We start from the raw sequence: 57671 nt of genomic DNA, 5'->3' as shown, positions 1-57671 counted from the left end.
GGCAAGGAAGTGGTCGGGATTCACGCCCACGCCGACGTGGTGCCGGTGACGCCGGAGAACTGGGTGCTGGAGGACGGCACGCACCTCGACCCGTTCAAGGTCACGCTGATCGGCGATCGCATGTATGGCCGAGGCACTGAGGACGACAAGAACGGCATCGTCGTGGCGTTGTACGCGATGAAGGTCATCAAGGAAGAAAAGCTGCCACTGGCGCGCACGTTCAAGCTGCTGGTCGACACCACCGAAGAAACCGCAGGCGACGCAATTCCCTATTACTTCGAGCGCAATCCGGTGCCCGATTACAACCTGGCGCTGGACGGCAGTTACCCGGTGGTCATCGCCGAGAAAGGCTACGGCACGGTGATGGCGACCTTTGCGCGCCGCGCCGCCGAGGGTCAAGGCGCCGAGGTGACGTCGATGACCGGCGGCATGGCGACCAACCAGATTCCATCGCGTTCGGTGGCCACCTTCGTGACCGACCAGCCCGAAGCCTTGGCGGCTGACCTGCAAAAGGCCGGTGTCGATTACGTGCAGCACAACGGCGGCAACTTCGACATCGCGGCCAAGGTCGAGGGCAAGGGCGTCACCCTCACCGTGTCCGGCGTGTCGGCGCACTCCTCCGAGCCGCAATCAGGGGTCAACCCGGTGGCGCGGATGCTGGGTTTCATCAACAGCCTCGATGGCAAGGTCGCGCTCAAGCACAACGCGATCACTGACGCGGCCCGCTACGCGGCGGACAACTGGGGGCTGGATTACCTTGGCAGCAAACTGGGCGTGGGGTTTTCCGATGCTTTCATGGGCCCGCTGACCGCGTCGCTGACCTACGTGGCCCAGGATGACAAAGCGTTCAAACTCGCGGTCAACCTGCGCGTGCCAAAAGGCAAGTCGCCGGAGGCGCTCAAGGCTGACATCGCCAAGAAGCTCGACGCCTGGACCCAAAGTGGGCACATCACCCCGGCGTTCGACGTGTCGATTGCCGAACCGATGTACCGCAATCCGGAAGGCGAATGGGTCAAGGCGCTGCTGGCCGTGGCCAGTGAAAACCTGAACATGCCACACACCTTCGGCACGTCCGCTGGCGCCACGTCGGTCCATGAACTCCCCAACGGTGTGCAGTTCGGCCTGGCCCGGCCCGACGTCAAATACACCGGCCACACCGACAGCGAATTCAAGACCACCGAGCAGTTCTTGCTGGACTTGCAGATCGTGACCGAAATGTTCGGGCGGATCGGGCAATTACCAACATTGTGAGCTTGTAGCTTTCGGGTTCGACCGGGGGATGGCGATCCAGCGGACGCAGTGAGTCAGTGAGGGATGAATTGACTGACACACCGCCTCGCTGCCGTCGTGCCTCCGGCGGCTCCTACGGGGATTGTTGGCGTCCTGGAACTCCGCGAGGTGTTGTCCGCCTGATTGGAGCATTGAACCGAATACAACGCGATCGTGTAGGAGCCGCCGGAGGTACGACGGCCGCGAAGCGGTTTATCAGGCGACGGGGTGTTGACTGACACACCGCCTCGCTGCCGTCGTGCCTCCGGCGGCTCCTACGGGGATTGTTGGCGTCCTGGAACTCCGCGAGGCGTTGTCCGCCTGATTGGAGCATTGAAACCGACCACACCACGATCGTACAGGAGCCGCCGGAGGTACGACGGCCGCGAAGGCGCACTACAGGCGTCAGTCGACTAACGATCCATCCTGTTCAATCATTAACGCCTTCATCTCTTCAAAATGCCGACGTGAAAAATCGGTGATTTTCTCCCAGCCCTTCGCGGTTTTCTCTGCCACGTCATCCGACAGCACGCGCAGCGGCTGGCCGGTCGACAGCGCGGTGACGTAGATCTGGCAGGCGCGTTCCAGGGTCCAGATGTCGTCGAACGCTTCGCCGATGGTTGGCGCGATGACCATCACGCCGTGGTTGCCCATGAGCAGACGGCGTTTTCCGTCGAGCATCCCGGCCAGGCGCGCGCCTTCGGCTTCGGTGTCGGCCATGCCGCCGTACAGGTCATCTACCGCAATGCGGTTGAAATAGCGCGCGGTGTTTTGGTCGATGGGCGGCACCTTGGGTTGGGCCAGGCAGGCCACGGCGGTGGTGTAGACCGGGTGCAGGTGCAGCACCGCGCGGGCGTCCGGCAGACGCTGATGAATCTGTCCGTGAATCGACCACGCGGTGGCGTCGACTTCGGGATGATCGGCGCCGGCCGGGTCATCGGCGTTCAGCAGCAACAAGTCGCTGGCGCGGATACGGGAGAAGTGTTTCCACTTCGGGTTGATCAGGAATTGCTTGCCATCGGCGGAGACGGCAGCGCTGAAATGGTTGGCGACCGCTTCGTGCATGCCCAGATGGGCGACGATGCGAAAGGTCGCAGCCAGATCGATGCGTGCCTGCTCTTCGAGTGATAACGCCATGAATCAGGTCTCCACAGGGCATGGCCCCACCCAGGGATGCGGCACACGTGACAGGCGGGTGTCAGGGTTTCGGCATCAGCGCCGCAATGTCTTCTTCGGTCGCGGCTTCAAAGTTGTACTTCTTCAACAGCGCTGCGTATTCCGGGGTGGCGCGATATTTGGCCAAGGCATCGACCAACGCTGTCTTGACCGCGTCATTGCCCTTCTTCACGCCGAAGCCGTTCAGCACCGGATAGATCAGGCTGTCGGAGGAAATCACCACGCGGCTGCCCAGCTTGTCGACCACGCCACGGGCCACGGCGGCGTCGGTGATTTGCGCTTCCACCGCGTGGGCCAACATCGCCTGTGTGGTTTGCGGATCGGTGGCGTATTCGCTGATCGCGATCGGCTGCAGACCGTTTTTTACGCAATATTCATCGGAGAGTTTGTGCATCTGTTGCAGCCAGGAGGTGGCCGCCATGGAGCCGATCTTGTGGCCGCAGAAGTCTTCCGGGCGCTTGGGCTGGTATGTGCTGCCCTTGACTGCCAGGATCGATTCCCCGCTCTTCAAGTAAGGGATCATGTCGATGACTTTCACTCGCTCGGCGGTGATGTACATCGACGAGTTGACGACATCGAAGCGGCCGCCTTGCAGACCGGTGATCAGGTTCGGGAAGCGCGTGTCGACGGTGTCTACCTTGCGCCCCATGACCTTGCCCAGGCCGTCCATCAGCTCGATGTCAAAGCCTGCCGGACGGTTGTTGTCCATGTACTCATAGGGGAAGAACGTCACATCGGAACCGGCGATGATTTTGCCGTCCTGCTGGAAGGCCGAGGCCGCCAGCGAGGTCATCGCAAGCGCTGCGCCAACCAGGCTCAGGGCAATAGGGCGAACAATCTGGTGCAACGCTGTCATGGTGAATCCCCGCAAGGTTGAGAGAAGTTAGGCAGTGGCTCGGTCTTGCCCGGCCTGTTGCACGAAGAAAGAGGCACCCCGGGGCTTCTGCGGCAAGCGCATGTGGTTCGCCGTAGAACGCACCAGGCCACTTTCCTGACCGGCCACCATCAGGCCGGCGTGCTCACTGGGCAGAGGGTTTTCGCCGAATGGCAACGCGTCTTCGGCGGCGTACACGCCGATGAACAGGGTGCGCGGCAGTTCGGTCTCGTTAGGGCTTGAAGCGTGAAGCAGCCGCGTGTGCATGAAGCACACGGAACCGGCCGGGCCGAAGCAGGCCACGGGCGCCTGACAGTGCTCTTCGACGACCGCGTCGTCCACGGCACCGGTGAAACGCTGGTCGTGCCAATGGGACCAGAGCGGCCCTGTGTGACTGCCGGGGATGACGTTCAACGGTCCGTTTTCCGGGGTCACCTCACTCACCATCAGCAACGCGGTGACAATGTCGTCGTTGCTGTGGGGCGTGAACAGAAAGTCCTGGTGCCACTTCACCTGGGTCGCGGTGTGGGGCAGTTTCGAATTGATCTTGCTGTGGTGAAAACGCGCGCCGTTGCCGCCGATCAACTGTGCGGCGATCTGCGCCATGCGTGATTGCAGTGCGGCCTGATAATAAGCAGACGAAATCTCCGTGGGCGAACTGACCCGGCGCAGCGACGGGTGATCGGCGCGGTGGTCGCCTTCGAGGTCGAAACGCGCCCGACCGTCGAGGGTTTCGCCCCAGCCTTGCGCGTGTTGGCGGCTCTCTTCCACCCATTGGTCGAAGTCATGCTGCAACGCCGCCACTTCGTCTGCCGAGAGTACGCCTTCCACCACCAGAACGCCGTCGCGGTGGAACTGCTCAATCTGCGCTTGCTCGATCATATGCTTACCTTTTTTCTCAAACGGGACGATGGGGATCACGCCAGCGAGACATCCTTGAGGAAGGCCTCGACGCGTGGGTTATGGCCGTTGCGCAACCTGTCAGGCGCGTCGTCGCACACCACGCGGCCCTTCTCCATGAAGACGATGCGGTCGGACACCTTGAAGGCGAAGTTCATTTCGTGGGTGACGATCACCATGGTGATGCCGTCTTGCGCGAGGGCTTCGATGACCTGCAACACCTCGTTGACTTTCTCCGGATCGAGCGCCGAAGTCGGCTCGTCGAACAGCATGATCTGCGGGCGCATCATCAAGGCCCGGGCAATCGCCACGCGCTGCTGCTGCCCCCCGGACAACTGACTCGGGTATTTCCAGGCGTGGTCGAGCATGCCGACCTTGTGCAGCAACGCGTAGGCCTGTTGCTTGAGATCGTCCAGACGACCCAGGCGGTGATAACGCGGCGCCATGAGCAGGTTGTCGAGCACGGTCAGGTGCGGGAACAGATTGAAGCTCTGGAACACCATGCCGATGTTCAGCCGGTGTTCGGCGTGTTCGACGTAGTGCGGCTTTTGCGCGCCCTGTTTGTTCAGGTGAATGAACGGCCGCCCGTTGATCTGAATGTCGCCGTTGTCGATCTGCTCCAGACCATTGAGCAGACGAATCAACGTGGTCTTGCCGGAGCCGGAGGGCCCGATCACCGACACCACTTCGCCCGGCTGAATCTTCAGGCTGACTGCGCCCAGCACTTCCACATCGTTATAAGCCTTGTGCAGACGGTTGGCCTGCAAGGCCGGGGCTTGCAGGCCCGTGACGGCCGGGCGCTGCACCGCCTCACGCTGTTGCGTGGCGAGGGCCAGGACGGCGGCATCGGGGACGCGGGACACGTTGCGCTGGTTGACGTCGAGGTACGTCTCCAGACGCTTGAGGAGGAAGTCGAACACGGTGACGATCAACACGTAATAGAACGCCACCGCCGCCATCGTCTCCATCACCAGGAAATTCTGCGAGTACAGGCGCTGGCCGACCATGAGGATTTCGGTCAGGGAGATGACCGACACCAGCGAGCTGAGCTTGACGATGGAGATGTATTCGTTGGCCAGCGATGGCAGCGCCACCCGCAACGCCTGGGGGATCACCACGCGCCATTGGGTGCCGAGAAAGCGCAGGCCCAACGCCCTCGCCGCCTCGGTCTGCCCCTTGTGGATCGACAGCAGGCCGCCGCGATGGATTTCCGCCACATAGGCGGTCTCACACATCACCATCGCCAGCAAGCCGGCCCAGAACGGGTCGCCCAGTACCACCGAGGCCGAAGGAAACGCTTGAGGGATGTTGTAGACGAAGATCAGCAGCACCAGCAGCGGCACACTGCGAAACAGCCAGATGTAAGCGCGGGCGGGGGCACTGAGCAACGGGCGTCTTGACTGTTTGGCCAGCGCCACGAAAAACCCGAGACCGATGCTCAAGAGCCAGGTCACGAAGCTCAGCTTGATGACGGTCCAGGTCGCCCGCCAGAACTCGGCGTCGAAAAGCAAACCAAACATGTAATTCCAGTCGAATGTCATCGTCGCCGCGCTCAACAAAAAAATCAGAAAGTCCAACCGGGCGTTCACTCGACCCTGTTTCACGACTGCACCGTTGAAACGAGATTCGGCGAGAGACGCGCAGATGGTCAATTAGGATTAACCGGACCAGTGAGTAGGCAGATCCGATGCAGTGGCGCGATTTGAGAAACCACACGTTTACGCGCTCGAATCGCCAACATTGGAACGCACCGTCCTGGCGCATCAGCCGACGCCTCATCGGAGACGCGCTGCCTTTCGGTGCGGCGCGCCCCTGGTCGTCATCAGGCTCAACCTGTGCCTGCAGTCTGCGGGCGCGGTCGCGTTGGTTAAATTCGTTTCTGGCTTGGATCTGGGGCGAGAAAATCCGAAGCAGCGAACGCGCTGGGGCGTGATCGACTGTGGTGCGCGCCGCTCATTCGGCGTCTGAGGGCGCTCGCACTGCGTGGGGATCGAAGAAGCTGGGGGCGGCCATGCCGGGGATGTACTGGTCCGAGACGAACATGCGGCAGCGTTCGATGAAGGCCGAAACCACGCGGGACGGCTGCGCGTTGCTGGCGGTGGCATAGCCCAGCTGCAAGGCGTGTTGTTCACCCGCCAGACGAATGCGAATCAGGCGCTTGCCATCCTGGGAAATGTTGCCCTTGGGACGGGCGTTGGCGATGCTGTAGCCGATGCCGTTGCCGACCAGCGCGCGCACGGTTTCCAGGTTGCTGGAACGCATCACGATATTGGGCGTGACCCCGGCAGGGATGAACAGGCTGAGAAAGTATTCGCGACTCCACGGGATGTCCAGCAGCACCATGGGATAGGGTTCGAGGTCCTGGATGCCGACCGCCGAGAGGTGGGCCAGCGGGTGGTGTTCGCCGACCATCACGTACGGCGGCAACTTCGCCAGCGGCTGAAAATCGATGCCGTCGCTGGCAATCAGGTCGTAGGTCAGCGCGATGTCGATTTCCGAGCTGCGCAGTTTCTCCAGCAACTGCTCATGGTCGCCTTCCACCTGGCTGATGCGTACGCCCGGAAAGGCGCGACCGAAACCGAACACCAGTTCCGGGGTGATCATCGGCGCCAGTGAATGCATGCAACCGACGCGCAACGGCCCGCGCACCGTGTTCAGTGATTCCGACGCGATGGTATAGAGGTTGCTCATCTGTTCGAGGATCAGCTTGGCCTCTTGCATCACCTGCCGCCCCACCGCCGTCAGTGAGATGCCTTGGGCGTGATGGCGGACGAACAGTTGAATGCCCAGTTCGGCCTCCATGTGGGTGATCGCTGCCGAAATGGACGGCGACGACACATGAATGCGCTCCGACGCAGCACTGATGCTGCCCGCTTCGCCCGAAGCCACAAAGTACTCCAACTGGCGTTGAGTAATACGACTGAGCATCACGCCCTCCACGATCCTGACGAGGGAACGAACCAACGTGTCGCCCCTTCGGCTGAGTGTATTTGCACGCTTCATGCCGGGTCATTCACCACCCCGGCCGCATGCGACCAAGGGCCATCATCCGTTCCAGCGCGCCGAAGCAGGGTTCGGTTTTTCCTAAGCTCTACGTTCAAAAAGCAGAATTCCTATACGACAGGCCCTTGCTCACACTGCCCTCACAGATGGACGACGTCTGCAAGGCGCCTGAGCCTTCTCGACACGCTGTCGGTGCCCAGGCATCGGCCCTACCGATCAAGGTCGCTCTCTTTAGGAAGTTCACATGTCAGTCGAAACAATCAACACCTTGGTGGTCGGTGCAGGCCAGGCGGGTGTCGCCATGAGCGAGCATCTGTCGCTGATGGACGTGCCGCACATCGTCCTCGAACGTCACCGTGTCGCCGAGCGTTGGCGCTCCGAGCGCTGGGACTCGCTGGTCGCCAACGGTCCGGCCTGGCACGATCGTTTTCCAAGCCTGACATTCAGCGACGTCTCGCCAGAGACCTTCCCGCCGAAAGAACGCATGGCCGACTACTTCGAAGACTACGTCGCCATGCTCAAGGCGCCGGTACGCACCGGTGTCGAGGTGTTGAAGGTCGAACGCCACGTCGGTCGCCCGGGCTTCAAAGTCACCACCTCGGAAGGCGTGATCGAGGCCGCCAACGTCGTTGCCGCCACGGGTCCCTTTCAGCGCCCCGCCGTGCCGAACATCGTGCCCGAGCAAACACACATTCAGCAGTTGCACTCCTCCCGCTACAAGAACCCAAGTCAGCTGGCAGACGGCGCCGTGCTGGTGGTGGGCGCCGGTGCTTCCGGTTCGCAAATCGCCGAAGAACTGCAAAAAGCCGGCAAGACGGTCTACCTCTCCGTGGGCGAACACTACCGCCCGCCCCGCGCCTACCGGGGTCGAGATTACTGCTGGTGGCTGGGTGCGCTGGGTCTGTGGGATGAGGTGCGGATCACGCCGAAGAAGAAGCACGTGGCCTTCGCCGTCAGCGGCTATGACGGCGGCAAGACCGTGGATTTCCGGCGGTTGGCGCATCAAGGCATCACCCTGGTGGGGCTGACCAAAGCGTTCGACCAAGGCGTGATGCATTTCGAGCCGGGGCTGGCGGCCAATGTGGCGGAAGGCGACCGGGCGTATTTCGACGTGCTGCGTGACGCTGACGCGTACATCGAGCAAAACGGCCTGCCATTCCCGGCCGAGCCGGAGGCCTGGACACTCCTGCCGGACCCGGATTGCCTGATCAACCCGATCCTCAGCCTCGACCTGGAGCAGGCCGGTATCAGCACCATCCTCTGGGCGACGGGGTTCAAATTCGATTTCAGCTGGCTGCACGTCAATGCCTTCGATGACAAGGGTGAGCCCTTCCACAAGCGCGGTATCTGCGCCGAAAGCGGGATCTATTTCCTCGGCCTGCCAAACCTGGTGAACCGCGCGTCGTCGTTCATCTACGGCGTATGGCACGACGCGAAATACATCGCCGATCACATCGTCCTGCAGAACGGCTACATGAGCTACGAGCGCTCGACACACGACGCCCTCGGGCAGCGATAAGGCTCGAGCGTTTCGGGCCTTCGGTTTTTCCTAAGCACTGCCGCTGCAAATGCTGGTTTCGTCCCATCGAGGCCAGTGTGAACCTGCGGCCATACACGGTTTTCCAGAGACATACGCCATGCCCACTCACACCCGCATTCGCATGTTCAACACGAAGCAGACCTACCCCAATCAGTCACTGGACAACGACCTGTGCCAGGCCGTGCGCGCCGGTAACACGGTGTATGTCCGGGGCCAGATCGGCACCGACTTCGACGGCAACCTCGTCGGTCTCGGCGATCCACGGGCCCAGGCCGAACAGGCGATGAAGAACGTCAAGCAACTGCTGGAAGAGGCCGGATCGGACCTCTCGCACATCGTCAAGACCACCACCTACATCATCGACCCGCGCTACCGTGAGCCGGTGTACCGCGAAGTCGGCAAGTGGCTCAAGGGGGTGTTCCCGATCTCCACCGGCTTGGTGATTTCCGGGTTGGGACAGCCGGAATGGCTCATGGAAATCGACGTCATTGCCGTGATCCCGGACGACTGGACCGGCGCCTGATCCCTTCGCCTCACGCTACCGGAGCCGCCATGGCCAACCCACGGACCGAGCCCTCTGCCAATACCACCGAGGCCATCGATGGCGTCAACCGGGTGTCCGGGCGCTATCAGGGGCGCGACGATGAGGCGGTGCTGGCCTTCGGCGGCGCACTGTGGCGTGTCCCTCTCGAACGGGTGCACGCCGAGGTCGGCGAGCGTCTGACCATTGTCCTGCGGCCGGACTGCATTCGCCTCGATGCACTGGGCCCGAGCACGTTGCTCAGTGCCACCGTCATCGCCCATGGGGTGCACGGCGAACACGTCGATATTCAACTGGACGTACCCGCCCTTGGCACACATCTGTTCGCCCGCGATACCGGGCTCGATGCCTTGACGCGATGGCCCGTCGGCGCCGCGGCCGGGTTGAGTTTCGACGTTAAAGGGCTCAGCGCCACGGCGGCTGAAGACCCCTCTTCGCTATGAATCCATGTGTTGCCTGACGGCTTTTCGGTTCGTCGTCCGCGCCGCAGCGCTTGAGAGGACGTCCGGCTCGCCACGCGACCTTATGCATCACGTCCTGGAGTTCACCATGCCCCACACCGTGTTTTTCCTGAACGGACCCAATGCCAACCTATACGGGCTGGACTCCGCTGGCACCTACGGCAGCGAAAGCTTCGCCAGCATTGAAGCCGGCTGCCGGCAACACGCCGCGTCGCTGGGGCTGACGCTGGTCTTTCGTCAGAGCAATCATGAAGGCGTGCTGGTGGACTGGATTCAGGAAGCCCGCTTGCACGCCGACGCAGTGATCATCAATGCGGCGGGGCTGACGTACACCTCGATCGCCATTCTGGACGCGCTGCTGGCGTTCGACGGTCCGATCATCGAAGCGCACATGAGCAACCTCTGGAAGCGCGAAGCCTTTAGGCACCATTCCTACGTGTCTAAGGCCGCCACCGGCGTGATCGCCGGCCTTGGGGCATTGGGCTATCGACTGGCACTGACCGCCGTGGCGGAGTTGGTGAATGAGCCTGCGAAACGCCAGGTTGAATGACGCCCGCGGCCCGGTGAAACGCGGTCAGCGCTGCAGCATCCCCTGCAAAGTGGCCTTCAGGCTGTCGAGGGTGAATGGCTTGCGCAGCAGCGTGGTGTGGTGATTCAGCACCGGGCGAAGCTGATCGGTGTCCGAGTAGCCACTGACGAACACGATAGGCCTGCAGGCGTCCAGCCGGTGGATTTCCTGGGCGACCTGAGCGCCGTTCATGCCCGGCATGGCGAAGTCGAGCATCACCAGATCGAACGGCTGTTGCCCGATGGCAGCGAGACCCGCCGGGCCACTGGCCGCTTCGACCACCTGGTGCCCGAGCAGGTCGAGCATGTCCACCAGGGTTCGACGGACTTCGTCATCATCGTCGACCACCAGAATGTTCAGATCCACCCGTGCGTCGGCCACTGCCAGGGGCAGATGTTCCTCAGGCACCCTCGCTTCGTCAACGCACGGAAAGGCCAGGCAGACGCGGGTACCCCGGCCGAGTGCCGACTCGATGCTCACCGCGCCGTTCGATTGCTGGATGATGCTTTCGACTTGGGACAAGCCCAGTCCGGTGCCCTGCCCCACGTCCTTGGTGGTGAAAAAAGGATTGAACGCGTTGAGGCGGGTCTGCTCACTCATCCCCGTGCCGTTGTCCACCACCCGCACTTCGAGAAAGCCCGAAGGCGACGTCAAGAACGGGTGGCTGGCGACTTGACGCGTGCCAATCACCAGTTGGCCTGAACCGCCCATGGCGTCCCGGCCGTTGATCGCCAGATTGAGGATCGCCAGTTCCAGTTGCACCGGGTCCGTCAGGACATGGGGGTCTGTGACGTCAAGTTCGAACACCAGCCGAACGCCTTGCCCCAGGGTGGTGGTCAGCAGGTCGGACATGTCGTGAATGACCGCATTGACCGAACAGACCTTGAGCTCGAGCTTTTGCGAGCGGGAAAACGCCAGCAGTTGCGAGGTCAGCTTGGCACCGCGGTCAGCCACCCTCAAGCCGCTTTCCGCCCAGCGCGTGACCTTCTCCGAATCGGGTCGGCGGATGATCAGGTCGAAACTGCCCTGGATCGCTTGCAGCAAATTGTTGAAGTCGTGAGCCAGCCCCCCGGTCAACTGCCCCAAGGCTTCCATTTTCTGTGACTGATGCAGCCGAGCCTCCATCAGCTTCTGGTCCGTGAGGTCGGTGATCACACCGCAGAAAATCGCTTCCCCGGAATAGTCGTCCGGCAGCTTGTTGAACGACAGGTAACCGGGAAACACGCTCTGATCGGGGCGACTGAATGACGCGGCGCAACGAATGGCTTTGTCGGCATCGGCGTTCAGGTAGGCGCTGAAATGCTCGGCGTCGCTCGTGCAAAGGTAGTCCTGAAACACGCAACCGAAGATCTGTTCGAGAGGCGCGCCGATGATCTCGCTGAAGCGGTGGTTGGCGTAGAGGATGGTGCCGTCAGCCGAAATCGACACGGCGCCCTCTTGCATCTGCTCCACCAGCAGACGGTAAGGTTTGTCGGCGTTGTCGAGGGTGTAAACGGTTTCCCCCTGCTCGCCCTGAATGAACAGCGCATCGACGCTGCCGCTACGGATGGCCTCCAGTACGTCGTCAGCTTCCTGCAGGCGACGGCTGAGGAGTTCGATGTATTGGGTGTCCGTCATGTCGACGGGACGATGGATCACGGTCCACTCTCAGTGCCGGGGGCAATCCCCAGAAACAGTTTCAGCTTTTCCACGTCCGATAGATCACCAATCAGCCGACGGCTGAAATCGGGGTCGAGTTTCATCAGGGTCGGCACCGCGACGATACGGTCGTCCCGCGCCGCGCGGCTGTCTTGATAAATGTCGATGATTTCCAGCACATAGCGCCCAGCCAGGTATTTCTCGCACACCGCTTTGAGCTGATGCACCGCGAAGGATGAACGGGAGGTATTGCCCGAGATGTACAGCTTGAGGTGCTGGACTGGCCCTTCGACCGGATGACCTTCCTCCCCACCGGACCCGCCATTCACGCGCGGATCTGCCGAGGACGGATATCGAGTCCGACCAATACCTTTTCCGTGTTGGACAGGTCGCCGATGATCTTCACCAACGGCGTCGGCAGATGCCGCACCAGGGTCGGCAAGGCCAGGATCTGGTCACCCGCCGCCAACTGCGGGTGTTCCCGCAGGTCGATGACCTCAATGGTGTAGATACCCGCGAGATAGGTTTCGCAGATCTTTTTCAGGTTGTTCAGGGCGATCATGGATTTGGGTGTCTGCCCAGCCACATAAAGGCGCAACGCATAGTGGCCGGAGTCGCCTGTCTGTTCCGGATCGATGGCTCGCGGTTCGGTACTCACTCGTTGAACCCCCGAACGGACGCCAGTGTTTTGCGGGTCCGGTCTTCAGCGCTGGCCTGATTGGCGTCGTCGCTGGCCAGGAATGCCTCGTCAAGTGCTTGCGTTTCGAGCTCAGCCTGCATGGCGGCAATCTGCCGTTCCAGGTCGCTGCGCTTTTTGAGGACCTCGCGCTTGCGTCGCTCGATGGTTTCGCTACGCGCCTCTTCGGCGCGCGTTTCCAACGCTTCCTGGCGAATCCGCGCAGTGCCGGTCAACACACCGTTCGGCCCGATGTAGGGCTGCAACAGGTGAATGCCATCGCTGCAGATCTGGTATTCGCGTACCTGGTTGGAATGGCCCATGCCACGGGATTTGAGTACGAACAGCAGGCGGTTGTGCTCGCCATCGGCTTCGATGTTGGTCAGGGAAATCCAGGTGTCCATCAGCGACGAGATTTCGCGCTCCAGGCCCGGCGAACGCACCGCCACATCGGCAAGGCTGCAGAAAATCGCGGTAATGCCACGGGATTTGAGCAGGTCAACAAGGCGCAGCAAGGTCGCGTGCACCTCGGATTCCGGCCCGCGGAACGCCGAGATCGGGTCGATGATGACCGCGTGCGGCTCGAAGGTCTGAATCTCGCGATGCATGCGCGCCAAATGCACCTCAAGGCCATACAGGCTCGGCCGCGCCGATTCGATCTTCAACAGCCCACGGTCCCGGTAGCTGCCCAGATCGATGCCCACCGACTGCATGTTGCGCAAAAGCTGGTTGGCGGATTCCTCGAACGAGAAGTACAGGCAGCGCTCGCCCCGGGCGCAGCAAGCATCGACGAAACTGGCGGCGAAGGTCGTCTTACCGGTGCCTGCCAGCCCGGACACCAGTACGCTGGCGCCCTTGAAGTAACCGCCACGGGACATCATCGAATCCAGCCCGCGAATACCGGTCGCGACGATATCTTGAGAAGCCGCGTGGTTCAGCCCGGCCGCCGTGATGGGCAGGACCGTAAATCCGTTCTCGTCGATGAAAAACGGGTATTCATTGGTGCCGTGGGCCGAGCCGCGGTACTTCACGACCCGCAGGCGCCGAGTGGTGATCTGCTCGACGACGCGGTTGTCGAGCAGGATCACGCAGTCCGAAACGTATTCTTCGATGCCGTAGCGGGTCAGCTGACCGTCGCCCCGCTCACCGGTGATGATGGTGGTGACACCCCGCTCCTTGAGCCAGTAAAACAGCCGGCGCAACTCGGAACGCAGAATGGCCGTGTCTTTGAAGCTGGAAAACAGCGCCTCGATAGTGTCAAGGACCACGCGCTTGGCGCCGATGCTGTCGATGGCGTAACCCAGGCGCAGGAACAGACCTTCGAGGTCGTAGTCGCCGGTTTCTTCGATTTCGCTGCGGTCCACGTAGATGTGGTCGATGGCAATTTTCTGCTCGTTCACCAGCGTTTGCAGGTCGAAACCGAGGGAATCGACGTTCTGCACCAGATCGGACGCGCGCTCTTCGAAGCTCATGAAGACGCCGTGTTCGCCGTGATCGAGTACACCCTTGACCAGAAAGGTCATGCCGAACAAAGTCTTGCCGCAGCCGGCGGCGCCGCACACCAGCGTCGGCCTGCCTTGGGGGATGCCGCCCAACAAAATGTCGTCCAGTCCCTCGATGCCTGTGGCGGCTTTTGCCAGCTGAGGGTTCGACGGGGAGGAATTCGACGTTTCAGGCGCAAAGGATGTATTCAATCGCTACTACTCGGAATGCTTGGCGGTAGGCACCGGAGGCAGCGAGGATTCGATGCTTTCGGATATTTGTACAAAATGGTTACCTTGTACAGGATTCGACGGGGGCAGCGCCATCACTTACATCGACTGATGATCGATTGTCGAACGCCCGCCGACGCCCGACCGCTGAAAATGGCTGCGCAGGCCGCAATCCGCGGGGTGTCGAGTCGAGTGCAAGTTTTCGGCGTTTCTGATTTGATGGCGCATGGGCAGCCCGCTGCCGCCGCTTACTCAGAACATCACGATGCATCACGGAGGACAGCGTTGAACGGTTTGACAAAAGAGGCGCTGGAAGCGGAAGTAGTGCGTCTGCGCAGTGAACTGGCCCAGGTGCGCAGCGCCGAACACGCCTGGCGTGACAGTGCCGAGCGCGCCAACACCATTCTGGACACCATCGAAGCCGCGTTTGCGATTGTCGAGGTCAAATTCGACGGCGACGACGTGCCTGTGGACTACCGTTTCGTCGAGGCCAACCCGGCGTTCGAGCAGCATGCGGGGGTCAACCTGCGCGGCAAATGGGTCACCGAGTTCGCGCCGAATCTCGAACGTTTCTGGTTCGAGACCTACGGCCATGTGGCCAAGACCGGCGAGCCTGCCAACTTCGAGAATTACGCCGAGGCGTTCGAGCGCTGGTTCGATGTCCGCGCGATTCGATTCGGCAACCCCGCCGAGCGTCAGATTGCCATTTTCTTCAGCGACGTGACCGAACGGCGGCGGGCGCAGGAACGCCTGTTGATCAGCGAGGCCGTCGCCCGGGAAAACGTCGAGCGGGTGCAACTGGCACTGGCCGCCGGGGCCATCATCGGCACCTGGCACTGGCACCTGCCCACCGACCGATTCACCGTAGACGAAGCGTTCGGCCGGGCGTTCGGCCTCGATCCGACCCTTGGCCGCGAAGGCCTGAGCCTGGAACAGGTCATTGCCACCGTTCACCCCGAAGACCGGGAAGCCCTCAAGGTGGCAATCGCTGCGGCCATTGCCCGGGGCGGCGCCTACGCCCATCAATACCGAGTCCGACGTGCCGACGGAGTGTATTACTGGCTCGAAGCCAACGGCCGCGTGGAACTGGCCGAGGACGGCACGCCCCTGCGGTTTCCCGGCGTGCTGATCGACGTCGAAGACCGCCGCTCGATCGAAGACGAGCGCGACAAGGCGACGGCGGCCTTGCGTGCACTGAACGACACCCTAGAACAACGGGTGGGCGAGCGAACCGCGGAGCTGATGCAGGCCGAGGAAAAACTGCGGCAGTCGCAAAAGATGGAAGCGGTCGGCCAGCTCACCGGGGGCATCGCCCATGACTTCAACAACCTGCTGGCGGGCATTTCCGGCTCTCTCGAACTGATCAACAGCCGGATGCTGCAAGGCCGCTTCAACGACGTCGACAAGTACATCAGTGCTGCGCAGGCCGCGACCCGCCGCGCCGCATCCCTCACCCACCGGCTGTTGGCGTTCTCCCGCCGTCAGACCCTCGACCCTCGGCCCACGGACGTCAACGCACTGATGCTCGGTATCATCGAGATGATCCAGCGCACGGTGGGCCCCGCCATTCACCTGCAAACCTACGCTGCGCCGCAACTGTGGGCCACCCGGGTCGACCCCGGGCAGCTGGAAAACGCCCTGCTCAACCTGTGCATCAACGCCCGCGACGCGATGCCCCAGGGCGGGACCATCACCCTTGAAACCGCGAACCAGTGGCTGGACGCCGAGGCCGCTGCCGCTCAGGACATTCCGCCCGGCCCTTACGTGTTGCTGTCGGTCACGGACACCGGCACCGGCATGTCACCGGAGGTCATGTCCAAGGCGTTCGACCCCTTCTTCACCACCAAACCCATGGGCCAGGGAACCGGGCTGGGGCTGTCGATGATCTACGGCTTCGCCAAGCAGTCCGGGGGACAGGTTCGGGCCAGTTCGGTAGTCGGGCAAGGTTCGACACTGTGCATTTATCTCCCGCGCTTCGAGGGCGAAGCGGTCACCGAAGACATTGACGTCTGCCGTCTGCAAAGCCCGGTGTGCACGGCCAGCGAGACGGTGTTGGTGGTCGACGACGAACCCACCGTACGCATGCTGCTGATGGATGTGCTGGCCGAACAGGGCTACACAGTGCTGGAAGCGGCCGACAGCGTAGCAGGCCTGAAACTGCTGCGTTCCGATGTGCACATCGATCTGCTCATCACCGACGTTGGCCTGCCGGGGGGCATGAACGGACGGCAAATGGCGGATGCGGGGCGGGAAGTCCGGCCTGATCTGAAAACGCTGCTGATCACCGGTTATGCAGAAAACGCGGCCCTCGGCCAGGGTGATCTTGGGACAGGCATGTGGGTGCTGACCAAGCCCTTTGCCGTGGACGCACTGACCTCGCGGGTGCGGGAACTGATGAGCCATTGATGTGGCGTACAACAAAAGGAGGTACCCGGTTTGATCGCAGATGCTGATTCGCATCCATCGCCGTTGATTCGGCGGGCTCGTCCCGAAGACGCCAGCCTGATTGCAGCGCTGGTGGACGAGGCGTATGCGCCCTACATCAGCCGAATCGGACGCAAGCCGGGGCCGATGCTCGATGACTACGCGCAGGTCATCGCGACATCGACGGTATACGTCAGTACGGACGATGCCGGGATCACCGGGGTGCTGGTGATGCAACCGGAAGGCGCCGATCTGTTGTTGGTCAACGTCGCAGTGGCCGCCCGCAGCAGGGGGCAAGGTGTCGGCAAGCGGTTGATGACGTTCTGTGAGGGATGTGCGCGCGAATTGGGCTGTCAGGGAGTCCGGCTGTACACCCATGAACTGATGAGCGAAAACCTGACGATCTACCGCACGCTCGGCTACTTGGAAACCCATCGCGCCACCCAGGACGGGTTCGCGCGCGTCTTCATGCGCAAGCCGCTGGGCACTGCCTGACCCTTTACTCAATGTTTACGGAGTGTGGACGTTCGTTTACACGGATCGGGTGTTTCATAGACACATGGCGAACCCACACACATCGCCTGAGGAGACACCATGATTTCGAAGATGACAAAAGCCTTGATCCTGTCCGGTTGCCTGGTCGCTGCGGGTGCAGCGTCAGCGAGCGAACGCGATGTGGTCGTGCCCGTCATCGCCGGGGCCGCCGTAGGTGCAGTACTGGCGACCGTGCTCAGCGGTTCCGGCCACGATCATCACCGTGCCGAATACCGCGATTACCGGCCGCAGCCTCGGTATCAGCCGGTGTATCAACCGGTGGCGTATGTCCCGGTGCAACGCGTCGAATACCGCCGCTTCGCCCCTCCTCCGCCCCATGGGTATTACGGCCGGGGTCATGACCGCCACTACGATGGCCGCGGTTATGGTCGCTGGTAATGGATGAACAGAGGGCGAGGCCGGACCCGCTGCGGGCCGGCCTCTTTTCGCTGCATCCGTTACCGCGCGACGTGCCCCGCTACGTTTGCATGGTGTTCAGCAACCGGCAACGGCTTGGCCACTGCCGGGGCCGTCTCGCGCATCTTCACGGCGCACAACGTTGACACCACGCCCAGCACGCTGAACAGCACCGCAGGCCCCATCCAGCCCACCTGCGAGTACAGCGCCGTGGCAATGAACGGCAGCGTACCGGCCACCAGTGACGCGCAGTTGTAGCCCAATGAAATCCCCGACGAGCGCACGTTGGCCGGGAACTGTTCGGTGAACCAACTGGCCTCGACCGCAAAGATCGGGTCGTGGCTCAGGATCAGGGCCATTGCCACGGCGACGATGATCAGCGGCACGATGCCGGTGTTGATCATCATGAACATCGGAATACCAAACACGATGGTGAACAGAGAGCCGAGCAGGAACACCGGCTTGCGCCCGATTCGGTCACTCAGAGCGCCGTAGAACAGGTGGCTGCCCAGGCCGATGGCCGACCCGATCATCGTGCCCCACAGCACATTCTGTTTGGTGGCAATGCCCGACAGCACCACGTAGGACAACATGAAGCTGGTCGCCAGGTAATAACCACCGGTCTCGGCCAGGCGCAGGCCGGCGATTTGCAACACCTTGCGCCAGTCTTCGCGAATCACCTGCAACGCAGGCTGCTTCACCAGTGTGTTTTCGGCCTTGGCCTTTTCGAATTCCGGCGACTCGCTGACGCTCAAACGAATCCACATGCCCACAGCGACCATTACCACCGAGGCCAGAAACGGCGCACGCCAGACCCAGTCGCCTTCGAACAGCACCGCCGAAAGCAGAAACGCGCCGTTGGCCATCAACAGCCCCAGCGGGATGCCGATCTGCGGAACCGCGCCGAAGAAGCCGCGACGGTGGGCCGGGGCGTGCTCACAGGCCATCAGCACCGCACCGCCCCACTCCGCACCGAAGCCGATGCCCTGAATCATCCGCAGCAAAATCAGCAAGATCGGGGCAATGACACCGGCTTGGGCATAGGTCGGCAGCGCGCCGATCAGCACTGTGGCGCCGCCCATCGCCAGCAACGACCAGAGCAACACCGTCTTGCGCCCCAGCCGGTCACCGAAGTGCCCGGCAAGATAGCCGCCCAGCGGCCGCATGAAGAAACCCACCGCCATGGTCGCAAAGGCGGCGAGGATGCCGACAATGGGCTCGGTGGTGTGGAAGAACACTTGGCCGAACCAGCCGGCCGCCGCCGTGCCATAAATGAAGAAGTCATAACTTTCCACAGCCGAACCGACCATGGACGCGAACGAGACTTTTCCGGCTTTGCTGTCTGGGTGGCTGGACGCCGTTGTGGATCTGCTCATGGCAAACTCCGAACGTTATTGTTGTTGTAGGGGGCAGCGCCTGCATGTGAGGAGGATTCTGCCCCGGGTTGATACGTCGTTATTCTGCGGTCTTGCGTTATTCCCACGTCTCGATGACCCGACTGTCGTCCCGCCTGCCCAATCCGGCCTCGGCGGCCTGATTGAAACGGGCGTGGGCGATGTCCAGCAACGGCACCGCGGCGTTGCAGCCTTGCGCGGCGAACGCCACCAGGCCGCTGTCCTTGACGAAGATATCGACCATGCTGGTGACCTGGGTGTCGGTGCCTTCGAGCATGCGCGGGCCGCGATCGGACAACATCCACGAACCACCTGCGCCCTTCTGCACCAGATCCAGCACCCGTGCCGGGTCCAGACCCAGCGAACGCGCCAGGCTCAGCGCTTCCGCGGCTGCCACCAGATGCACCGAACACAGGTGCTGGTTGACGACCTTGATCGCCTGTCCATCGCCGACCTCAACCCCCGCATCGCGCACTTCACCCATGCTGCGCAGCACAGGCTCGACGCGTTCGACGGCGGCGTGAGGACCGGACGCAAAAATCAACAGGCTGCCGGTTTCCGCCCGCGCTACGCCACCGGTGACCGGGGCGTCCACGACCTGCACGCCTTTCTGTCGCAAGCGCACGGCCTGCTCGCGCACCGAGGCGGGGCCGACCGTGCTCATCACCACCCAGTGCTGCGCAGGCTTGAGGCCGGTGCACTGGCTGACCAATGCGTCCAACTGTGCTGGAGTCGCGACCATGACCACCACCACATCGGCATCGATCGCCACCCGCCAGTCAGCGCTGGATTCAATGCCGTGAGTCAATGCCAGGGCGCGATTGGCTTCGCTCAATTCGACGCCCACGACGCGGTGTCCGGCCTTTTGAATCTGCCGCGCCATGGGCAGGCCGATCGCCCCCAGACCGATAAATGCCACGTTCATCTGCACGCTCCTCATGCCAGCCACTGGCGGATGTTGGCCGCCATGACGTGGGTGGAAATGCCGTAGCGATCATGCAACGTCGGCAACGCGCCGGCGTCGAGGTAGGCATCCGGCAGGGCGATCTGCTGGAACGCCGGGCTGACCCGCGCCTTCAACAGCGCCAGGGCCACGGCTTCACCCAGACCACCGACGGTACTGTGGTTTTCCGCGACGATCACCAGGCGCCCGCTGCGGCGGCATTGCTCGATGATCGTGGCTTCGTCCAGCGGCTTGATGGTCGGCACGTGCAACACCGCCACGTCCGCGCTGCCATCGCCCAGCACCTCGGCGACTTCCAGCGCGCGCATGGTCATGATGCCGCTGGAGATGATCAACACGTCCCTGCCGTCGCGCAACAACTTGGCTTTGCCCAGCTCGAAGCTGTAGTCGAACTGGTCGAGGACCATCGGCACCTTGCCGCGCAACAGGCGCATGTAGACCGGGCCGTTGTATTCGGCGATGGCGGCCACGGCTTGGGCGGTGTCCAGCGCGTCGCACGGATCGATGACCGTCAAACCCGGAACGGCACGCATCAGCGCCAGGTCATCGGTGGCCTGATGGCTCGGGCCGTAACCGGTGGTCAGGCCTGGCAGCGCGGCGCAGATCTTGACGTTGAGATGTTCCTCGGCGATCACCTGATGAATGAAGTCATAGGCGCGCCGGGTGGCGAACACCGCGTAGGTGGTGGCGAAGGGGACCATGCCCTCTTTGGCCAGGCCACCCGCGGCGGCCATCAGCAGCTGTTCAGCCATGCCCATCTGCAGGTGACGTTCGGGAAACTCGCGACCGAAGATGTGCAAATCGGTGTATTTCGACAGGTCCGCAGTCATGCCGACGATGCGGGGGTCTTTCTGCGCAGCGGCAACCAATGCATGGCCGAAGGGTGCAGCTTCCGTGCGCTGCCCTTCGCTGGCAATCGAGGCGATCATCGCTGATGTCGTCAGGCGTGGTTTGCTGGCGGTTGGGGTATTCATCTCAGTGCGCTCCCGTTTCGTGGCAGGACGCGTAACGGGCATCCAGGACCTTGATCGCCGCCTGCCATTCTTGTGGCTCGACGCGAATGAAATGGTTTTTCTCGCGCACTTCAAGGAAGTCCACACCTTTGCCCATCAGGGTATCGAACAGGATCACACGGGGTTTCGCCTCTTTCAGCGCCATCGCCTCATCAAAGGCGGCGATGACTGCGGCCAGATCGTTACCGTCGACACGCTGCACATGCCAGCCGAATGCCTGCCATTTGTCGGCCAGCGGTTCAAAATCGAGGATCTCGTGGGAGTTGCCGTCGGCCTGCTGTTTATTGAGGTCGACCAGCGCAATCAGGTTGCCAAGCTTGTGATGCGCCGCCGACAGCGCCGCTTCCCAGGTCGAGCCTTCGTCCAACTCACCATCGGACATCGAGTTGAACACCCACGCCGGGTTGCCTTTCATGCGCAGCCCCAACGCCATGCCGACGCCAATCGGCAGTCCCTGGCCCAGCGAGCCCCCAGAGATCTCCATCCCCGGTGTGTAGCTCGCCATGCCGGACATCGGCAGACGACTGTCGTCGGAACCGTAGGTGTCCAACTCGCTTTCGGGAACGATGTGCGCCTCGATCAGGGCCGCGTATAGGACGATAGCGTAGTGCCCGTGGGACAGCAGAAAGCGATCGCGGCCTTCCCACTGCGGGTCGTCGGGTTTGATCTTCATGGCGTGGCAGTAAGCGGTGGCGAGCACATCGGCCCAGCCCAGTGCTTGCCCGACATAGCCCTGGCCCTGGACTTCGCCCATGCGCAGGGCAAACCGGCGGATGCGCCAGGCGTGATAGGCCACGCGCTGCAGCGGACCAGTGGCCCCGTCGGCTCGTTGAGTAAATGTTGTCATGAGGGGTGCCTGCTTATTGTTATGGGTGGGCAATTCAGGAGAAACAGGCAGCTAACTGATGTTTGGAATTCACCAAAACGCCTGCATCCGACCTGCATCCAAGCTAACATTGCGAAATCGGCGGCTACAAAAGACATTTTCACAGCAATGAGTGAACAGAATTCATTAATTCGCCAACTGCGCCGTGTGCCGCTGTCTTCCTTGCGGGTGTTCGAATCGGCGGGGCGCACCGGCTCGTTCATACAGGCCGCTCACGAGTTGGGGATTTCGCCGAGCGCGGTCAGCCACTCCATCCGCAAGCTGGAAGAATCCATCGATATCCAGCTGTTCGAGCGCACCACGCGGGAGGTCAATCTCACGTCCAAAGGTCGGTTGCTGATGGAGCATGTGCAGCGCGGACTGGACGAAATGCAGCGCGGCTTCTTGCTCGCCAAGACCGAAGAGCCACCCCCTCTGCGCCTGCATACCGCCCCGAGCTTCGGCATGCAATGGCTGATGCCGCGGCTTTCGCGATTCGTGCAGGCCTATCCCTCCATAGACCTGCGCTTCTCAGCGAGTACCGACTACGCGCAGTTCGACAACGACGACTTCGATCTGGACATCGTCTACGGCGAGCCGCGCTCGACCCTTATCGAAAAGATCCCGCTGGCGGTGGAACACCTGACCCCGCTGTGCAGTCCTGAACTGGCAGGCAGCATTCGCACGCCCCACGACCTGTACGAGCACCGGCTGATTCAGTGCGACGTGCAGATGTTGCAATGGAAGGGCTGGTTCGAAGCCAACCACTTGATGCCGCCGCATCACTACGCCCTGCGCTTCGACCGCAGCAACATGGCCATCGCCGCTGCGAGCAACGGCATGGGCGTTGTGCTGGAATCGACCTTGCTGGCGAGCGCCGAGCTGGAAAAAGGCACATTGGTCGCCCCGTTGCGCAGCGTCACCCACGACATCCAGTACATCGGGCATTACCTCGTCTACCCCAAGCGCAGAACGCGCCACGAAGCGGCGGAGGTGTTCAAGAAGTGGTTGCTGGATGAGTTGGGGTTAAGGCCAGTGCCGTCGGCGATCGACTGAATAGAGGCGTCAGTACGATGCTGTTTGTCGGAGGGACCGCTGTCGCTGCCGCAGAGCTTTCGGCGGCGCTTGCGGGATCCGAAACGCGCCAGATCGCACGGGGTCCACTCCTGATTGTAGACTCACCGCTTCTGGCTCCCGCCAGTGCACACCTGCCCGCAAGGCTGTTCCGGCGGGACGTTGTGTGCTATTTACACGCTCGCTCAACTTCCCACGCAGAGATCCCCTTTCATGTCCTACCGGGCACCTCAGGACCTCGCTCTTAGCCTGGCGCTTTCTGCCCTGCTCGACGCGCAGGTCAGCGCAGGCCATTACGCCACCAGCAAGGATGCGCGACGCGCCGCCCTTGGCATTCTGCAGGGTGACAACGCCGCATTGCGCGACGTGGCAGCCGAGGCCCACGGGGAAACCGCACTGTATGACTCGATGGACTTCACCCGCCTGGCCCTGTCCGCAGTGAGCGGAGTCGGCGTGTGGACCTATGAAATGTGCAACGACTGTTTTTACTGCGACGAAGGGATCAGCGAGCTGTACGGCATCGATCCGGTTCAGGGCGCAGCGGGCATCAAGCGCGTGGACTTCCTTGCCAATGTGCACCCTGATGATATGCCGGCGTTGCGCAAGACCATGGCGGGCGGCTTGGTCAATCGTGGGGATCTGGAGCTGGAATACCGCATCGTGCATCCGAACGGCGTGGTGCGCTGGGTGTTGTCGCGGGGTCATACCTATTTCAACCGCGCGGGTGAGCCCGTGCGCCGCACCGGCGTCGGCGTGGAGATGACCGCCCAGCGGCTGCTGGAGCAGCAACTGCGTCAGAGCCAGAAAATGGAAGCGGTCGGACAATTGACCGGCGGCCTCGCCCATGACTTCAACAACTTACTAACGGGAATCATGGGCAGCCTGGAGATGCTTCGTCTGCGTGTCGGTCGAGGTCAGTTGACCGACACCGAGCGCTATTTCGATGCGGCGCTGGGTGCGTCACGTCGCGCGGCTGCACTGACCCACCGCCTGCTGGCGTTCTCCCGCCGTCAGACCCTGGACCCGACCTCTACCGACGTGAATGCGCTGATCCACGACATGCTGGAACTGATCCGCAGCACCGTCGGCCCTGCCGTGAATATCGTCATTCAAAACGAGGCCCGGTTGTGGCTGACTCAGGTCGACCCCAACCAGCTGGAAAACGCCCTGCTCAATCTGTGCATCAACGCGCGCGATGCAATGGTCACTGGCGGCACGCTGACCATCGCAACCGGAAATTGCACGTTGACGGCAAAGGACGCGGCTGATCTGGAAATACCCCCGGGCGAATATCTGACGCTGAGGGTCAGCGACACCGGCAGCGGCATGAGCGGCGAAGTGATTGCCCATGCCTTCGATCCTTTCTTCACCACCAAGCCCACCGGCAAAGGCACCGGTCTTGGCCTGTCGATGATATACGGTTTCACGCGGCAGTCCGGTGGCAGCGTCCATATCGAATCCTGCCTGGGCGTGGGCACGACCATGACGCTGTACCTCCCCAGGTCGACGCTGGAGGTGCGGGCCAACGCAGCCCCAGCGGCTGCGTCCGCGCCCCTGGATGGACGTGGCGAAACGGTCCTGGTCATCGACGACGAACCTACCGTGCGCATGTTGATTGCAGAGGTGCTGGGCGACCTCGGCTACACCACCCTTCAGGCAGAGGACGGCGCCCAAGGCCTGCAGCTCCTGCAATCGACCCGACATATCGATATGCTGGTCACCGACGTGGGGTTACCTGGCGGTCTCAACGGCCGTCAGGTAGCAGATGCCGGGCGCAGCCTGCGGCCGGGGTTGAAGGTGCTGTTCATCACCGGCTATGCACACAATGCGCTGCTGTGGGAGGAACAGCTGGAATCGGGCATGCATTTGCTGACCAAACCTTTTTCGATGGATGACCTCATCAACCGCATCAAAGGCATTCTTACGGGCTGAAAACCGAGCTCGGGGCGCTACCGTTCGTCGGAGCGCCCCGTACAATTCAACCGTATTCCCGCCTCAATAGACTGACTATTTGCCACGTTCGGTTGTGCCCCTCTTAAAACCAGGACGCGCGTGCTGTCTCTGAATAGAGACAAAATAAAAGCCTCACCTACAACAACTTTAAACGTGGCTATTCATCGATTTATTTATTTTTAAAGGTGCCTGTCTGGATCGGCCTTTCCCAACGTTTTGCCGAGCAACCGCCCTGCACGGTGCCGTGCAAACGCGCAAAACCGACGCCAACTTCACGACGCGATTGATTTCATTCTTTTGCGCTATTTAGTTTGTCGCCTTTCTGGCGTCAATATTTAAATGACATTATTTTTAATCGGATGGTGGCGCTTTCCCATTATTTGTATTTACACTGCGACCACACCAACAAACGTTATATGTGCCTGCCATGAAACACACCACTTTAAGGATGATGATGGTGCTTCACGTGTGTCTCGCCACGACGGCGTTCGCCGAAGAAAGTGTCAGCACGACGCCTGCTTTATCTTCCCAGCGCGCCTTGAATCGCGCTGAAGTTGGCGGGTTGGTCGTGGGGCAGACAGCGACTCAGAACGGGCATGCGTTTTACGACAGTTTTGCCTCGGCCTGGGCCGAGAAAGATGAAGAAGGTCGTTTTACCGTGTCAGTCATGGAGCGTCCTACCGCACGGCTGGGCAGTCAGATTTTCATCAACTACGGCAATCGCCGGATGCTTCAGGTGGCCCTGCCGCCCAACCGCAGCCAGATTCCCGCGTTAGGTGCAGACGTGGCGGCTCAAGTGTTCCAGGCCATTCTCGACTACCAATTGGCGCAGTTCTTCGGGGACCCTGACATGGGTCGCGACGAGATCTAAAAGGAGTTAACCATGAGCCGTCTGTCTCTTGCTTTTATCGGCCTGATTTCGCTGTCCGGCGTTTCGGCCACTTCGTACGCCAGCGAACTGGTCTACGTGCCGGTCAACCCTTCCTTCGGTGGCAACCCGCTCAACGGCCCGGTCCTTTTGAACCAGGCCAATGCGCAAAACAAGTTCACCGACAAATCGGGTTCCTCGGGCTCGGCGCAAAGCACCCTGACTCAATTCAACAGCATGCTGCAAAGCGCCATTTTGAGCCGGGTGTCTTCCGCCGTGACGTCCAGCATTGTCGGCACAGACGGCAAGTTGACGCCAGGCACCGTTGAAACCACGGACTTCACGATTTCTATCGTTAACTTATCGCCCGGCTTATTACAAATAACCACCACCGATAAAACCACCGGCCAAAGTACATCGTTCCAGATTAACCAATAAGTAACATCCGCTTTAACGCTTCAGCCTTTAATATTTTCGCTGTAACGCTCCTGTAAGACGTGTTGTGCCTTGTGCAATAACTCGCAGGCGACGTTCGCCTGCCAACAACCCAGAAATAACAAAACATTGAATAAAGGACTTCATCATGCAAGCACGTAAATCCCTTATCGCCCTCGCTGTACTGGCTTCTGTCTCAGGCGCTGCTTTTGCCGGCAACGGTACCGTTAACAGCTATCAGAACGGTGACAAAAACAACGCTTACGTTGAGCAGGTCGGTTCGATCAACTCCACCGTGACCCTCAACCAGACTGGCAGCAACAACAGCGTTGGCGCGGCCGGCACCGGTAGCGCCCTGTACCAGGCCTCCAGCGACAGCAACCTGTCTGTTTACCAGACCAACTCGTACAACACCGCACTGGGCAGCCAGAACGGCGGCGTCCATAACGTCGGCACCATCAATCAGACCGGTCGTGCAGGCAACAACGCCAACGACAAACAGAAAGCGACCCTGACCCAATCGGGCAACTGGAACAACGGCACCGTCGTTCAGACCGGCAACAAAGGCCGCGACAACGCTGCCACCCTGAAGCAGACAGGCGATGGCAACACCGCCCTGCTGACCCAGGACAACAACGCCAAAGCCGTTGCCAATGTCACGCAAGCCGGCAACAACAACCAGGGCTGGACCACCCAGCAGAACAGCGGCGACGTCAGCGCGACGCTGAAGCAGACCGGCAGCTACAACGTCGGTGCGATTACCCAGAACAGCGCTTACTACTCCGATGCGAGCGTCACCCAACAAGGCAACGGCAACAAAGCCACCGCCGACCAGACCAACTACACCACGGCTTCGTCAGCCACCATCTTGCAAGACGGTAACGACAACACCGCCACCGTGGCACAGAACGCAGCCCTCAGCTCGGACGCCAGCCTGACCCAGAAAGGCGGCAACAACAACGTCGGTTCGATCACTCAAACCAACGACGTCGGTTCCTCGGCCAAGCTGACCCAGAACGGTTCCTATAACAAGGCTGCGCTGGCCCAGTACAACGGCGGCGGCAACACCATCGTGGCCAGCCAGAAAGGCGACGGCAACGACATCGTTGCCAACCAGACCAGCTACCTGAACAGCCTGACCGCCAATCAGGACGGCTACAACAACAAGATCACCAGCAACCAGGCGGGCTTCGACAACGATGCCTACCTGACTCAAAACGCTGGCGGCTACAACGTCATCGATCTGAACCAGACCGCCACTGCCCGCTTCAACAGCGCCAGCGTGACGCAGTCCGGCAGCTACCTCACCGCCAACGTCGTTCAGACCGGCGGCAGCAACAACAACGTCGTGATCAACCAGCGTTAATCCAGGTCGTACCCGCCGGTTCGCCGGCGGGTTTTTTCGGAGCTTTATCATGCGCGCCCGCACGATTTCATTGATGATTGTCGCCGCTGTAGTCCTGAGTGGCTGTGCCACTTCGCGCCCGGCGGGCACCATTTCTCCGGCGACCATCTCGCCGCCTACCCAATCAACCCGCGACCTCGCCAACCTGCCTCCACCCGCAGGCACGATCCCGGTGGCGGTGTACGGCATGCGTGACCAGACCGGCCAATACAAACCTTCGCCGGACAGTTCTTTCTCCACGTCGGTGACTCAGGGTGCAGCGTCACTCCTGGTCAGCGCCTTGCGCGATTCTCGCTGGTTCAAACCGGTGGAACGCGAAAACCTGCAAGACCTGCTGACCGAACGCAAGATCGTTCGGGCGCTGGAGCAGCCATCGGATCGGGCACAGACGCAACTGCCGCCGTTGCGTCCGGCCAACATGATCATCGAAGGCGCCATCGTCGCCTACGAAAGCAACGTACGCACCGGCGGTTTCGGGGTGCGTTACCTGGGCATCGGCCCGTCGGACCTGTATCGCCAGGATCAGGTGACCATCAACCTGCGGGCGGTGGACATTCGCACCGGCGACGTGATCCAGAGCATCACCACCACCAAAACCGTGTTCTCGATCCAACTGGATTTCGGCGTCTTCAAGTTCGTGTCGCTGCGTCACCTGCTGGAAGTGGAAACCGGCCTGTCACGCAACGAACCGGTTCAACAGTGCGTGCGTGAAGCCATCGAAGCGGGCCTGATTCACTTGATTGCCCAAGGCGCGCGCGACGGCAGCTGGAACCTGAAAAACCCGGACGACCTGAAAAAGCCCCTGCTTGCGGGCTACCTGAAGGCGTATGACGAGCAGACGATGAATACGCCGATCACCTCTGCGGAGCAAACCGAGCTCTTGGGAGACTCACGTGCGCAACCTCAATAAATACGCGGGGCTGACCCTCGCCGCCGTCCTGTCGCTCGGCAGTACGCTGTGCTCGGCAGCCGACCTGGTGTCCGAGGCCCGTTACTCCGGCCTTGGTGTGTCTGGCAGCCGGGTCGACCTGAGCCAGATCGGCTCTTATAACCGTGCCACTGTGGATCAAAGCGGCCAACGCCAGCGTCTGGTAGAAATCCAGACCGGCCGCAACAACGCTGCGACGATCAATCAGACCGGCGCCTACAATGCCGCCTATGCCCAGCAGAACGGCTACGGCAACGTCTTGACCCTGGATCAGAGCGGCCGCTACAACCAGGCCGCCATCGCGCAAGTGGGCACCAACAACCAGGCCAACGTCGTGCAAAGTGGGGCCTATAATCAGGCGTACGTCGGGCAGTACGGCCAGAACAATCAGGCCACCGTGACCCAAAGCGGCTTTGGTGGCACGGTCAGCGTCCAGCAGTACGGCAGCAACATGAACGCCACCGTCACGCAGAAGTGAGTCCCATGATCGACTTATCGCAACTGGTCGTCGCCATCGATACCCACCGCGAAGGGACGGCGGTGCTGATTCGTCCGCACATCGAAAACCCGACGCCTTTAACCTTGCGTTATCACATGGCCGTCAACCAAAGCAGCGCTGCAGGCACCTCCAGCATCAGCCAGCAGGGCGATCTTCAGACAGGCGCCAGCAGCTCTGTGGTGCGCCTGAGCATTCCGCCGGAAGCGGCCTGCACCATTCATCTGGACGTGTTCCAGGATGGCGTGCTGGTCAAATCACTCGACAAAAGCTGCGACGAAACGCCCGGTTGAGGCTCAGTCTGGCTTCGCCAGCAACGCGCGAATCTTGTCGGTGTCCTCGGCGCTGGCAGGGTTGTAGATGATCATGCCGAGGTCCGGTCGGCCATCCACGGCAAAGCCCGAATACTCCAACGCGATGCGGCCCATGGTCGGATGATGCAGCCGCTTGCTGCCCTCGCCATGCACCCGCACATCGTTGTCCCGCCAGAACCGCGCGAAGTCTGCACTCAACACGCACAACTCGTCCGCCAGCTGACTGACCTGCGACGCCGCCCCGGCGCGAATCGCATCGGCGCGGAAGGCGGCGACCACGAACCGCGCCATGCTCTCCCAATCCTCCTGCCGCTCGCGCACGCCCTGGCGGCAGAACATCAGGCGCAGGATGTTGCGCTCCCTGATCGGCAGCAGGCTGTAGTCGGTGAAGACGGCTGCGGCAGCGCGGTTCCAGGCCAGCACGTCCCACGTCGCGGTTTTGATGATGGCCGGGCTGAACGCAAGGCTGTCCAGCAGCCGCTGCAAACGCGGCGTGACGCCCTCGGGCGCGCGATAGATCACTTCAGGCGGATGCCCGAACGCCAGCATGAACAGGTGTTCACGCTCGGGCTCGGTCATCAGCAGGCTCTGCGCGATGCGGTCCAGCACCTCCGTCGACGGCGCCCCGCCCCGGCCCTGCTCCAGCCAGGTGTACCACGTGGCACTGATGTTGGCGCGTTGCGCGACTTCTTCGCGACGCAGCCCCGGCGTGCGCCTGCGGGCATTGGAAAAGCCGAACGTCGCCGGGTCGAGCCGCGCCCGGCAATCTTTCAGATACGCACCCAAGAGTTGAACCGACTGATCTGACATGGCGAGCCTGTAAGTGTTTATACCTTGATAAGGTCACGTCTTTAACGGGATAGAGACTACGCGCAGGCTGGTGTTTTCAGCAAAGAGAGAACGAACCCATGCGTGTATTTCTGACAGGTTCCACAGGCTTCATCGGCGCTCACGTCACGCGCGAATTGCTCGACGCCGGGCACGACGTCCTCGGCCTGACCCGCTCCGATGAAGGCGAACGGGCGCTGCGCTCGGTCGGCGCCGTGGCTCACCGCGGCAACATCGAGGACCTCGACAGCCTGCGCAACGGCGCCGAACAGTGCGATGCGGTGATTCACACCGCGTTCGATCATGACTTCGCCCACTTCGTCGAAAACTGCCAGAAGGATGCGCGAGTGATCGACGCATTGGGGACAGCGTTGGAGGGTTCGGCACGGCCACTGGTCATCACGTCAAGCGTCGCCATGGGCGCCACGACGTCTGGCCAGCCGTCGGATGAAGACCATTTTGATGCGACCCACCCTCACCCACGGACCGCATCCGAACGCGCGGGCCAGGCGCTGAGCGAACGCGGCATCAACGTGGTGGTCATGCGCCTGTCGCAAATCCACAACCCGGTCAAACAAGGGTTGATCACATACCTCATCGAGCTGGCGCGGCAGACAGGCGTGTCGGCCTATGTCGGCGAAGGCCAGGAAGGCTGGTCGGCCGCACACCTCACCGACACCGCCCAGCTGTACCGCCTTGCCCTGGAAAAACATCAGCCCGGCGCCCGTTACAACGCCGTCGCCGAACAGGGCGTCGCCTTTCGAGACATTGCGCAGCTGATCGGCGAAGGCTTCGGCGTCCCCACGGTCACCCTCACCCCCGAACAGGCCACCGGGCATTTTGGCTGGATGGCCGGGTTCGTCGGGCTGGACATGTCGGCGTCCAGCACAAAAACCCGTGAGCGGCTGGGCTGGACGCCGACAGGGCCTGGGTTGTTGGAGGATTTGAGGGTGTGCCTGGAGGGCTGATTCAGGCCCGATTGATCCGCGCCCGCTCTGGCGACACGCGATGTATCCATTCGGCGGGCTGACCCGATCGCAGACCCGGCATGACCTGCGCTCGCGGGAAGGTCGGTCCGCCCCCGAATACGGTTACAGCGTATTCGAAGGGTTGAACCCCTCACGTTTCCCGAAAATATCCCGAAAAGACAACAGATCGCAGGCTGCCGACCGGCATTTTGCCAACTCATAATGACCCCACAACAACAAACGGGGCTCACCCTGAGGCATGCAAGCGATGTACAAAGACCATATCGTCAAGGCTCGTTTCACCGACAGCGTCGTGTTCATGGGGGCAATCGCCGCCGTCATGTTCACCATCACCCTCCTCTGCGGGGTCGGTGAAAGTCGGCTCTCTCACCTGATGGGTCCCATCGTCCTCGATCTGGAATCGCCACTGGCGCGCAATATCGCCGTGGGCGGCACGTTCACCCTGACCGCCATGCTCAACCTGTTTCTGCTCGGCCGGTTCCCGCTGCGGGCGCAAATCATCACGGTCTGGTGCGAGTTGCTGGTGCTGTTCCTGCTGTTTTTCGACACCTTCAACCTCTCGTACAGCTTCATTGCCACGAAGGTTGGTTTCATGATCACCCAAGGGGTGTTCACCACCGTTTACGTGTCTGCCATCTCGATCGCCATCGCGTTCGTTCTGGCGCTGCTGGGGGCCACCGCCCGTTTGTCTTCCAACGGGTTCGCCATTGCCATCGCCAGCTTCTACACCTCGTTCTTTCGCGGTGTGCCGCTGCTGATTCAGATCTACCTCATTTACCTCGGCATCCCGCAGCTGGGCTACGTGGTCGGCGCAGTGCCGGCCGGGATCCTGGCGCTGTCGCTGTGTTACGGCGCGTATATGACCGAGATCTTCCGCGCCGGGATCAGCAGTATCTCCCGAGGACAGTGGGAAGCCTCGCGGGCCATTGGCCTGACCCCGTTCCAGACCATGACACGGGTCATTCTTCCGCAGTCCATGCGCCTGATCATTCCCCCCACCGGCAACCAGTTCATATCAATGCTCAAGGACAGTTCGCTGGTGTCGGTGATCGGGGTCTGGGAACTGATGTTCCTGGCGCGTACCCAAGGCCGCGCCGAATTTCGCCACCTGGAAATGCTCATCACCGCGGCGGTGCTGTACTGGCTGCTGTCCATCGTGCTGGAAACCGTACAGGCACGTCTGGAAAAACACTTCAACCGCGCCCATCGCTGATCAGGAGCATAACGATGAATTCATCTTCAGCTTCAGCCGTCGCGGCTTGCTACCCCGCCGTATCCATCCAGAACATGCATAAATGGTACGGCGACTTTCACGTGCTCAAGGGCATTGATCTGCACATCAGCGCCGGTGAAATCGTGGTCGTCTGCGGCCCCTCGGGCTCCGGCAAGTCGACGCTGATTCGTTGCCTGAATCTGTTGGAGGACTTTCAAAAAGGCCATGTGTTCGTCGACGGGGTCGAGTTGACCCGCGATGCCTCCTGCGTCGCTGCGATTCGTCGCCAGATCGGCATGGTGTTTCAGCAGTTCAACCTGTTTCCGCACCTGACGGTGCTGGACAACCTCATGCTCGGCCCGCGGCTGGTCAGTGGCCTGAGCGACACGAAAGCCCGCGAACTGGCCTATGAGTACCTCGACCGGGTACGCATCCGCAATCAAGCCGACAAATACCCCGGCCAGCTTTCAGGTGGGCAGCAACAACGTGTGGCGATCGCTCGGGCCCTCTGCATGCGCCCCCGCATCATGCTGTTCGATGAACCCACCTCGGCCCTCGATCCGGAGATGGTCAAGGAAGTGCTGGACGTGATGGGCGAGCTGGCCCAGGACGGCATCACCATGGTCTGCGTGACCCATGAAATGGGCTTTGCCCGTCGGGTCGCCGACCGCATCATTTTCATGGATCAGGGCTCGATCATCGAACAGGCCCGTCCAAACGACTTCTTCGACAACCCTCAGCACGCCCGCGCGCGGGAGTTTCTGTCGCAGATTCTCAGCCACTGAGAGGCAACACCGCACCCTGCAACGTCAGTGATAACAACAAAAACCCTTCAGGAGCCTACACATGACAACACTCACACGTTTCCTGGCGACCGCCGCTGTCTCCGCCGCCGTGCTGATCGGAACCAGCCCTGCCTGGGCAGGCGCGACCCTCGACCGCGTCCATCAGAGCAAGGTGATCAAGGTTGCCACAGCCGCCAACTGGCCGCCGCAGTCGTTCCTCGGCCCGGATAACACGTTGCAGGGGTTCGACATTGATGTGGCCAATGAGATCGGCCGGCGATTGGGCAGCAAGACCGAGTTCGTGACACCGGAATACGGGGTCATCACGGCTGGCCGCTGGTCGAATCGCTGGGACCTTTCGGTCGGTTCCATGACCCCGACCGCCGAGCGCGCCCGGGTGCTGGATTTCCCTGCGATTTACTACTACACGCCTTACGTGTTCGCTGTGCACAAAGACGCCGCGAAGACGCAATTGGCTGACCTGAATGGCAAGGTCATCGGCGTTGAAGCAGGCACGACCTCGGAGGACTACATCAATCGCCGGCTCAAAATCGACGCCGCCGACGTGCCGACCTTCACCTACGACGTGACCCCTGCCGAGGTGAAAACCTATGGCGACAGCATGGGGCCGCTGGATGACCTGCGCATGGGCAATGGCGTGCGGCTGAACGCCACGTTGTCGGCGCTTCCGACCATTGTCGCGGCGGTGAAAAACGGCTACCCCATCGTTCGAGTGGAAGGTAAACCCGCGTACTACGAACCGCTGGCCATCGCCGTGGATAAAGGCGACGAGGCTTTCAACAGCGCGTTGAAAACAATCGTTGCCGACATGAAAAGCGACGGGACCCTGAAGCAGCTCTCGGAAAAATGGTACGGCGCCGATCTTACCCAAGTGCAATAACCCGAGTGCAATAACCCCCTCTGCCCTGCAGGCGCTCGTCACCGATGCGGCGTCCTGCATGGCTGCGCCTTAAAGTAAGGACGATGGCTTTCATGCTGACCTATAACAACAATTACTATACGTCCACGATGCGCGATACGCCCCCGCGGCCTGCGCTGTCGGGCAACGTTCGCGCCGACGTCTGCATCGTCGGCGCGGGGTTGGCAGGCCTCAGCACGGCTTGGGAAGTCGTCTCCCGGGGACGCTCTGTCGTGGTGCTCGATGCCGGACGGGTGGCGTGGGGGGCATCAGGACGCAACGGCGGATTTGTTCTTCAGGGCTGGTCCGAGGGCATGTCGGCCATTGAACGTCGCTGCGGGCAACCCACCGCGGCGGCACTCTTCAAATTGTCGCTGGAGGGGGTTGATATCGTGCGGGACACCATCGCCCGCCAGGCGTTGCCGGGCTGCTCGCCCATGACCGGCAAGTTGAGTGTGATTCGCTACGACGACGCCGAGAATCTCCAGCGACTGCGGGACAAAATGGCCACGGCCTATGACTTCCATCTCGACTATCTGGACCGTGACGCGGTGCGCGAACGGCTGAAAACCGAACGGTATTTCCAGGCGCTGCGCGACACCCATGGGTTTCACTTTCACCCTTTGAATTATTGCCTCGGGCTGGCCGGACTCATTGAGCAACAGGGCGGCACGATTCACGAACAATCGCCCATGGTGCAGGTCGAGCGTCGAGAAGGCGGTCATCGTGTGGTGACTGATCGCGGCACGGTCGACTGTGGCGACGTGGTGTATTGCTGCGGGGGGTATGGGGGTCCGGAATTCGGACCGCTGCGCCGGGCCTTTCTGCCGATCGCTACCTATGCCGTGCTGACCGAGCGCCTGGGGCCGCGCCTGGCGCAGGTCATGACCACCACCGATGCCGTGGGCGACAACCGCCGGGCGTCCGATTACTACCGCATCGTCGACGGCGACCGGCTGCTGTGGGGGGGGCGTATCACGACCAAAAACCTGCAGGACGAAAAGCGTCTGGGCCAGCTGTTGACCGCCGACATTCTGGACGTCTATCCGCAATTGAGCGGCGTGCGCATCGACAAAGCCTGGTCAGGGCTGATGGGGTACGCGCGACACAAGATGCCCCATATCGCCTCACTTGGCCCGGGACAGTGGGCTTGTACATCGTTTGGCGGCCATGGTATGAACACCGCGCCGATTGGCGGCCGTGTGATCGCAGAAGCCCTGTGCGGCGAAAGCGACCGCTACCGGCTGTTCGACGCCTACGGCCTGCAATGGAACGGCGGCCCTCTTGGCCCTGCCGCCGCGCAAACCGTGTATGCCGGCTTGAAGATCATGGATTTTTTTCAGGAAACGCGTTCGCAACGCAAGGTCGCCACTCCACACTGAGTCACAGCGAGGTCAAGCAAGGGTCATGGATGCGCCGAAACCCGGTCCGTTGTTCAACCTGACCGACAAGGACAGGCAACTGCTCAACCTGCTGCAAGCCAACGCCCGCGAGCCCACTGCCTCGCTCGCACGCAAACTTGGCGTGTCCCGCTCTGCCGTGCAGGAACGCATCGCACGGCTGGAAAAGGCGGGCGTCATCACCGGCTACAGCGTGCGCATCGACCAGGATCGCCTGCATCAGAACATCAACTGCTTCACCATGACCTCCTGCACCAACAAGAGCTACATCGACGTCATGACTTCGCTGCGCAAGATGGAGGCGGTTCAGGCGGTGTATGCGGTCTCGGGCGAATCCGATTTCATCATTCATCTGGCCACGTCGACCTTGAGCGAACTCAACGCCGAGCTGACCCGCATCAACTTGATCAAGGGCGTGGCGCACACCTCGTCGCACATCGTGATGGAGACTAAATTCAGCCGTAAATGGGCGGAATGAGTTCGACCTCTGCGCGTATTTTCGAGTCTGATGGCGTTGCCAAGCCCTCGAACTTGACGGCACATCAGAGCACCGGAGTGAACATGAAGAAGATCGACGCGGGCGTCCTGAACGTCGCCTATCTCGAAAGCGGCCCCGCCGATGGGCCGGTGGTGGTCCTGTTGCACGGCTTCCCCTATGACGTGCGCGCCTATGACGAGGTGGCTCGGCGTCTGGTTGACGCCGGCTGCCGTTGCATCGTGCCGTACTTGCGTGGCTACGGGCCCACCCGTTTTCTCGAGGCGTCAACCCTTCGGTCCGGCGAACAGGCGGCGCTCGGTGCCGACCTGTTTGCCCTGCTCGATGCGCTGAAGATCGAGCGTGCGGTGCTGGCGGGGTACGACTGGGGCGGTCGTGCCGCGTGTGTCGTCGCGGCGCTGTGGCCCGAGCGCGTGATCGGCCTGGTCAGTGGCGATCCGGGCTATAACATTCAGGACATCGCCGCTGCCAACAGGCCTTCTTCGCCGCACACCGAGCATCGGCTCTGGTATCAGTATTACCTTCATGGCGAGCGCGGTTACGCCGGTTTGGCGGCCAATGGCAAAGCGTTCTGCCACTTGCTGTGGCAGCAGTGGTCGCCAAGCTGGACCTTCACCGATGCCACTTATGCGGCCACCGCCGATTCGTTTTCCAACCCTGATTTCGTCGATGTCGTGACCCATTCCTACCGTCATCGATTCGGTCTGGTCGCGGGTGATCCTGCTTATGCCGAGATCGAACATCAACTCACGCAGCGACCGCCGATTTCGGTGCCGACCGTCATTTTGAGTGGTGCCGATGACGGCGTGTCGTCAAAACGTGATGACACGGCCGCCGTGCGGGGTTTCAGCGGACAGGTACGACGGCAAGTCGTGCCTGGCGTGGGCCACAACGTGCCGCAAGAAGCGCCGGCGGTGTTCGCCGACGCGGTGTTGGAGGTGTTGTCATCGTCTCGGGCATCAACCGAATCGGCGTGATTTCTGGAATGCGCCTGAGGCGTCGGCAAGCCGAAGCGACGACCTCGAGCTGCTATCCGCTGTCATGACCCTGCCAACGATCAAACATTTACACATCCGGCACGACCGCCAGCAACGCGGCACGCATCGACGCCGCGAGGTCCTCACCCATTTCCGCTTCCAGTTCCGCCTGGGCGGCGTTCCACGCGGGCAGGGTCGCCTCGAATTTTGCCTTGCCCTCAGGCGACAGCAACAGCCGCGAAGCCGACCGCTTCCCTTCAGCGCGACTGACGATGAAGCCAGCGGCCTGCAGGGGTTTGAGCGCCCTGACCAGGGTCGTTCTCTCCATGACCATGATCTGCGCCAGATCCGCGATGAAGATATCCATGCCATGTAGCGAACACCCGCAACGTGCTTAGGGTCGGCGTTCAGTGGGGCAACACTGAGGCGCGACAGCGTATCGATGCCAGAGATTGACAGCCTGCGGAAACGCTCGCTATAACTATGGCGTTGTACGACGACAGACGAATAACCGTCGCGTCCTTTCTAACAATAAAAATGTCGGTCACCACCATGCATTCGACCTGTTTGCTCACCCCTGCGAAAGCCCTGGCCGCGTGTACGCACCTGGCGTTCTGCAGCGTTGCCACATTCCGTCCACACTCGGACACCTCGCGCACCCGGCTATGGAGCAGTGGTTAGACCACGCGCACGATAGTGCCATTTCGGAGACGTACCTCCGCGCTCGCCGACACCCTCGCGAGATCATCACCCCTCCAAAAACAATAGTGATGCCATGAATCTGAACGAATCCACCCATCCGCAAAGCATCACCCAGGCGGCCACCCGGTCGGTCGGCAAATACCGCTGGACGATTTGCGCCCTGCTGTTTTTCGCGACCACGGTCAACTACCTGGACCGCCAAGTGCTCAGCCTGTTGGCCCCGGACCTGTCCGCGCAATTCGGCTGGAGTAACACCGATTACGCCAACATTGCCTCGGTCTTCCAGTTCGTCTACGCCATCGCGATGATTTTCGCCGGCCGCGTGGTCGACAAGATCGGCACCAAGACCGCCTACGTGGTGGCCATCGGCGTCTGGTCCACGGGCGCGGTGATGCACGCGTTCGCCGTGCCGTTGGGGCAAGGCATTGGCGCGATCACCACGGCCTTGGGCTTCGCCGCGATCCCGGTGTCCATCGCCGGTTTCATGCTGTCGCGGGCGGTGCTGGCGATCGGCGAAGCGGGTAACTTCCCGATCGCGATCAAGGCCACAGCGGAATATTTCCCGAAGAAAGAACGTTCACTCGCCACCGGCATCTTCAACTCCGGGGCCAACGTCGGTGCGATTGCCGCGCCCATTTGCGTGCCCCTGATCGCGGCCATGTGGGGTTGGGAATCGGCGTTCATCGTGATTGGCTTGCTGGGCTTCGTCTGGCTCGGCGTGTGGATGGCGCTGTATGAAAAACCCGATCAGCAAAAACGCCTGACCGCCGACGAGCTGGCGTACATCCGCAGCGACGAATCCGAGCAGGCCAAGGCCGCTTCGATGCCAGGCGTGCCGGCGCAGAAAGTATCGTGGTTCAAATTGCTCACCTATCGCCAGACCTGGGCCTTCGCCTTCGGCAAGTTCATGACTGACGGCGTGTGGTGGTTTTTCCTGTTCTGGCTGCCGACCTACCTGTCCGCGCAGTACGGCATGAAGGGCTCGGCCATCGTGATCCCGCTGTTCGTGCTGTACAGCATGACCATGGTCGGCAGCATCGGCGGCGGCTGGTTCCCGAGCTACTTCATGGCCCGTGGCGACAAACCCTACGACGGCCGCATGAAAGCCATGTTCGTGATCGCGTTGTTCCCGCTGCTGGTGCTGCTGGCGCAACCGCTGGGCTATATCAGCTTCTGGGTACCGGTGCTGTTGATCGGCATTGGCGCGTCCGCTCACCAGGCCTGGTCTTGCAACATCTTCACCACCGTGTCCGACATGTTCCCGCAGAAGACCGTGGCCTCGGTGGTCGGCATCGGCGGCATGGCCGGCGGCCTGGGCGGTGTGGTCATGACCAAGATTGGCGGATGGGTATTCGACTACTACAAATCGATTAACGACATCCATACCGGCTACATGATCATGTTCGCGATTTGCGCCCTGGCCTACCTCGTCGCGTGGAGCGTGATGAAGGCGTTGGTGCCGCGCCACAAAGAAATCACTGATCTCTGAACCACTGTCGTGACGAGGGCGTGTCCATCGCTCGCCCTCGATAGCCGCCATCGTGCGCGCAATGACTGTTGTATGACGACGTACGAATTACCGATTCATGGTTGCCTCCGCGCACTTAACGGGATGCGCTCGCATCCCCTGACAACAAGAAAGGAAACATCAATGACCAAGTTGAAACTGCTGGTGGGCTTTATGTGCGTGTTTTCGGGTTACGTCGCTGCGGCGCCGTCTGCAGACGAGCAAGCGGTGGCCAAGGCCGTCGACCAGATGACCCAGGCCATGCTGCATAAAGACACCAAAGCCCTCAGCGCCCTGACCTCGGATAACGTGACCTACGGTCATTCGAGCGGCAAGATTCAGAACAAGGATGAATTCATCGCCGACATCGAAACCGGTCGCAGCGGCTTCAAAACCCTGCAGATGCTGAACCAGAAAATCACCATGGACGGCGACGTCGCCCTGGTGCGCAACCACTTCTCCGCCCAAGCCGTGAACAGCGGCGTGGAAGTCCCGACCGAAATCGAAAACTTCCAGATCTGGCAGAAGCAGAAAGGCCAATGGCTGCTGATCGGCCGTCAGGCTTTCAAATTCTGATCAAGCCTTGGCTGACCTGTCGGCGCGGATGATCGTTGATCGTTCTGCCGACAGGCATTTGTTCATCCTGACGCATCACGATCATCGCGTTTTCAACGTCATGAATAGCCGCCCGTCGCCGCACTCGGCATGTCCTCTGCATCGCGCCTGACCCCCTCACGCATCAGGTTCCAGCGTTCTCCGCCCAGCGCTGAAACAGCCACGACGTACGCTCCCCTCCTTCTTCAGCAAACCGAATAGCCATTGAACGAAGCACAGGTCGCTTCAGTCGGAATACCAGCCTTCTTCCGATGAGCCACTGGCCAATGACCTACCCCCTCGCTGCCTTGAGCGCCCTGCTCTTTTTCGCATTCCCAACGATGGCCGACGCTCAGGAACCACTGCGGCTGGAGCGCCTGAACCGCTGCGGCGACCTGCTGGACCGACAGCACGCCGAGTGGTGCCTGTCGGTGCGCGGCCTGACGAACGCCCCGGCCACGCTCACCCTCAACGGCAACGTGTTGCCAACACAGGCCGTGCAGCGCCAAGGCGACGCGCTGCACATCCGGCTGAATGCGGGTGACTACGCCAGCGGGCCTCTGCAGGTGAAACAGGGTGAGCGTTCGAGCAACGGGGTATGGCTGACCGCCCACGGCAGTCACGTCATCGCCGCCAGACCGAATGAAGTGGCCAAGAACATGGACGGCCTGACCACCTACGTCGATCTGGTGAGCCTGATCATCGAAGAGGATCACGATGGCCTTCAGGAAGCCACGCGCCTAGCCACCAAATACGGCGCGACAGTGGTGGGTAGCATTGCGCCCTTGAACCTTTATCAGCTGCGCCTCCCTGCGAAGGACCTGATGGAGCGGGACGCGCTGGTGTTGCGGCTGGGCAGTGAGATCAGCGTGGACGCCGTGGTGATCGAAGAGTCGGCGCCTGAAAAAGCGGAAGAAGCCGACCGTCCCCGCCCTGCCGCCGACAAGCCCGCCCCGGACTCGGACGAGTGGGCGGCGAATCGTTTTGTCGACGCGGTGAATTATTATCAACGCCGCATGCCCGCGTCCCAGGCGCCGATTCAGCCGAACCCGGTGCGCATCGGCCTGATCGAGCGCGATGTCGATTTTGACACGGCAGATTTCGCGGACGAGCTCGGCGATTGCGCCGTCCCGCGTACCTGCGTGTACGCCCGAGACTCCCAAAAACCTGACGGCCACGGCACGACGGTGGCTGGCATCCTTGCCGCGGGGTGGGACAACGGTGGCAACACCGGCTTTCTCAAGGGCCTAGAAAAGGCCAGCGGCGGTTTCGAAGTCATCGTCGAGCGTAATTCCGACGCAGGCATCACCGCGAATATCGCGGCGTCAGTGAACCTCGTGGAAGACGGGGTGCGGGTGCTCAATTGGAGTTGGGGCATTCACCGTGTGGGCGCGAAAAACGTCGAAGGCGACGACGTCGATTCGCTGTTGCGCTCGGGCATTGCCATGGGTGGCTATGAGGAACTGCTGGAGGAGTTCTTTCTGTGGCTGCGCAAGGCGCATCCCGATGTGATCGTGGTCAATTCGGCGGGCAACGGCGCGTCGTTTTCCGGCACCGATGAATACCGTCTGCCGTCATCGTTCGTCACTGATCAGTTGCTGGTGGTGGGCGGGCATCAGCGCAACGAGCAAGCAGGCATCCCGGTGGACAACCCGGCTTATGCCGTCAAACGCAGCAGCTCGAACATCGACAGGCGCGTCGACATCACGGCAGCGGCCTGCGTGCACGCGTCTACCCCCTTGGCCGATCAAGTCGGCGCGGTGCATTGCGGCACGTCGTATGCCACGCCGATGGTCAGCGCACTCCTGGCGGCCATGCTGTCGATCAATCCGGACCTGAAGCCCGAACAGCTGCGCATGCTGCTGCGTCGCAGCGCACTGACCATCGGCGCTAACGACGATTTCGAGCCGATGGATGCGGAAGACCTGACCGCACCGATCCTGCCGTCGGAACGCGGTCATCGGCTCAACGACAAGGATATAGGCCGCTCGGCGCGGCTCGACATGCAGAAGGCCCTGGACCTCGCCGTGCAGAGCCGACTGCGTGTGCGCTAAGTCGCAGCCTGCGCGACGGGCGCCGCCGCAATTGCCCGCTGCTGCTCAAAATACGTGTCCGCTGACGGTAATCACCCCTGACCGGTGCCGTTCGGTGGCAAACTCCCCCGATTGAAACGTGATGGAGAACCTGATGCTTCGCGCATTTGAACGATGGCTCGACCCTTTCCCGCCTGATGAAGTACCGCCCCCGCCGGTGGGTCTGGGACGATTTTTATGGGCCTGCACCCGCGGCGCTCGCGGCTATATTCTGGCCCTTGCCCTGCTGGGCGCAGCCGTGTCGATTTACGAAGCCTGGCTGTTTTCGTTTCTGGGCCAGGTGGTGGATTTGCTGTCCACCTGGAAAACCGGCGGCGAAGCTGCAGCCGCCCAGGAAAGCCGCGTGTTGTGGGGCATCGGGCTGGTTCTGCTGACCAGCATCGGGTTGGTGGCCTTGCGCACCATGGTGCAGCATCAGGTGTTGGCAATTAACCTGCCGCTGCGCCTGCGCTGGGATTTTCACCGCCTGATGCTGCGGCAAAGCCTGTCGTTTTTTTCCGATGAGTTTTCCGGACGGGTCACCACCAAAGTGATGCAGACCGCGCTGGCGGTGCGTGAGGTGCTGTTCACCGTCATCGAAATCATCCCCGGCATCGGCGTGTATTTCATCGCGATCATTGCGTTGGCCGGCGGCTTCGCCCTCAAGTTGATGCTGCCGTTCCTGGCGTGGATCGCCCTGTTCGGCGTGGCGATGTGGTACTTCGTGCCGCGGTTGGGCAAGGTGGGACAGGAGCAAGCCAACGCGCGCTCGTCGATGACCGGGCGTATCTCCGACGCCTACACCAACATCACCACCGTGAAGCTGTTTTCCCACTCTCGCCGGGAAGCGCAATTCGCACGGGCTGCGATGGAAGATTTCAAGCAGACCGGCTTTCGCCAGATGCGTCTGGTCAGCCAGTTCGAGATCGTCAATCAGGCGTTGGTGGTCGGGCTGATTCTCGCGGCGGGCGGCTACGCGTTGTGGCTCTGGCATCAGGGGGACGTCGGCGCAGGTGCAGTGGCAGCAATCATCTCGATGGCGCTGCGCATCAATGGCATGTCGCACTGGATCATGTGGCAGATGACGTCGCTGTTCGAGAACATCGGCACGGTTCAGGACGGCATGGAAACCCTGACGCGAGGCGCGAAGGTGCAGGACGCACCCGATGCCGGGACGTTAGTAACCTCCGGTGGCGCAGTGACCTTCGACAACGTCAGCTTCAATTACAACGGCGAACGCCAGGTGCTCGACGGCCTCAGCCTGAGCATTCGCGCAGGGGAAAAGATCGGCCTGGTGGGGCGCTCCGGCGCGGGTAAATCCACCCTGATCAACTTGCTGTTGCGCTTCTACGACGTCGACAAAGGGCAGATTCGCATCGACGGTCAGAACATCGCCCAGGTCACCCAGGACAGCTTGCGTAGCGCTATTGGCATGGTCACTCAGGACACCTCGCTGCTGCACCGCTCGATTCGCGACAACATCGCTTACGGTCGGCCCGATGCCACCGACGCGGACATTTACCAAGCCGCACGCAACGCCCAGGCTGACGGTTTCATCCGCCAGTTGAGCGACAAGCATGGCCACTCCGGCTACGACACCTTGGTCGGTGAGCGCGGCATCAAGCTGTCCGGCGGGCAGCGGCAACGGGTCGCGATTGCCCGGGTGATGCTCAAGAACGCGCCGATCCTGCTCCTGGACGAAGCCACCAGCGCGCTGGACTCGGAGGTTGAAGTCGCGATTCAGGAAAGCCTCGACGACATGATGCAGGGCAAGACCGTGATCGCCATCGCCCACCGGCTGTCGACCATCGCAGCCATGGACCGGCTGATCGTGATGGACGATGGCCGGATCATCGAGCAAGGCACCCACGCTGAATTGCTGGAAAGCAACGGCACCTACGCGCGGCTGTGGCAGCACCAGAGCGGCGGATTCCTGGGCGAAGATCAGGGCGTGGTTGAAACCGACGAATAATGCGCGTGAGCCGTGGCAGGAGGCGCAAGGCCCCCTGCCCGCTCAGGGTCCGGGCATGGCCAGCGCTTGCATGGCCCGGTGCAGCGGGTGAAAGGCGGCGCGACTGCCTTCGCCGTCGGCATAGCCGAACACCCCCGCCGGACAATAACGCCCATCGTCCCAGCCCGGATAATCCAGAAAGGGGTACCAGCACAAGCCCTCGACGGGCACGCCACGGGTCTGGGCCGTCGCCAATTGCGTCGCCACGTAATTCAACCAGGGCACTCGCTCGTCACCTTCGGTGCCGGTTTCCGACAACAGAATAGGACGCCGGTAACGCTGATGGGCCTCCTTCAACATCCCGGCGAGCGGGCGAAATCGGGGATCGCCCAGCAGAATCTTCTCCCCCGTGAGGCACCACTGGTTCAACGGATAGAAATTCGCGCCAATGATGTCCAGGCAATCTTCACACCCGCCCAACCCCGGCCATTGCCGACCCGCCAACAGATCCCACGCCTCGAATTGCGCAAGTCGATGGCCTTCGGCTTTGTCGGCTTCGTCTCGCCGACCGCTGTCTGCGACCACATTCACCAACGGCTCGCACTGCACAAACCGCGCGTCAGGGGCGTGCTCACGGACGGCATCCATGGCCGCGAGACTGGCGCGAACGAGTTGATGTTTGAGTTCCTGGCCGCGCCCTCGGGCACCGGGATTGAAATACCCGACCTCGCCGCCCGCCCAGCTCCAGAAAGAGATTTCGTTGATCGGCGAATACAACGGCGCGCTGATGCCTTCCTCCTTCACCAGCCGCGCCACCGCCCCGGCGAACCGCGCGAAGCGCTCGACGAACGCGGGACGCCAGATGTCCAGGTCGTCTGGGTAGCCGTAATGGCAGAGGTCCCAGATCACCTGAACGTTATGGTCCCGCGCCGCATGCAACACCGGTAGAAAGCTGCTCCAGTCGTAATGCCCCGGGCGCGATTCGATCACGTGCCAGCGCAATCCGTCTCGCGCGCACGTGATGCCGAGCCCGGCCAGCCGACCATAATCAAGATTCGCCCAGCGGGCATGCCCGGTGGAAGCGTGAAGATCGACCCTCTGGCCATCGCCTCGACGTTGCGTCGCGCATTCGAAACCTGCCATGAGAAAGGATGTGAACAGGCCCGACCCGTTCATGCCAGTCCTCGTTCGACAACGCCAAGGCCCCTCACGGCACCACCTCCTCGCTCGCCTGCGCGCTGGCCGCGTGCTCACGCTCGATACGTTGATACAGCGCGAGCGCCTGCCCCACCACCTGGTCCATGTTGTAGTACTTGTAGGTGCCGAGACGGCCCAGAAACGTCACGCCCGGCGTGGCGTCCGCCAAGGCGCTGTAGCGACGGTAGAGATCGGCATTTTCGGGGCGTGGGATCGGGTAGTACGGGTCGCCTTCCCCGCACGGGAACTCATAGCTGATGCTGGTGTGTGCGTGCACCTGCCCGGTCAGGTGTTTGTATTCGGTGATGCGGGTGTAGGGCACCGCAGGGTCAGGAAAGTTGACCACGGCGACGTCCTGCAACTGGCTTTGGGGAAGCGTTTCATGCTGAAACCGCAGCGATCGGTAGGGCAGTTTGCCGTAGCAGAAATCGAAGAACTCATCGATCGGCCCGCAGTAAATCAGCGCCTTGTATTGCACCCGATCGCGCACGGCATCGAAGTCAGTGGCCAACAGCACATCGATCTGCGGATGGTCCAGCATCCGCTCGAACATGCGCGTGTAGCCTTGCAACGGCATGGCCTGGAAGGTGTCGGTGAAATAACGATCGTCTTCGTTGGTTCGGGTGGGCACCCGCGAGGTCACGGATTTGTCCAGCTCTGACGGGTCCAGCCCCCACTGCTTGCGCGTGTAGCCGCGGAAGAATTTCTCGTACAGCTCGCGGCCGATCTGGTTGATCACCACGTCTTCGGAGGTGCGAATGTCTGCCACCGGCTCGGCGCGGGCCGCCAGAAACGCTTGGGCCTGCGCCTCATCCATGGACAGCCCGAACAGCCGGTTCAACGTGGTCAGATTGATCGGAATCGGTACCAGGTGCTCATCGACGTGAGCCAGAACGCGATGCTCGTACGGACGCCAATCGGTGAATCGGGACAGATAGTCAACGATGCGCTCGGCGTTGGTGTGGAAGATGTGCGGGCCGTAGCGGTGAATCATTACCCCCGCTGCATCGGCGCAATCGTAGGCATTGCCGGCGATGTGCTCGCGACGGTCGATCAGCAGAACGTGCTTGCCAAGGCCCGCTGCGAGGCGTTCGGCGATGACGCTGCCTGCAAACCCGGCCCCGACGATCAGGTAGTCGTACGGCTGGCCATTATTGAGGTGGGAAGGACCGTGAATGGCGTTATCAAGGGTTACCGTAGGCATTCGATGTGCCCCTTCATGGCGGCACAGGTGGCGTCCCAGGACATGCCTTCGAGCACGTCGTCGACGCGCCGAAGAAAGTCGACGTCCTCGCGGGTTCGCAATGCCTCATCGATGGCAGTGATGAAGGTGTACGCCGAATCGGCGATGGTCACCACGCCGCTCGACCCGTAACCGCGAATCACGTCGCGCACCGGGGTGGACACCACAGGGCAGCCGCCCGCCAGGTATTCCGGGGTTTTGGTCGGGCTGATGAAGCGGGTCGATTCGTTGATCGCGAACGGCATCAGCGCCACGTCCCAGCCCGACAGGTACACCGGGAGCTCCGGATACGCTTTGCCCCCCAGGTAATGAATGTTGGCGCGCCGGGGCAGCGAAGCGGGGTCGATTTTCACCACCGGGCCGATGATCACCAACTGCCAATCAGGTCGCTTAGCCGCCAGTTCGTCCACCAGCGCAATGTCGAAGCGCTCATCGATCACGCCAAAAAAGCCCAGTCGCGGATGGGGGATGTCTCGCTGATCGAGCGGCTCGGGCAACGGGTCACGAGCGGCGGCAAAATGCGCGATGTCCACGCTGCTCGGCAGCGCGTGCGCGTTGGCGTGGTGCTTGCGCTTGGCTTCCCACAGGCTATAGCCGCCGGTGAAGACCACGTCGGCCTTGGCCATCAGTTCACGCTCTTTCAGCAGCAGATCAGGTGGCGCGCCTTTAAACGCCGAGAGCTCGTCCATGCAGTCGAAAATCGTGACGTTGCCTTGCAGGTGGCGGGTGAAACTCAAACTCATCGGCGTCCAGTACCACAGCAGCAACTCTTCACCGGCATGCGTGGCCAGATAGTCGTCCAGCAACGCGCGTTGCGCGCCCACCACCTGCTCATGGCTCAAACCTGCGGGCAGATGCGGCACCAACACCGTAATGGCCGATGCCGGTTGCGACACCGCCAGACGGCGCTCCGGGGCCTCGCTGAACACCGGCTCCTCGAAGAACAGCACGTCGTAATCCTTTGCCAAGTGCGACATCACGTGCTGCGGCCGCTGATACACGAACCCCCAACGCAGATGAGAGAGGCAGAGCAGCGTGGGACGGGCCACCGCTACAGGCGACGGGTTGGCGTCGAGCCGAGCAGGCGAAAGTCGGGAAGGTGGAGTTGCAAGGTTCATATCGATGTCCTTTCGGAGGAGCGGAATCGAGTCTGAAGCCCGCAATGCTCAGGCTTCGACAGCACTCGTTAGGTGTAACCAGTGCCGTCGCATGATTGATCATCACAGGGTGCCACTTCATTGCGTTTGAGGCGCGGGCGCGACTGACCGTTCATTGCCCTGCATGAATAACCGATGAACGTGTTCGCGCAAGCCGTCATTGCCGCCATTCCCTACCGGCGGGCAGTCGCCTTGAACTCCTGGCGCGCGAACATCCCCTAATTCATACGCGTCAATGTCGCCGTACTGGGTGTGAGACGAGTCAACTTGCCCGGCAGGTTTGCAGTCGTCGAGCCCACAGGTGAACGGAGACACACATGATTTTGATAACCGGCGGCATGGGCTACATCGGCGCGCACCTGGTGCTTGAACTGATGAACGACGGCGAGGATGTGGTCATCCTCGATAACCTCTGCAACAGCGCACGATCGACACTTGGCAAGATCGCCCGCGTCACGGGCAGGCGACCGGCGTTCGTCGAGGGGGACGTGCGCGATCGTGCGACCCTCGACGCGCTGTTCGAGCGCTACCCGGTCGATGCGGTGATTCACTGCGCAGGATTGAAGGCCGTGGGCGAAAGTGTCCGCGAGCCGCTGCGGTACTACGACACCAACGTCGGCGGCAGCGTGACGCTGTGTCAGGCGATGGCCGACGCGTTGATTTTCACCCTGGTGTTCAGTTCGTCAGCCACGGTTTACGACGACTGCGCCGCGATGCCGATCAACGAACTGTGCGAGACCGGGCATCCGTCCAACCCCTACGGTCAATCCAAGCTGATGGCGGAAAACATCATGAAAAGCATGGTTGCCGCCGAGCCGCGCTGGTCCGTGGCGCTGCTGCGCTATTTCAATCCCATCGGCGCTCACGAATCCGGTGAGCTGGGGGAAACGCCGAGTCTGACCCCCAACAATCTGCTGCCCTATCTGCTGCAAGTCGCCAGCGGCCAGCGCCCGAGCCTCTCCGTGTTCGGCAGCGACTACCTGACGCCGGACGGAACGGGCGTGCGTGATTACGTGCACGTCGTAGATCTCGCCGAGGGGCACCTGAAGGCGCTGCACGCGCTGCGGCTGACCCACGGCATTCATATCTGGAACCTGGGCACCGGGCTCGGCCATTCGGTGCTGGAAGTGGTCAAGGCCTTCGAACGGGTCAGTGGCGTCAGTGTGCCGTTGGCCTATGAGCCACGACGCGTGGGCGACATTGCGCGCTGCTGGGCCGATCCGGCCAAGGCAATCCGGGAACTGGGATGGTCCGCCCACCGCTCGCTGGATTGCATGCTCACCGACGCCTGGCGCTCGCAGCTGAGTTATCGGCGGGAACAGGATACCCTGCTGATCGATCACCCGGCTTTGCTGCCTGAACGGGTGAACACAGCGTCGATCGATCCTGTGCGCTTGTAAGGCGCAGGCGGCAGAGGGTCCGCGCCCCTGCTCTGCCGGTCATCGTGCCGTTACGCCTTACTGGGGCTCTCCGCGTTCTCAGTGACCCGAACCAGCGCGCTGAACCCTTCGGTGTCCAATGGACGGCTGAGAAAATAACCCTGGCCTTCGTCGCACAACACCGACTTCAGCAGCGCCAGGTGTTCCTGCGTTTCGATGCCTTCCGCCGTCACGGTCAAGGAAAGGGCATGGCCCAAGCCGACGATCGCTTCGATGATGGACCGGTCGTCTTCCGTGGCGCCGAGTCTGGACAGGAAGCTGCGGTCGATCTTCAGGCCATCGAAAGGGAACGTGCGCAGATAGCTGAGGGACGAATAGCCGGTGCCGAAGTCGTCCATGGCAATGCGCAGGCCCAGCCGTTTGAGCGTGCGCATGATGTCCAGCGCGCCCGGTGCATCGTCCAGCATGACGCTTTCGGTGATTTCCAGTTCCACGCGGTTCGAGGCGATGCCCGCCTGATGAAGAGCGCGCTGGACGCGCTCCACCAGATTGCCGCGCTTGAATTCGGAGGGAGAGAGGTTGACCGAAACGAACAGCTGTTCTGGCCAGCTCGACGCATAGCGGAAGGCGCTCGTCATGACCCAGTCGCTGAGCCCCAGGATCAGTCCCGTTTCTTCGGCGATGGGGATGAAGGTGTCAGGAGCAATCAACCCACGCACCGGATGCTGCCAGCGCACCAGCGCTTCGGCCCCGACCATCTGGCCGTCGGAAATGCGAAAGCGTGGCTGAAAATGCAGGCGCAACTCGCCGTGTTTGATGGCGAAGCGCAGATCGCTTTCGAGACGACGGCGTTCGACGATCTTCGAGTTCATGTCGCCTGCGTAAAACCGCCAGGTGTTACGCCCGCCGGCCTTGGCTTCGTATAACGCGATATCGGCATAGCGAAGCAGCTCGGTGGCTTCGGTGGCGTCCGCAGGTGCCATCGCGATGCCGATGCTGGCACTGACGAACACTTCCTGCTCGCCCACCCGGATGGGTCGCTCGATCGACTCGATGAGCCGTCGGCACAGGGTCTCCACTTCTTCCTGCGAGGCCAGGTCGGTGAGGATCAGCACGAATTCATCGCCGCCGATCCGCGCCACCAGATCACCGTGCCGGACCCGGTCGGCGAGGCGACTGGAGATTTCGTTCAGCACACAGTCTCCTGCCGCGTGCCCGAGCAGGTCATTGACCGGCTTGAATCGATCCAGGTCCAGACTGAGCATGACCAACGGCCGGTCCACGGTCGGCTGGGTGGCGAGCTTGCCGTCCAGAAACTCCCTGAGCCGGGTGCGGTTGGGCAGCCCGGTGAGCGCATCGTGCTGAGACAGGAATTCGATGCGTCGGCGCGACTCCACCTCTTCGGTGACGTCTGTCGCCGTCCCCCGAAAGCCGTTACCGTCCATTGCTCTGGCCGACAGCCGGGTAATACATTCCTGTCCCTGGGGGCTGACATAGCGGCACTGAACGCTGATGTCGGGCCGACGATTGGGCAGGCTCAGCCATTGCGACACCGACCCCAGTTCAGTGCGCAGCAGTTCATCCATCGGGGCGCCCAGCCAGGCCTGTCTGGACAAACCCGTGACGTCCTCGAATCGCTCCGAGAGATACGAAAAGCGTCCCTGACCGTCGATCTCCCAGACCCAGTCGGAACTGGCCTCGACCACATCGCGAAACCTTGCTTCACTGATCGCCAGCGCGGCTTCACTGGCGTGCAATGACGCGTAGCTGGTGTCCAATGCCTGCGCGCTCGCGGTGGTGCGACGGAGGATCACCCACGCCATCAGGCATACCAGCAAGGCGGCAAATCCTACCAGCGGCAGCCCCATTCCCAACAGCCGCTCGCCCGGTTTTGGCGGGTTCCAGTGCAGGCTGCCAGCGGCACCGTTCTCTCCCAGGGCGAAGACCGATCGATCGTGAAGATCATCGGGCGTGGCCACGTGGAGTTGATCCACGCCGAAATCCCGGCCCAGCGTTTCAAGGCGGTCGCTGTCCAGGACATCGACGAACAGCAATACCGAAGGTTCTCGATCGTCCGGTACGACTGTCGGGTCGGTACCGGGGGTGATCGCTGCGGCAGCGATCAACGCCGGCTGCCCCCCAATGTTGACGAACATGGTCATAGGCTTCTCGGCTTCGGCACCGTCACGCGCCTTGGCCAGTACATCGACCAGCGACTGCCCCAACCACTGCGCAGCGTCGATCGAGGTCATCTCGCCCTTGATCACCGAGTACACCGTTCGGTTCGTGTCATCGACGACGAACACACCCTGAAACCCGAAATCCGAGTAAAGCGTAGGCCCGACGTTCTGCCGGACATAGGCCCAGTCCGTATCCATCCTGGCGTGCAGATGCTTGTAGGCATCGCCCCAAAAGGCGTAGTCCTTCACCGTGGCGGTGACGGTTTTCTCCAGCGCTTTGACCGCCTTGTCGGTGTAAAACGCACTCTCCACCTCTTCGACCCGGTCCAGATCGTGAGCCAGATAGATGAGCAAATAGGCCGTGAGCAGAAAAACGCCAGTCAACAGGCCGACGAACTTGAATAATGAGGCGCGGATGATCGTCACACTAAAGCGACGATGCCTGACGCCATCGAGCGATGGGGAATGATTCGGCATGGGAAAGATCGCTTAGCACAGACGCGAAAAGGGTTCGTATCAGGCTATCGGCCGCAAACGCCAGGCATTGAGCGCACGTATGCAATAAATGGCGGGACGTGGCCACTGGCGGGTGCAAGACGTGGGCGCGACGCTCGAGGTAAAGCGTTGAACAGGCCCATTGCAGGCCTTGGAGACATTCTCATCAGCGCGGTGTGCGAATCCGCGAACGGATGGCCGGGCCGAAGACGCGCAACGCCATTCGCGAATGAACGGCGCCAACGCCCCTTCTGCCCGGTCTGCGCCGTTTACCGAGCGAGATCCTGCGGCGCATACCGGGTGTTACGCGAACGCCAGGCGAATCCCAGCACCATCAGCAGCCCCAGCCCCGCCATCGCCGCCCCCGCCAATGAAATCGCGGGGTAGCCTAGGCCGGCATTGATCACCGCGCCGCCCAGCATCGCACCGATGGCGTTGCCTAGATTGAACGCCCCGATATTCACCGCCGAGGCCAGATTGGGCGCATCGTGCGCGGCGTCCATGACGCGCATCTGCAACGGCGGCACCAGAGCGAAACTGGCCGCGCCCCACACCAGAATCGCCAGTGCTGTCGGCAGCGGCCAGCGCATCAACACCGAGAATGCCAGCAGCACCGCGATCAGCACCACCAGCGACACGATCAACGTGCGGTCGACCGAGCGATCCGCTGCCTTGCCGCCCCAGACGTTGCCCAGCGTCAGCCCCACACCGAACAGCACTAACATGGCGGTGATAAAACCTGTGGACGCGTGGGTTTCGCTTTGCAGGATCGGCGCGATGTACGTAAACACCGTGAACATGGCGCCCGAACCAATCACCGTCAGCGCCAAGGCTGCAAGCACCGGCCCCCGGCACAACACACGAATCTCCGCCAGCACCCCATCGCTTTTCGGCAGTGGCACGTTCGGCAACGCGACCCAGAGCGAAATCATGGTCAGCAACCCCAGCCCGGAAATGCCCCAGAACGCCGTTCGCCAGCCGAGCATTTCGCCAAACCAACTGGCCAACGGCACCCCGCCGATCGTCGCGAGGGTGAGCCCCATGAACATCGCGGCCACCGCCCCTGCCCGTTTCTCGGGCGGCACGACGCTGGCAGCGACGATCGAGCCAATGCCAAAAAACGCGCCGTGGTTCAGCGAGGTCACCACCCGCGCGATCATCAGGCTTTCGTAGCTGGTGGCCAACGCCGACATCAGGTTGCCGAGGGTGAAAATCGCCATCAGGCCAATCAACAGGTAACGACGCGCAATCCTGCCAGTGGTGAGGGTCATCAAGGGCGCGCCGATCAGCACACCCAGCGCATAGGCGCTGACCAGCAATCCCGCAGTAGGAATGGATACGCCGAGGTCGGCGGCAATACCGGGCAACATGCCCATGGGGGCGAACTCGGTCACGCCGATGCCGAAGGCGCCGATCGACAGCGCGACGAGGGGTGGGTTGATACGCATGAGAGTCTCCTTATCTATGCCGCAAATGCTACGATCCGCGCTTTGGAAGCGGTAGATCGCTTCGCGTACAAGCACCTTTGCGCGGGAGGCACAAATGGATCTGAACGGCAGGTCTGGAGAAATGGAGGTGTTTGCCAGGGTGGCGCAAGCAGGCAGTCTGTCGGCAGCGGCCCGGACACTAGGGCTCACGCCGTCGGCCGTCAGCCGCATCATCGCGCGCACCGAGCAACGCATTGGCACCCGGCTGCTGTTGCGCACGACGCGGGCCATTACCCTGACCACCGAAGGCGAGGCCTATCTGCGCGGGGCGCGACGGATTCTGGCGGACATGGCCGAAGTCGAAGAAGCCATTACCAGTCAGGGTGTGCCCCGAGGCCGACTGCGGGTCAGCGCCGCCGTGGCCCACGGTCGGCTGACCATCGTGCCGCTGATCGCTGCCTTCAGCGCGCAGTACCCGGAAATCCTGGTGGACCTGGCGTTGAGCGACGAAGTCGTCGACATCCTCGCCGGGCAAGCCGACGTCGCCCTGCGCTTCGGCGAACTGCCTGACAGCCCTCTGACCGCCCGCTGCATTGGCGAAACCGGCCAAGTCATCGTCGCCTCGCCCGCCTACCTCGAACAACACGGCGTGCCCCTCGAACCCGAAGACCTGGCCACGCACAACTGCTTGCGTTTCAACTTTCGCCGTGCGGCCCACGACTGGCCTTTCTGCCGCGATGGCCAGCACTTCTCTTTGAAAGTCGGCGGAGCCATCGAGTGCAGCAGCGGCGAAGCGCTTTCCCAATTGGCCGTTCTCGGCGCAGGTATCGCGCGCATTGGCGCTTTTTCCGTCGCCGATGACATCGAACGCGGTTTGTTGGTCCCCTTGCTGGAGGCCTTCAACCCGGGCGACCGCGAGCCGATCAATGCCGTGTTCGTCGGTGGCGCGAACATGACCGCTCGGGTTCGGGTGTTTGTGGATTTTTTGCTGGAGCACCACCGGGGGTGGTGAGGGTGTAGCCATCGTCAACCCAAGGGCGTTAAGACCCGTCGAACAGCGTCGACGGGTCAGCGCCTGAATTTGCGTCAGGCCATTGCACGCTGAGTGAGAACGCCACCCGTGCGAGCTGGCGAGGCCATCTGCGCACGAAGCTGAGCGATCAAGTCGGAAATGGCCCGGCTGCTGCCGAGGGTGGCCATTGAGATGCCGCCAAACGTGACGTTCAGTCCAGTGGCCGGGTCAACGATGTCGATGGTCAGTTGACCGTCCGTGGACGCGGAGCAGCGGGAGCGCATGGGCAGGAAGGCAGATTCGATGATGTGACGAAGTTCGAGCGTAGAGATAGCCATGTCAGTTCCTGGGCGTGAACCCTTGTTGTGTGGACAGTGGACACTGACGCGACGGGATTAATTCAAACTCTTTTTCAACGGCCGGACGAGCGCCAGATTACGGGGGGTTCAAGCCCTTACCCGCCCTTGGGTTTAGTGGCGTGACCGTATAGGACGGGGCCCACGAACCGCGGTGTTCACCACGGTTCGCATCGGGCCTCGGGTCACAGAATGGGCTTGCCACCCGTCACGCCATAGCGGGTGCCAGAGATATAACTGGCCTCGTCGGACGCCAGCAGCACATAGATCGGCGCCACCTCCACCGGCTGGCCAGGTCGGCCCAGCGGCGTTTCTTCACCAAAGCTCTTCACGTCATCGTCGGTCATGGTCGCCACGATCAGTGGGGTCCAGATCGGGCCGGGGGCGACGCTGTTCACGCGAATGCCTTTCGGACCCAACAACTGCGCCAGTCCGGCGCTGAAGTTGGCGATGGCGCCTTTGGTCGTGGCGTATGGCAGCAGCGTGGGCTTGGGCGAATCCGAGTTCACCGAACTGGTGTTGATGATCGAGCTGCCCGCGCCCATGTGCGGCAGTGCAGCCTTGCAGATGCGAAACATGGCGGTGATGTTGATATCGAACGTTTTGACCCACTCCTCGTCCGAGATCTCTTCGAGGGTTTCGTGGCTCATCTGGAAGGCGGCATTGTTGACCAGCACATCGATGCGGCCGAACGCTTTCACCGTGTCATCGACGATCGCCGAGCAATGCTCTTTCTTCGCCAGATCGCCGGGCAATAACAGGCACTGGCGCCCCGCTTCTTCGACCCACCGAGCGGTCTCTTTCGCGTCTTCATGCTCGTCCAGGTAAGACAGCGCGACGTCGGCCCCTTCGCGAGCGAAAGCAATGGCGACGGCTCGCCCAATGCCGCTGTCGGCGCCAGTGATCAGGGCAACTTTATTGGCCAGACGGCCCGAGCCTTTGTAGCTGGTTTCGCCGCAATCCGGGTACGGGTCCATTCGGCTCTGATCACCGGGCACCGGCTGCTGTTGAGGCTTGAACGGTGGTTTCGGGTAATCGGTCATGATGCTCTCCTTTAATAGTCCAGACGCAACGTGCGTGCCTAGGGTGGACTTTGCGCGGACGACAGGAGTTCGGACTATTTGCCTACGTGCGACATTCCGACGCCCTGATTCGCCCGGCAACACGACTACAAAGCGCCCTCAGACCGAAGGCGCGGGGCTTACGCCACCGCGCTCTGCTGTGCGGCCTCACACGCAGAGCGGTACTGCTTCAACACGTAGCCGATCGCCGCCAGCACCAACCCCTTGGCCGTCGTATCGCCTTTGCCGCTGGCCACTTGGGGGTAAAGGTGCGGCAGATACTGACTGATCAGGGTCTCGGCGATGGGCTGCGCACCCAGCGCCCGGAACAGGATTTCGACGGCTTCGCTGGCGGGCTCCAGCGGCCAGTAATAGCGGATCCGATCGCTGTAGCTGAAATGCCGCTGCAGCCGCAACGCCGACTCGTCGCCGTGGTAATAGCGGTTCCAGTGCTGCGGCTGTTGCCGCATCAGCGTTTCCATGACGCTGTGCACATGGCCCTGCTCCGGCAGCACTTGCAGGGTCTGCGCGATCTGCTCCAGGGCGTACAACGCTTCACGCAAGGCGAACGTCAATCCCGGGCCGACTTTGAGAATGGCAAACCCGTCACGCACCAGCTCAGCCAAGGCGGTCACGGGCTGATAGTCGGTGGAATGCGCCTCAAAGACGACCTGCGTTTCCGTCTGCAGGACCGCGCTGAGCTGGCGCGCTTTGGGGGCGTCGTACACCACCACGTTCTCGTTGCCGAACTCGACGCCGGGCTGTACCACCAGACCAATCACCCGTTCATAGGCGCCGTGCAATCCCAGCGCGGCGAATGCCGACCGGTGAAGCGCCAGGGTTTCCCGGGCGTCCTGCGGCGCGGTCACGGCCAGATCCTCGACCTTTTCCAGCGCACCGCCCGGCACCGGGACTTCGGTGCCCACGACGTACACCGGCAACGGCAGACCGGCGCGGCTCACCGCACGCTCCACGACAGCGGCCAACCGTGCCGCGCGCTCGGCTATTACCGCGCCTTGCAAAGGTTCCGCCTCCCCGGCACAGGCCATGCTGGCGTCCAGGTGGATCTTGGAAAAACCCGCTTCGGCATAGGCCTCAAGCATGCGCTCGGCCTTTGCCAGTGCCTCCTCGGCGGGCAGGTCTTTCCAAGGGTTCGGGCCCAGGTGGTCCCCGCCCAATAGCAAACGTTCGGCGTCAAAGCCGACACGCGCTGCGATACCCAGCACGAACCGGCGAAAGGCCGCGGGGGTCATGCCGGTGTAGCCCCCTTCGTGATTGACCTGATTGCATGTGGCCTCGATCAGCACAGGCCCCATGTGACCGGAGGCTTCGCGCAGGGCTGCTTCGATCACCAACGGATGGGCCGAGCAGATGGATGTGATACCGGCAGCTCGACCCTGTGCGTGAGCTTTCACCAATTCCTGAAGATAATGAGCCTGCATGACCAAAGCCTCTGGATGACGTTGAAGCGTCACGATAAAGAGGCAAACGATCACAATCAATCATATTTTTGATTGACAGTGATTTTTTAGGTCGTATATTTCATTCCCATGAATCACTAAAGAGCAATCACAGTGACCAAAGACGAGCGTTTATCGCTGATCTGCCAGCATCTCTACAGCCATGGCGAGAGCACCATTCAGGCCATCGCCGATGTGACGGATGCCTCGCTGGCGACCATCCGCCGGGACCTGCTCACGCTGGAAGCCGACGGCACCATTCATCGCACCCACGGCGGCGCGCGCATCGCCAAGAGTGCGGGAGTCGAAGTCGCGTTCGACCTGCGGGAAAACCAGAACCTCTACGCCAAGCGCGCCATCGCGGAAGTGGCCTACGAACGTATCGTCCCGGGCTCCACGGTGTTCCTCGACGCAGGCACGACCGTGCTGCAACTGGCGCGCCGCCTGCGTCTCGATCCCCTGCCCCTGTCGGTGTTCACCAACTGCCTGAACGTTGCGCAAGTGCTGATGAACACCCCCGGGATCACCATCGTGCTGTTGGGCGGCCAGCTGCGCGCCGAGAACGCCTCGATGGTCGGCGCATTGGCGGAGGCGATGATCGAGAACCTGTGGTTCGACCAGCTGTTTCTGGGCGCCGGAGCCATTGCGCCGGATGCGTGCATCTACAGCCTGGACGCCAGCGAGGCCCAGCTGAACCAGAAAATGCTTGCCCGTGCGGGCACGACTTTGCTGTTGGCAGACTCGAGCAAATTCGATCAACGCCTGACCTACCGCGTCGCGCCCTTGAGCGAGTCGCTCACGGTGATCAGCGATGAGCAGTTGAGCGCCA

At 61.8% G+C, this 57671-nt stretch carries 52 protein-coding genes and 1 pseudogene (2 of these 53 cut by a window edge); 30 read left to right on the top strand and 23 right to left on the bottom strand.

Features of this window, described 5'->3' with window-relative positions; all coding sequences use genetic code 11:
- A protein-coding gene (locus tag B3N48_RS21945; RefSeq protein ID WP_296187352.1) for a dipeptidase crosses the window boundary here: on the top strand, positions 1-1251 show its 3' portion. 489 nt of this gene lie to the left of the window's left edge; the window shows 1251 of its 1740 coding nt (coding positions 490-1740); its start codon lies off the left edge, out of view; it ends in the stop codon at positions 1249-1251.
- Positions 1252-1674: 423 nt separating this feature from the next.
- On the opposite strand, the gene B3N48_RS21940 is transcribed toward B3N48_RS21945, so the two are convergent.
- The 5 genes from B3N48_RS21940 to B3N48_RS21920 all read right to left on the bottom strand — a co-directional run bounded on the left by B3N48_RS21940 (position 1675) and on the right by B3N48_RS21920 (position 7147).
- On the bottom strand, positions 1675-2406 hold the full coding sequence (locus tag B3N48_RS21940) for a class II aldolase and adducin N-terminal domain-containing protein (RefSeq protein ID WP_296187351.1): 732 nt from the start codon (positions 2404-2406) through the stop codon (positions 1675-1677).
- A 61-nt stretch (positions 2407-2467) separates the two neighbouring features.
- Positions 2468-3301 (bottom strand): ABC transporter substrate-binding protein, encoded by an 834-nt coding sequence (locus B3N48_RS21935; protein WP_296187350.1) that lies wholly within the window; start codon positions 3299-3301, stop codon positions 2468-2470.
- Between the two features lie 27 nt (positions 3302-3328).
- Entirely contained in the window at positions 3329-4201 is an 873-nt protein-coding gene (locus B3N48_RS21930) for a phytanoyl-CoA dioxygenase family protein (protein WP_296187349.1), read from the bottom strand.
- A gap of 35 nt (positions 4202-4236) precedes the next feature.
- Positions 4237-5760, bottom strand: coding sequence for an amino acid ABC transporter permease/ATP-binding protein (locus B3N48_RS21925; RefSeq protein WP_296187348.1), 1524 nt, complete (start codon positions 5758-5760; stop codon positions 4237-4239).
- A gap of 412 nt (positions 5761-6172) precedes the next feature.
- On the bottom strand, positions 6173-7147 hold the full coding sequence (locus tag B3N48_RS21920) for a LysR family transcriptional regulator (protein WP_296187346.1): 975 nt from the start codon (positions 7145-7147) through the stop codon (positions 6173-6175).
- A 319-nt stretch (positions 7148-7466) separates the two neighbouring features.
- On the opposite strand from B3N48_RS21920, the gene B3N48_RS21915 reads away from it, so the two are divergent.
- From B3N48_RS21915 to B3N48_RS21900, 4 genes are all read left to right on the top strand, one after another.
- Entirely contained in the window at positions 7467-8741 is a 1275-nt protein-coding gene (locus tag B3N48_RS21915) for a flavin-containing monooxygenase (protein WP_296187345.1), read from the top strand.
- A gap of 118 nt (positions 8742-8859) precedes the next feature.
- A complete protein-coding gene (locus B3N48_RS21910) occupies positions 8860-9285 on the top strand; it encodes a RidA family protein (RefSeq protein WP_296187344.1) in 426 nt (141 codons plus the stop codon).
- Between the two features lie 29 nt (positions 9286-9314).
- Positions 9315-9746 carry a TOBE domain-containing protein gene (locus B3N48_RS21905; RefSeq protein WP_296187343.1) on the top strand — a complete coding sequence of 144 codons (432 nt, stop codon included), beginning with the start codon at positions 9315-9317 and terminating at the stop codon, positions 9744-9746.
- 106 nt (positions 9747-9852) lie between these two features.
- On the top strand, positions 9853-10314 hold the full coding sequence (locus B3N48_RS21900) for a type II 3-dehydroquinate dehydratase (protein ID WP_296187342.1): 462 nt from the start codon (positions 9853-9855) through the stop codon (positions 10312-10314).
- Between the two features lie 24 nt (positions 10315-10338).
- On the opposite strand, the gene B3N48_RS21895 is transcribed toward B3N48_RS21900, so the two are convergent.
- The 4 genes from B3N48_RS21895 to kaiC are packed head-to-tail and all read right to left on the bottom strand — an operon-like array spanning position 10339 to position 14340.
- Positions 10339-11970: a response regulator gene (locus B3N48_RS21895; protein WP_296187341.1), complete on the bottom strand. Its 1632-nt coding sequence runs from the start codon at positions 11968-11970 to the stop codon at positions 10339-10341.
- Positions 11967-12299 (bottom strand): circadian clock KaiB family protein, encoded by a 333-nt coding sequence (locus B3N48_RS21890; protein WP_296187340.1) that lies wholly within the window; start codon positions 12297-12299, stop codon positions 11967-11969. The genes B3N48_RS21895 and B3N48_RS21890 overlap by 4 nt, the downstream gene beginning before the upstream one ends.
- Positions 12296-12628 (bottom strand): circadian clock KaiB family protein, encoded by a 333-nt coding sequence (locus B3N48_RS21885; RefSeq protein ID WP_296187339.1) that lies wholly within the window; start codon positions 12626-12628, stop codon positions 12296-12298. The genes B3N48_RS21890 and B3N48_RS21885 overlap by 4 nt, the downstream gene beginning before the upstream one ends.
- Entirely contained in the window at positions 12625-14340 is a 1716-nt protein-coding gene (gene kaiC, locus B3N48_RS21880) for a circadian clock protein KaiC (protein ID WP_296187338.1), read from the bottom strand. Before kaiC ends, B3N48_RS21885 begins: the two co-directional genes overlap by 4 nt.
- 357 nt (positions 14341-14697) lie before the next feature.
- On the opposite strand from kaiC, the pseudogene B3N48_RS21875 reads away from it, so the two are divergent.
- The 3 genes and pseudogenes from B3N48_RS21875 to B3N48_RS21865 form a co-directional block, all read left to right on the top strand.
- Positions 14698-16764 (top strand): annotated as a pseudogene (locus B3N48_RS21875) (ATP-binding protein); the annotation flags it as partial.
- Between the two features lie 30 nt (positions 16765-16794).
- Entirely contained in the window at positions 16795-17277 is a 483-nt protein-coding gene (locus tag B3N48_RS21870; protein WP_296187337.1) for a GNAT family N-acetyltransferase, read from the top strand.
- Between the two features lie 99 nt (positions 17278-17376).
- Positions 17377-17715 (top strand): hypothetical protein, encoded by a 339-nt coding sequence (locus tag B3N48_RS21865; protein ID WP_296187336.1) that lies wholly within the window; start codon positions 17377-17379, stop codon positions 17713-17715.
- 59 nt (positions 17716-17774) lie between these two features.
- Here the strand turns inward: B3N48_RS21865 and B3N48_RS21860 are convergent, their stop codons facing one another.
- The 4 genes from B3N48_RS21860 to B3N48_RS21845 form a co-directional block, all read right to left on the bottom strand.
- Positions 17775-19109, bottom strand: coding sequence for an MFS transporter (locus tag B3N48_RS21860; protein WP_296187335.1), 1335 nt, complete (start codon positions 19107-19109; stop codon positions 17775-17777).
- A gap of 97 nt (positions 19110-19206) precedes the next feature.
- Entirely contained in the window at positions 19207-20052 is an 846-nt protein-coding gene (locus B3N48_RS21855; RefSeq protein ID WP_296187334.1) for an NAD(P)-dependent oxidoreductase, read from the bottom strand.
- An 11-nt stretch (positions 20053-20063) separates the two neighbouring features.
- On the bottom strand, positions 20064-21065 hold the full coding sequence (locus B3N48_RS21850; RefSeq protein ID WP_296187333.1) for a transketolase family protein: 1002 nt from the start codon (positions 21063-21065) through the stop codon (positions 20064-20066).
- A gap of 1 nt (position 21066) precedes the next feature.
- On the bottom strand, positions 21067-21951 hold the full coding sequence (locus B3N48_RS21845; RefSeq protein WP_296187332.1) for a transketolase: 885 nt from the start codon (positions 21949-21951) through the stop codon (positions 21067-21069).
- 147 nt (positions 21952-22098) lie between these two features.
- Between B3N48_RS21845 and B3N48_RS21840 the strand changes: the two genes are divergently transcribed.
- From B3N48_RS21840 to csgH, 8 genes are all read left to right on the top strand, one after another.
- Positions 22099-23025: a LysR substrate-binding domain-containing protein gene (locus B3N48_RS21840; RefSeq protein WP_296187331.1), complete on the top strand. Its 927-nt coding sequence runs from the start codon at positions 22099-22101 to the stop codon at positions 23023-23025.
- A 231-nt stretch (positions 23026-23256) separates the two neighbouring features.
- The gene (locus B3N48_RS21835; protein WP_296187330.1) at positions 23257-24975 is read left to right on the top strand and encodes a PAS domain-containing hybrid sensor histidine kinase/response regulator; all 1719 of its coding nucleotides are present in this window, start codon (positions 23257-23259) and stop codon (positions 24973-24975) included.
- A gap of 448 nt (positions 24976-25423) precedes the next feature.
- On the top strand, positions 25424-25867 hold the full coding sequence (locus tag B3N48_RS21830) for a CsgE family curli-type amyloid fiber assembly protein (RefSeq protein WP_296187329.1): 444 nt from the start codon (positions 25424-25426) through the stop codon (positions 25865-25867).
- Positions 25868-25879: 12 nt separating this feature from the next.
- Positions 25880-26302 (top strand): curli assembly protein CsgF, encoded by a 423-nt coding sequence (locus B3N48_RS21825; RefSeq protein WP_296187328.1) that lies wholly within the window; start codon positions 25880-25882, stop codon positions 26300-26302.
- Positions 26303-26447: 145 nt separating this feature from the next.
- Entirely contained in the window at positions 26448-27665 is a 1218-nt protein-coding gene (locus B3N48_RS21820; protein WP_296187327.1) for a hypothetical protein, read from the top strand.
- Between the two features lie 49 nt (positions 27666-27714).
- The gene (locus tag B3N48_RS21815) at positions 27715-28614 is read left to right on the top strand and encodes a CsgG/HfaB family protein (protein WP_296187326.1); all 900 of its coding nucleotides are present in this window, start codon (positions 27715-27717) and stop codon (positions 28612-28614) included.
- A complete protein-coding gene (locus tag B3N48_RS21810; protein WP_296187325.1) occupies positions 28598-29110 on the top strand; it encodes a curlin-associated protein in 513 nt (170 codons plus the stop codon). The genes B3N48_RS21815 and B3N48_RS21810 overlap by 17 nt, the downstream gene beginning before the upstream one ends.
- 5 nt (positions 29111-29115) lie before the next feature.
- Positions 29116-29421 carry a curli-like amyloid fiber formation chaperone CsgH gene (gene csgH / locus B3N48_RS21805; protein WP_296187324.1) on the top strand — a complete coding sequence of 102 codons (306 nt, stop codon included), beginning with the start codon at positions 29116-29118 and terminating at the stop codon, positions 29419-29421.
- A 3-nt stretch (positions 29422-29424) separates the two neighbouring features.
- Here csgH and B3N48_RS21800 read toward each other — a convergent pair whose 3' ends face one another.
- Positions 29425-30252: a helix-turn-helix transcriptional regulator gene (locus B3N48_RS21800; protein WP_296187323.1), complete on the bottom strand. Its 828-nt coding sequence runs from the start codon at positions 30250-30252 to the stop codon at positions 29425-29427.
- A 98-nt stretch (positions 30253-30350) separates the two neighbouring features.
- Here B3N48_RS21800 and B3N48_RS21795 point away from each other — a divergent pair, with 98 nt between their 5' ends.
- The 7 genes from B3N48_RS21795 (at position 30351) to B3N48_RS21765 (ending at position 37049) form a co-directional block, all read left to right on the top strand.
- Positions 30351-31238 (top strand): SDR family oxidoreductase, encoded by an 888-nt coding sequence (locus tag B3N48_RS21795; RefSeq protein ID WP_296187322.1) that lies wholly within the window; start codon positions 30351-30353, stop codon positions 31236-31238.
- 268 nt (positions 31239-31506) lie between these two features.
- On the top strand, positions 31507-32472 hold the full coding sequence (locus B3N48_RS21790) for an amino acid ABC transporter permease (protein ID WP_296187321.1): 966 nt from the start codon (positions 31507-31509) through the stop codon (positions 32470-32472).
- Positions 32473-32486: 14 nt separating this feature from the next.
- On the top strand, positions 32487-33257 hold the full coding sequence (locus B3N48_RS21785; protein WP_296187320.1) for an amino acid ABC transporter ATP-binding protein: 771 nt from the start codon (positions 32487-32489) through the stop codon (positions 33255-33257).
- A gap of 61 nt (positions 33258-33318) precedes the next feature.
- The gene (locus B3N48_RS21780; protein ID WP_296187319.1) at positions 33319-34158 is read left to right on the top strand and encodes a transporter substrate-binding domain-containing protein; all 840 of its coding nucleotides are present in this window, start codon (positions 33319-33321) and stop codon (positions 34156-34158) included.
- A gap of 92 nt (positions 34159-34250) precedes the next feature.
- Positions 34251-35558, top strand: a complete 1308-nt coding sequence (locus B3N48_RS21775) for an NAD(P)/FAD-dependent oxidoreductase (protein WP_296187318.1) — start codon at positions 34251-34253, stop codon at positions 35556-35558.
- A gap of 25 nt (positions 35559-35583) precedes the next feature.
- Positions 35584-36054, top strand: a complete 471-nt coding sequence (locus tag B3N48_RS21770) for an Lrp/AsnC family transcriptional regulator (RefSeq protein WP_296187317.1) — start codon at positions 35584-35586, stop codon at positions 36052-36054.
- A gap of 83 nt (positions 36055-36137) precedes the next feature.
- On the top strand, positions 36138-37049 hold the full coding sequence (locus tag B3N48_RS21765; protein WP_296187316.1) for an alpha/beta fold hydrolase: 912 nt from the start codon (positions 36138-36140) through the stop codon (positions 37047-37049).
- 88 nt (positions 37050-37137) lie between these two features.
- Here B3N48_RS21765 and B3N48_RS21760 read toward each other — a convergent pair whose 3' ends face one another.
- Positions 37138-37416, bottom strand: coding sequence for a MarR family winged helix-turn-helix transcriptional regulator (locus B3N48_RS21760; RefSeq protein WP_296187315.1), 279 nt, complete (start codon positions 37414-37416; stop codon positions 37138-37140).
- A gap of 408 nt (positions 37417-37824) precedes the next feature.
- Between B3N48_RS21760 and B3N48_RS21755 the strand changes: the two genes are divergently transcribed.
- The 4 genes from B3N48_RS21755 to B3N48_RS21740 all read left to right on the top strand — a co-directional run bounded on the left by B3N48_RS21755 (position 37825) and on the right by B3N48_RS21740 (position 43896).
- Entirely contained in the window at positions 37825-39240 is a 1416-nt protein-coding gene (locus B3N48_RS21755) for an MFS transporter (RefSeq protein WP_296187314.1), read from the top strand.
- 162 nt (positions 39241-39402) lie between these two features.
- Complete coding sequence (locus B3N48_RS21750; RefSeq protein ID WP_296187313.1) at positions 39403-39834, top strand: nuclear transport factor 2 family protein; 432 nt, start codon at positions 39403-39405, stop codon at positions 39832-39834.
- A gap of 305 nt (positions 39835-40139) precedes the next feature.
- On the top strand, positions 40140-41906 hold the full coding sequence (locus tag B3N48_RS21745) for a S8/S53 family peptidase (protein WP_414704268.1): 1767 nt from the start codon (positions 40140-40142) through the stop codon (positions 41904-41906).
- Positions 41907-42039: 133 nt separating this feature from the next.
- The gene (locus B3N48_RS21740) at positions 42040-43896 is read left to right on the top strand and encodes an ABC transporter ATP-binding protein (RefSeq protein ID WP_296187312.1); all 1857 of its coding nucleotides are present in this window, start codon (positions 42040-42042) and stop codon (positions 43894-43896) included.
- A gap of 42 nt (positions 43897-43938) precedes the next feature.
- On the opposite strand, the gene B3N48_RS21735 is transcribed toward B3N48_RS21740, so the two are convergent.
- Genes B3N48_RS21735 through B3N48_RS21725 form a run of 3 tightly spaced genes read right to left on the bottom strand, consistent with a single transcriptional unit; the run spans position 43939 to position 47433 of the window.
- Complete coding sequence (locus tag B3N48_RS21735; protein ID WP_296187311.1) at positions 43939-45051, bottom strand: beta-glucosidase; 1113 nt, start codon at positions 45049-45051, stop codon at positions 43939-43941.
- A 31-nt stretch (positions 45052-45082) separates the two neighbouring features.
- The gene (glf, locus tag B3N48_RS21730) at positions 45083-46276 is read right to left on the bottom strand and encodes a UDP-galactopyranose mutase (protein WP_296187309.1); all 1194 of its coding nucleotides are present in this window, start codon (positions 46274-46276) and stop codon (positions 45083-45085) included.
- Complete coding sequence (locus B3N48_RS21725; RefSeq protein ID WP_296187308.1) at positions 46264-47433, bottom strand: glycosyltransferase family 1 protein; 1170 nt, start codon at positions 47431-47433, stop codon at positions 46264-46266. Before B3N48_RS21725 ends, glf begins: the two co-directional genes overlap by 13 nt.
- A gap of 356 nt (positions 47434-47789) precedes the next feature.
- On the opposite strand from B3N48_RS21725, the gene galE reads away from it, so the two are divergent.
- On the top strand, positions 47790-48872 hold the full coding sequence (gene galE / locus B3N48_RS21720) for a UDP-glucose 4-epimerase GalE (protein ID WP_296187307.1): 1083 nt from the start codon (positions 47790-47792) through the stop codon (positions 48870-48872).
- A gap of 50 nt (positions 48873-48922) precedes the next feature.
- Here the strand turns inward: galE and B3N48_RS21715 are convergent, their stop codons facing one another.
- Both B3N48_RS21715 and B3N48_RS21710 read right to left on the bottom strand, forming a co-directional pair.
- Positions 48923-51508, bottom strand: coding sequence for a bifunctional diguanylate cyclase/phosphodiesterase (locus B3N48_RS21715; RefSeq protein ID WP_296187306.1), 2586 nt, complete (start codon positions 51506-51508; stop codon positions 48923-48925).
- A gap of 287 nt (positions 51509-51795) precedes the next feature.
- Complete coding sequence (locus tag B3N48_RS21710) at positions 51796-52974, bottom strand: MFS transporter (RefSeq protein WP_296187305.1); 1179 nt, start codon at positions 52972-52974, stop codon at positions 51796-51798.
- A 94-nt stretch (positions 52975-53068) separates the two neighbouring features.
- On the opposite strand from B3N48_RS21710, the gene B3N48_RS21705 reads away from it, so the two are divergent.
- Positions 53069-53965, top strand: coding sequence for a LysR family transcriptional regulator (locus tag B3N48_RS21705; RefSeq protein ID WP_296187304.1), 897 nt, complete (start codon positions 53069-53071; stop codon positions 53963-53965).
- Positions 53966-54039: 74 nt separating this feature from the next.
- On the opposite strand, the gene B3N48_RS21700 is transcribed toward B3N48_RS21705, so the two are convergent.
- From B3N48_RS21700 to B3N48_RS21690, 3 genes are all read right to left on the bottom strand, one after another.
- Positions 54040-54303: a DUF1652 domain-containing protein gene (locus B3N48_RS21700; RefSeq protein WP_296187303.1), complete on the bottom strand. Its 264-nt coding sequence runs from the start codon at positions 54301-54303 to the stop codon at positions 54040-54042.
- A gap of 203 nt (positions 54304-54506) precedes the next feature.
- On the bottom strand, positions 54507-55364 hold the full coding sequence (locus B3N48_RS21695) for an SDR family oxidoreductase (protein WP_296187302.1): 858 nt from the start codon (positions 55362-55364) through the stop codon (positions 54507-54509).
- 158 nt (positions 55365-55522) lie between these two features.
- Positions 55523-56824: a D-tagatose-bisphosphate aldolase, class II, non-catalytic subunit gene (locus B3N48_RS21690; RefSeq protein WP_296187301.1), complete on the bottom strand. Its 1302-nt coding sequence runs from the start codon at positions 56822-56824 to the stop codon at positions 55523-55525.
- A 132-nt stretch (positions 56825-56956) separates the two neighbouring features.
- Here B3N48_RS21690 and B3N48_RS21685 point away from each other — a divergent pair, with 132 nt between their 5' ends.
- Positions 56957-57671, top strand: partial view of a DeoR/GlpR family DNA-binding transcription regulator gene (locus tag B3N48_RS21685; RefSeq protein WP_296187300.1) — the 5' portion only. Its footprint extends 86 nt past the window's final position; the window shows 715 of its 801 coding nt (coding positions 1-715); its start codon is at positions 56957-56959; its stop codon lies off the right edge, out of view.

This window comes from Pseudomonas sp. UBA1879 (genome assembly GCF_002338065.1).
In the GTDB taxonomy this organism is placed as follows: Bacteria; Pseudomonadota; Gammaproteobacteria; order Pseudomonadales; family Pseudomonadaceae; genus Aquipseudomonas.
Note: the sequence above shows the minus strand (reverse complement) of the source record. Positions and strands in the feature narration are given on the sequence as shown.

What these genes read in the sequence shown, in the direction of transcription:
- B3N48_RS21940 (WP_296187351.1), bottom strand. Translation starts at nt 2,406, where the DNA reads ATGGCGTTATCACTCGAAGAGCAGGCACGCATCGATCTGGCTGCGACC.
- B3N48_RS21935 (WP_296187350.1), bottom strand. Translation starts at nt 3,301, where the DNA reads ATGACAGCGTTGCACCAGATTGTTCGCCCTATTGCCCTGAGCCTGGTT.
- B3N48_RS21930 (WP_296187349.1), bottom strand. Translation starts at nt 4,201, where the DNA reads ATGATCGAGCAAGCGCAGATTGAGCAGTTCCACCGCGACGGCGTTCTG.
- B3N48_RS21925 (WP_296187348.1), bottom strand. Translation starts at nt 5,760, where the DNA reads ATGACATTCGACTGGAATTACATGTTTGGTTTGCTTTTCGACGCCGAG.
- B3N48_RS21920 (WP_296187346.1), bottom strand. Translation starts at nt 7,147, where the DNA reads ATGCTCAGTCGTATTACTCAACGCCAGTTGGAGTACTTTGTGGCTTCG.
- B3N48_RS21915 (WP_296187345.1), top strand. Translation starts at nt 7,467, where the DNA reads ATGTCAGTCGAAACAATCAACACCTTGGTGGTCGGTGCAGGCCAGGCG.
- B3N48_RS21910 (WP_296187344.1), top strand. Translation starts at nt 8,860, where the DNA reads ATGCCCACTCACACCCGCATTCGCATGTTCAACACGAAGCAGACCTAC.
- B3N48_RS21905 (WP_296187343.1), top strand. Translation starts at nt 9,315, where the DNA reads ATGGCCAACCCACGGACCGAGCCCTCTGCCAATACCACCGAGGCCATC.
- B3N48_RS21900 (WP_296187342.1), top strand. Translation starts at nt 9,853, where the DNA reads ATGCCCCACACCGTGTTTTTCCTGAACGGACCCAATGCCAACCTATAC.
- B3N48_RS21865 (WP_296187336.1), top strand. Translation starts at nt 17,377, where the DNA reads ATGATTTCGAAGATGACAAAAGCCTTGATCCTGTCCGGTTGCCTGGTC.
- B3N48_RS21860 (WP_296187335.1), bottom strand. Translation starts at nt 19,109, where the DNA reads ATGAGCAGATCCACAACGGCGTCCAGCCACCCAGACAGCAAAGCCGGA.
- B3N48_RS21855 (WP_296187334.1), bottom strand. Translation starts at nt 20,052, where the DNA reads ATGAACGTGGCATTTATCGGTCTGGGGGCGATCGGCCTGCCCATGGCG.
- B3N48_RS21850 (WP_296187333.1), bottom strand. Translation starts at nt 21,065, where the DNA reads ATGAATACCCCAACCGCCAGCAAACCACGCCTGACGACATCAGCGATG.
- B3N48_RS21845 (WP_296187332.1), bottom strand. Translation starts at nt 21,951, where the DNA reads ATGACAACATTTACTCAACGAGCCGACGGGGCCACTGGTCCGCTGCAG.
- B3N48_RS21840 (WP_296187331.1), top strand. Translation starts at nt 22,099, where the DNA reads ATGAGTGAACAGAATTCATTAATTCGCCAACTGCGCCGTGTGCCGCTG.
- B3N48_RS21835 (WP_296187330.1), top strand. Translation starts at nt 23,257, where the DNA reads ATGTCCTACCGGGCACCTCAGGACCTCGCTCTTAGCCTGGCGCTTTCT.
- B3N48_RS21830 (WP_296187329.1), top strand. Translation starts at nt 25,424, where the DNA reads ATGAAACACACCACTTTAAGGATGATGATGGTGCTTCACGTGTGTCTC.
- B3N48_RS21825 (WP_296187328.1), top strand. Translation starts at nt 25,880, where the DNA reads ATGAGCCGTCTGTCTCTTGCTTTTATCGGCCTGATTTCGCTGTCCGGC.
- B3N48_RS21820 (WP_296187327.1), top strand. Translation starts at nt 26,448, where the DNA reads ATGCAAGCACGTAAATCCCTTATCGCCCTCGCTGTACTGGCTTCTGTC.
- B3N48_RS21815 (WP_296187326.1), top strand. Translation starts at nt 27,715, where the DNA reads ATGCGCGCCCGCACGATTTCATTGATGATTGTCGCCGCTGTAGTCCTG.
- csgH (WP_296187324.1), top strand. Translation starts at nt 29,116, where the DNA reads ATGATCGACTTATCGCAACTGGTCGTCGCCATCGATACCCACCGCGAA.
- B3N48_RS21800 (WP_296187323.1), bottom strand. Translation starts at nt 30,252, where the DNA reads ATGTCAGATCAGTCGGTTCAACTCTTGGGTGCGTATCTGAAAGATTGC.
- B3N48_RS21795 (WP_296187322.1), top strand. Translation starts at nt 30,351, where the DNA reads ATGCGTGTATTTCTGACAGGTTCCACAGGCTTCATCGGCGCTCACGTC.
- B3N48_RS21790 (WP_296187321.1), top strand. Translation starts at nt 31,507, where the DNA reads ATGTACAAAGACCATATCGTCAAGGCTCGTTTCACCGACAGCGTCGTG.
- B3N48_RS21785 (WP_296187320.1), top strand. Translation starts at nt 32,487, where the DNA reads ATGAATTCATCTTCAGCTTCAGCCGTCGCGGCTTGCTACCCCGCCGTA.
- B3N48_RS21780 (WP_296187319.1), top strand. Translation starts at nt 33,319, where the DNA reads ATGACAACACTCACACGTTTCCTGGCGACCGCCGCTGTCTCCGCCGCC.
- B3N48_RS21775 (WP_296187318.1), top strand. Translation starts at nt 34,251, where the DNA reads ATGCTGACCTATAACAACAATTACTATACGTCCACGATGCGCGATACG.
- B3N48_RS21770 (WP_296187317.1), top strand. Translation starts at nt 35,584, where the DNA reads ATGGATGCGCCGAAACCCGGTCCGTTGTTCAACCTGACCGACAAGGAC.
- B3N48_RS21765 (WP_296187316.1), top strand. Translation starts at nt 36,138, where the DNA reads ATGAAGAAGATCGACGCGGGCGTCCTGAACGTCGCCTATCTCGAAAGC.
- B3N48_RS21760 (WP_296187315.1), bottom strand. Translation starts at nt 37,416, where the DNA reads ATGGATATCTTCATCGCGGATCTGGCGCAGATCATGGTCATGGAGAGA.
- B3N48_RS21755 (WP_296187314.1), top strand. Translation starts at nt 37,825, where the DNA reads ATGAATCTGAACGAATCCACCCATCCGCAAAGCATCACCCAGGCGGCC.
- B3N48_RS21750 (WP_296187313.1), top strand. Translation starts at nt 39,403, where the DNA reads ATGACCAAGTTGAAACTGCTGGTGGGCTTTATGTGCGTGTTTTCGGGT.
- B3N48_RS21745 (WP_414704268.1), top strand. Translation starts at nt 40,140, where the DNA reads ATGACCTACCCCCTCGCTGCCTTGAGCGCCCTGCTCTTTTTCGCATTC.
- B3N48_RS21740 (WP_296187312.1), top strand. Translation starts at nt 42,040, where the DNA reads ATGCTTCGCGCATTTGAACGATGGCTCGACCCTTTCCCGCCTGATGAA.
- B3N48_RS21735 (WP_296187311.1), bottom strand. Translation starts at nt 45,051, where the DNA reads ATGAACGGGTCGGGCCTGTTCACATCCTTTCTCATGGCAGGTTTCGAA.
- glf (WP_296187309.1), bottom strand. Translation starts at nt 46,276, where the DNA reads ATGCCTACGGTAACCCTTGATAACGCCATTCACGGTCCTTCCCACCTC.
- B3N48_RS21725 (WP_296187308.1), bottom strand. Translation starts at nt 47,433, where the DNA reads ATGAACCTTGCAACTCCACCTTCCCGACTTTCGCCTGCTCGGCTCGAC.
- galE (WP_296187307.1), top strand. Translation starts at nt 47,790, where the DNA reads ATGATTTTGATAACCGGCGGCATGGGCTACATCGGCGCGCACCTGGTG.
- B3N48_RS21715 (WP_296187306.1), bottom strand. Translation starts at nt 51,508, where the DNA reads ATGCCGAATCATTCCCCATCGCTCGATGGCGTCAGGCATCGTCGCTTT.
- B3N48_RS21710 (WP_296187305.1), bottom strand. Translation starts at nt 52,974, where the DNA reads ATGCGTATCAACCCACCCCTCGTCGCGCTGTCGATCGGCGCCTTCGGC.
- B3N48_RS21705 (WP_296187304.1), top strand. Translation starts at nt 53,069, where the DNA reads ATGGATCTGAACGGCAGGTCTGGAGAAATGGAGGTGTTTGCCAGGGTG.
- B3N48_RS21700 (WP_296187303.1), bottom strand. Translation starts at nt 54,303, where the DNA reads ATGGCTATCTCTACGCTCGAACTTCGTCACATCATCGAATCTGCCTTC.
- B3N48_RS21695 (WP_296187302.1), bottom strand. Translation starts at nt 55,364, where the DNA reads ATGACCGATTACCCGAAACCACCGTTCAAGCCTCAACAGCAGCCGGTG.
- B3N48_RS21690 (WP_296187301.1), bottom strand. Translation starts at nt 56,824, where the DNA reads ATGCAGGCTCATTATCTTCAGGAATTGGTGAAAGCTCACGCACAGGGT.